General features: G+C 68.6%; 58 protein-coding genes (1 of these 58 cut by a window edge). 42 read left to right on the top strand and 16 right to left on the bottom strand.

Annotation, left to right across the window (positions count from 1 at the left end):
• Positions 1–80 precede the first annotated feature (80 nt).
• From A3OM_RS0110995 to A3OM_RS0110915, 17 genes are all read left to right on the top strand, one after another.
• On the top strand, positions 81–368 hold the full coding sequence (locus tag A3OM_RS0110995) for an MTH1187 family thiamine-binding protein (RefSeq protein ID WP_018043812.1): 288 nt from the start codon (positions 81–83) through the stop codon (positions 366–368).
• A gap of 66 nt (positions 369–434) precedes the next feature.
• Positions 435–1,364, top strand: a complete 930-nt coding sequence (locus A3OM_RS0110990) for an aldo/keto reductase (RefSeq protein WP_018043811.1) — start codon at positions 435–437, stop codon at positions 1,362–1,364.
• Positions 1,365–1,389: 25 nt separating this feature from the next.
• On the top strand, positions 1,390–2,097 hold the full coding sequence (locus A3OM_RS0110985; RefSeq protein WP_051074399.1) for an NADPH-dependent F420 reductase: 708 nt from the start codon (positions 1,390–1,392) through the stop codon (positions 2,095–2,097).
• Positions 2,098–2,159: 62 nt separating this feature from the next.
• Positions 2,160–3,479: an MFS transporter gene (locus tag A3OM_RS0110980; RefSeq protein ID WP_245257842.1), complete on the top strand. Its 1,320-nt coding sequence runs from the start codon at positions 2,160–2,162 to the stop codon at positions 3,477–3,479.
• Positions 3,480–3,501: 22 nt separating this feature from the next.
• Positions 3,502–3,969 (top strand): low molecular weight protein-tyrosine-phosphatase, encoded by a 468-nt coding sequence (locus A3OM_RS0110975; RefSeq protein WP_018043808.1) that lies wholly within the window; start codon positions 3,502–3,504, stop codon positions 3,967–3,969.
• Positions 3,966–4,766: a fructosamine kinase family protein gene (locus A3OM_RS0110970; RefSeq protein WP_026175936.1), complete on the top strand. Its 801-nt coding sequence runs from the start codon at positions 3,966–3,968 to the stop codon at positions 4,764–4,766. Before A3OM_RS0110975 ends, A3OM_RS0110970 begins: the two co-directional genes overlap by 4 nt.
• A 192-nt stretch (positions 4,767–4,958) precedes the next feature.
• Positions 4,959–5,621: a protein-L-isoaspartate O-methyltransferase gene (locus tag A3OM_RS0110965; protein WP_018043806.1), complete on the top strand. Its 663-nt coding sequence runs from the start codon at positions 4,959–4,961 to the stop codon at positions 5,619–5,621.
• Between the two features lie 290 nt (positions 5,622–5,911).
• The gene (locus tag A3OM_RS0110960; RefSeq protein ID WP_018043805.1) at positions 5,912–7,306 is read left to right on the top strand and encodes a TolC family outer membrane protein; all 1,395 of its coding nucleotides are present in this window, start codon (positions 5,912–5,914) and stop codon (positions 7,304–7,306) included.
• Positions 7,307–7,441: 135 nt separating this feature from the next.
• Positions 7,442–8,044 carry a DUF2497 domain-containing protein gene (locus tag A3OM_RS0110955; RefSeq protein WP_198290817.1) on the top strand — a complete coding sequence of 201 codons (603 nt, stop codon included), beginning with the start codon at positions 7,442–7,444 and terminating at the stop codon, positions 8,042–8,044.
• A 97-nt stretch (positions 8,045–8,141) separates the two neighbouring features.
• Positions 8,142–10,877, top strand: a complete 2,736-nt coding sequence (locus tag A3OM_RS0110950) for a valine--tRNA ligase (RefSeq protein ID WP_018043803.1) — start codon at positions 8,142–8,144, stop codon at positions 10,875–10,877.
• Complete coding sequence (locus tag A3OM_RS0110945; protein ID WP_018043802.1) at positions 10,874–11,596, top strand: DUF2459 domain-containing protein; 723 nt, start codon at positions 10,874–10,876, stop codon at positions 11,594–11,596. The genes A3OM_RS0110950 and A3OM_RS0110945 overlap by 4 nt, the downstream gene beginning before the upstream one ends.
• A 93-nt stretch (positions 11,597–11,689) precedes the next feature.
• The gene (locus A3OM_RS0110940; RefSeq protein WP_018043801.1) at positions 11,690–13,231 is read left to right on the top strand and encodes a Do family serine endopeptidase; all 1,542 of its coding nucleotides are present in this window, start codon (positions 11,690–11,692) and stop codon (positions 13,229–13,231) included.
• Between the two features lie 243 nt (positions 13,232–13,474).
• On the top strand, positions 13,475–13,948 hold the full coding sequence (locus tag A3OM_RS0110935) for a hypothetical protein (RefSeq protein ID WP_018043800.1): 474 nt from the start codon (positions 13,475–13,477) through the stop codon (positions 13,946–13,948).
• Between the two features lie 42 nt (positions 13,949–13,990).
• The gene (locus A3OM_RS0110930; protein ID WP_018043799.1) at positions 13,991–14,536 is read left to right on the top strand and encodes a hypothetical protein; all 546 of its coding nucleotides are present in this window, start codon (positions 13,991–13,993) and stop codon (positions 14,534–14,536) included.
• 10 nt (positions 14,537–14,546) lie between these two features.
• Positions 14,547–15,404: a 3-deoxy-8-phosphooctulonate synthase gene (gene kdsA / locus A3OM_RS0110925; protein ID WP_026175934.1), complete on the top strand. Its 858-nt coding sequence runs from the start codon at positions 14,547–14,549 to the stop codon at positions 15,402–15,404.
• Positions 15,405–15,508: 104 nt separating this feature from the next.
• Positions 15,509–15,862: a hypothetical protein gene (locus A3OM_RS0110920; RefSeq protein ID WP_018043797.1), complete on the top strand. Its 354-nt coding sequence runs from the start codon at positions 15,509–15,511 to the stop codon at positions 15,860–15,862.
• A 153-nt stretch (positions 15,863–16,015) separates the two neighbouring features.
• Entirely contained in the window at positions 16,016–16,534 is a 519-nt protein-coding gene (locus A3OM_RS0110915; RefSeq protein WP_018043796.1) for a hypothetical protein, read from the top strand.
• A 24-nt stretch (positions 16,535–16,558) separates the two neighbouring features.
• Here the strand turns inward: A3OM_RS0110915 and queF are convergent, their stop codons facing one another.
• Positions 16,559–17,026 (bottom strand): preQ(1) synthase, encoded by a 468-nt coding sequence (gene queF, locus A3OM_RS0110910; protein WP_018043795.1) that lies wholly within the window; start codon positions 17,024–17,026, stop codon positions 16,559–16,561.
• 354 nt (positions 17,027–17,380) lie between these two features.
• Here queF and eno point away from each other — a divergent pair, with 354 nt between their 5' ends.
• The 3 genes from eno (at position 17,381) to A3OM_RS0110895 (ending at position 20,018) form a co-directional block, all read left to right on the top strand.
• A complete protein-coding gene (gene eno, locus A3OM_RS0110905; RefSeq protein ID WP_018043794.1) occupies positions 17,381–18,670 on the top strand; it encodes a phosphopyruvate hydratase in 1,290 nt (429 codons plus the stop codon).
• A gap of 164 nt (positions 18,671–18,834) precedes the next feature.
• Positions 18,835–19,251 carry a DUF393 domain-containing protein gene (locus tag A3OM_RS0110900; protein ID WP_018043793.1) on the top strand — a complete coding sequence of 139 codons (417 nt, stop codon included), beginning with the start codon at positions 18,835–18,837 and terminating at the stop codon, positions 19,249–19,251.
• Between the two features lie 110 nt (positions 19,252–19,361).
• Positions 19,362–20,018 carry a DUF1345 domain-containing protein gene (locus A3OM_RS0110895; protein WP_018043792.1) on the top strand — a complete coding sequence of 219 codons (657 nt, stop codon included), beginning with the start codon at positions 19,362–19,364 and terminating at the stop codon, positions 20,016–20,018.
• 14 nt (positions 20,019–20,032) lie between these two features.
• Here A3OM_RS0110895 and A3OM_RS0110890 read toward each other — a convergent pair whose 3' ends face one another.
• The 6 genes from A3OM_RS0110890 to A3OM_RS0110865 form a co-directional block, all read right to left on the bottom strand.
• Complete coding sequence (locus A3OM_RS0110890) at positions 20,033–20,914, bottom strand: WecB/TagA/CpsF family glycosyltransferase (RefSeq protein WP_018043791.1); 882 nt, start codon at positions 20,912–20,914, stop codon at positions 20,033–20,035.
• Positions 20,911–22,863, bottom strand: coding sequence for a GumC family protein (locus tag A3OM_RS23825; RefSeq protein WP_018043790.1), 1,953 nt, complete (start codon positions 22,861–22,863; stop codon positions 20,911–20,913). The genes A3OM_RS0110890 and A3OM_RS23825 overlap by 4 nt, the downstream gene beginning before the upstream one ends.
• 324 nt (positions 22,864–23,187) lie before the next feature.
• Positions 23,188–24,066 carry a polysaccharide deacetylase family protein gene (locus A3OM_RS23820; RefSeq protein ID WP_018043789.1) on the bottom strand — a complete coding sequence of 293 codons (879 nt, stop codon included), beginning with the start codon at positions 24,064–24,066 and terminating at the stop codon, positions 23,188–23,190.
• Positions 24,063–24,257, bottom strand: a complete 195-nt coding sequence (locus A3OM_RS26120; RefSeq protein WP_198290816.1) for a hypothetical protein — start codon at positions 24,255–24,257, stop codon at positions 24,063–24,065. Before A3OM_RS26120 ends, A3OM_RS23820 begins: the two co-directional genes overlap by 4 nt.
• 272 nt (positions 24,258–24,529) lie before the next feature.
• Positions 24,530–25,510 (bottom strand): DUF6492 family protein, encoded by a 981-nt coding sequence (locus A3OM_RS0110870; RefSeq protein WP_245257783.1) that lies wholly within the window; start codon positions 25,508–25,510, stop codon positions 24,530–24,532.
• A gap of 100 nt (positions 25,511–25,610) precedes the next feature.
• Entirely contained in the window at positions 25,611–26,942 is a 1,332-nt protein-coding gene (locus A3OM_RS0110865) for a hypothetical protein (RefSeq protein ID WP_018043786.1), read from the bottom strand.
• Between the two features lie 268 nt (positions 26,943–27,210).
• Between A3OM_RS0110865 and A3OM_RS0110860 the strand changes: the two genes are divergently transcribed.
• The 3 genes from A3OM_RS0110860 to A3OM_RS0110850 are packed head-to-tail and all read left to right on the top strand — an operon-like array spanning position 27,211 to position 30,603.
• Entirely contained in the window at positions 27,211–28,290 is a 1,080-nt protein-coding gene (locus A3OM_RS0110860; protein WP_018043785.1) for an endo-1,4-beta-xylanase, read from the top strand.
• On the top strand, positions 28,290–29,252 hold the full coding sequence (locus tag A3OM_RS0110855) for a glycosyltransferase (RefSeq protein WP_018043784.1): 963 nt from the start codon (positions 28,290–28,292) through the stop codon (positions 29,250–29,252). Before A3OM_RS0110860 ends, A3OM_RS0110855 begins: the two co-directional genes overlap by 1 nt.
• Before the next feature lie 13 nt (positions 29,253–29,265).
• Positions 29,266–30,603, top strand: coding sequence for an O-antigen ligase (locus tag A3OM_RS0110850; protein ID WP_018043783.1), 1,338 nt, complete (start codon positions 29,266–29,268; stop codon positions 30,601–30,603).
• A 26-nt stretch (positions 30,604–30,629) separates the two neighbouring features.
• Here the strand turns inward: A3OM_RS0110850 and A3OM_RS25820 are convergent, their stop codons facing one another.
• Both A3OM_RS25820 and A3OM_RS0110840 read right to left on the bottom strand, forming a co-directional pair.
• Positions 30,630–30,791, bottom strand: coding sequence for a hypothetical protein (locus A3OM_RS25820; RefSeq protein WP_018043782.1), 162 nt, complete (start codon positions 30,789–30,791; stop codon positions 30,630–30,632).
• A 57-nt stretch (positions 30,792–30,848) separates the two neighbouring features.
• Positions 30,849–31,961, bottom strand: coding sequence for a hypothetical protein (locus tag A3OM_RS0110840; protein WP_245257782.1), 1,113 nt, complete (start codon positions 31,959–31,961; stop codon positions 30,849–30,851).
• A gap of 350 nt (positions 31,962–32,311) precedes the next feature.
• Between A3OM_RS0110840 and A3OM_RS23815 the strand changes: the two genes are divergently transcribed.
• From A3OM_RS23815 to A3OM_RS0110820, 4 genes are all read left to right on the top strand, one after another.
• Positions 32,312–33,139: a hypothetical protein gene (locus tag A3OM_RS23815; protein WP_018043780.1), complete on the top strand. Its 828-nt coding sequence runs from the start codon at positions 32,312–32,314 to the stop codon at positions 33,137–33,139.
• Positions 33,140–33,308: 169 nt separating this feature from the next.
• The gene (locus A3OM_RS0110830) at positions 33,309–34,241 is read left to right on the top strand and encodes a hypothetical protein (RefSeq protein WP_018043779.1); all 933 of its coding nucleotides are present in this window, start codon (positions 33,309–33,311) and stop codon (positions 34,239–34,241) included.
• A gap of 77 nt (positions 34,242–34,318) precedes the next feature.
• Entirely contained in the window at positions 34,319–35,428 is a 1,110-nt protein-coding gene (locus tag A3OM_RS0110825) for a GNAT family N-acetyltransferase (RefSeq protein WP_245257781.1), read from the top strand.
• 117 nt (positions 35,429–35,545) lie between these two features.
• Entirely contained in the window at positions 35,546–36,874 is a 1,329-nt protein-coding gene (locus A3OM_RS0110820; protein WP_018043777.1) for an LLM class flavin-dependent oxidoreductase, read from the top strand.
• Positions 36,875–36,916: 42 nt separating this feature from the next.
• Here the strand turns inward: A3OM_RS0110820 and A3OM_RS0110815 are convergent, their stop codons facing one another.
• Positions 36,917–37,420: a ferritin-like domain-containing protein gene (locus A3OM_RS0110815; protein WP_018043776.1), complete on the bottom strand. Its 504-nt coding sequence runs from the start codon at positions 37,418–37,420 to the stop codon at positions 36,917–36,919.
• Between the two features lie 525 nt (positions 37,421–37,945).
• Here A3OM_RS0110815 and A3OM_RS25815 point away from each other — a divergent pair.
• The 3 genes from A3OM_RS25815 (at position 37,946) to pqqA (ending at position 39,301) form a co-directional block, all read left to right on the top strand.
• The gene (locus tag A3OM_RS25815; protein ID WP_157196467.1) at positions 37,946–38,128 is read left to right on the top strand and encodes a hypothetical protein; all 183 of its coding nucleotides are present in this window, start codon (positions 37,946–37,948) and stop codon (positions 38,126–38,128) included.
• Positions 38,129–38,212: 84 nt separating this feature from the next.
• Complete coding sequence (locus A3OM_RS0110805; RefSeq protein WP_018043774.1) at positions 38,213–39,028, top strand: shikimate 5-dehydrogenase; 816 nt, start codon at positions 38,213–38,215, stop codon at positions 39,026–39,028.
• A 183-nt stretch (positions 39,029–39,211) separates the two neighbouring features.
• Positions 39,212–39,301: a pyrroloquinoline quinone precursor peptide PqqA gene (pqqA, locus tag A3OM_RS23810; protein ID WP_018043773.1), complete on the top strand. Its 90-nt coding sequence runs from the start codon at positions 39,212–39,214 to the stop codon at positions 39,299–39,301.
• Between the two features lie 112 nt (positions 39,302–39,413).
• Here the strand turns inward: pqqA and A3OM_RS26570 are convergent, their stop codons facing one another.
• A complete protein-coding gene (locus tag A3OM_RS26570; RefSeq protein WP_018043772.1) occupies positions 39,414–39,545 on the bottom strand; it encodes a hypothetical protein in 132 nt (43 codons plus the stop codon).
• 326 nt (positions 39,546–39,871) lie between these two features.
• On the opposite strand from A3OM_RS26570, the gene A3OM_RS26115 reads away from it, so the two are divergent.
• The 5 genes from A3OM_RS26115 to A3OM_RS0110770 all read left to right on the top strand — a co-directional run bounded on the left by A3OM_RS26115 (position 39,872) and on the right by A3OM_RS0110770 (position 43,830).
• Positions 39,872–40,024 carry a hypothetical protein gene (locus A3OM_RS26115; protein ID WP_018043771.1) on the top strand — a complete coding sequence of 51 codons (153 nt, stop codon included), beginning with the start codon at positions 39,872–39,874 and terminating at the stop codon, positions 40,022–40,024.
• A gap of 163 nt (positions 40,025–40,187) precedes the next feature.
• Positions 40,188–40,466 carry a hypothetical protein gene (locus A3OM_RS0110785; protein ID WP_157196466.1) on the top strand — a complete coding sequence of 93 codons (279 nt, stop codon included), beginning with the start codon at positions 40,188–40,190 and terminating at the stop codon, positions 40,464–40,466.
• A gap of 473 nt (positions 40,467–40,939) precedes the next feature.
• Positions 40,940–42,043 (top strand): helix-turn-helix transcriptional regulator, encoded by a 1,104-nt coding sequence (locus A3OM_RS0110780; RefSeq protein WP_018043769.1) that lies wholly within the window; start codon positions 40,940–40,942, stop codon positions 42,041–42,043.
• Between the two features lie 285 nt (positions 42,044–42,328).
• A complete protein-coding gene (locus tag A3OM_RS0110775; RefSeq protein ID WP_026175932.1) occupies positions 42,329–43,210 on the top strand; it encodes an aldo/keto reductase family oxidoreductase in 882 nt (293 codons plus the stop codon).
• A gap of 359 nt (positions 43,211–43,569) precedes the next feature.
• Positions 43,570–43,830 (top strand): hypothetical protein, encoded by a 261-nt coding sequence (locus A3OM_RS0110770; protein WP_018043767.1) that lies wholly within the window; start codon positions 43,570–43,572, stop codon positions 43,828–43,830.
• A gap of 258 nt (positions 43,831–44,088) precedes the next feature.
• On the opposite strand, the gene A3OM_RS26330 is transcribed toward A3OM_RS0110770, so the two are convergent.
• Positions 44,089–44,397 carry a hypothetical protein gene (locus tag A3OM_RS26330; RefSeq protein ID WP_238254149.1) on the bottom strand — a complete coding sequence of 103 codons (309 nt, stop codon included), beginning with the start codon at positions 44,395–44,397 and terminating at the stop codon, positions 44,089–44,091.
• Positions 44,398–44,746: 349 nt separating this feature from the next.
• Here A3OM_RS26330 and A3OM_RS0110755 point away from each other — a divergent pair, with 349 nt between their 5' ends.
• The gene (locus A3OM_RS0110755) at positions 44,747–45,013 is read left to right on the top strand and encodes a hypothetical protein (protein WP_043764324.1); all 267 of its coding nucleotides are present in this window, start codon (positions 44,747–44,749) and stop codon (positions 45,011–45,013) included.
• A gap of 45 nt (positions 45,014–45,058) precedes the next feature.
• On the opposite strand, the gene A3OM_RS0110750 is transcribed toward A3OM_RS0110755, so the two are convergent.
• Complete coding sequence (locus tag A3OM_RS0110750) at positions 45,059–45,355, bottom strand: hypothetical protein (RefSeq protein WP_026175931.1); 297 nt, start codon at positions 45,353–45,355, stop codon at positions 45,059–45,061.
• A 129-nt stretch (positions 45,356–45,484) separates the two neighbouring features.
• On the opposite strand from A3OM_RS0110750, the gene rsgA reads away from it, so the two are divergent.
• Both rsgA and A3OM_RS0110740 read left to right on the top strand, forming a co-directional pair.
• Positions 45,485–46,501 carry a ribosome small subunit-dependent GTPase A gene (rsgA, locus tag A3OM_RS0110745; protein WP_051074317.1) on the top strand — a complete coding sequence of 339 codons (1,017 nt, stop codon included), beginning with the start codon at positions 45,485–45,487 and terminating at the stop codon, positions 46,499–46,501.
• 46 nt (positions 46,502–46,547) lie between these two features.
• Positions 46,548–47,177: a 2,3-bisphosphoglycerate-dependent phosphoglycerate mutase gene (locus A3OM_RS0110740; RefSeq protein ID WP_018043762.1), complete on the top strand. Its 630-nt coding sequence runs from the start codon at positions 46,548–46,550 to the stop codon at positions 47,175–47,177.
• 47 nt (positions 47,178–47,224) lie between these two features.
• Here the strand turns inward: A3OM_RS0110740 and A3OM_RS0110735 are convergent, their stop codons facing one another.
• Positions 47,225–47,611 (bottom strand): phage holin family protein, encoded by a 387-nt coding sequence (locus tag A3OM_RS0110735; protein ID WP_018043761.1) that lies wholly within the window; start codon positions 47,609–47,611, stop codon positions 47,225–47,227.
• A 132-nt stretch (positions 47,612–47,743) separates the two neighbouring features.
• On the bottom strand, positions 47,744–48,835 hold the full coding sequence (dinB, locus tag A3OM_RS0110730) for a DNA polymerase IV (RefSeq protein WP_018043760.1): 1,092 nt from the start codon (positions 48,833–48,835) through the stop codon (positions 47,744–47,746).
• A 344-nt stretch (positions 48,836–49,179) separates the two neighbouring features.
• Here dinB and A3OM_RS0110725 point away from each other — a divergent pair, with 344 nt between their 5' ends.
• From A3OM_RS0110725 to A3OM_RS0110710, 4 genes are all read left to right on the top strand, one after another.
• Complete coding sequence (locus A3OM_RS0110725) at positions 49,180–49,671, top strand: response regulator (protein ID WP_348625449.1); 492 nt, start codon at positions 49,180–49,182, stop codon at positions 49,669–49,671.
• Positions 49,672–49,810: 139 nt separating this feature from the next.
• On the top strand, positions 49,811–52,657 hold the full coding sequence (locus A3OM_RS24760; protein ID WP_018043758.1) for a PAS domain S-box protein: 2,847 nt from the start codon (positions 49,811–49,813) through the stop codon (positions 52,655–52,657).
• A gap of 222 nt (positions 52,658–52,879) precedes the next feature.
• Positions 52,880–53,623 (top strand): Crp/Fnr family transcriptional regulator, encoded by a 744-nt coding sequence (locus A3OM_RS0110715; RefSeq protein WP_018043757.1) that lies wholly within the window; start codon positions 52,880–52,882, stop codon positions 53,621–53,623.
• 40 nt (positions 53,624–53,663) lie between these two features.
• Positions 53,664–54,353, top strand: coding sequence for a sensor histidine kinase (locus A3OM_RS0110710; RefSeq protein WP_018043756.1), 690 nt, complete (start codon positions 53,664–53,666; stop codon positions 54,351–54,353).
• A 118-nt stretch (positions 54,354–54,471) separates the two neighbouring features.
• Here A3OM_RS0110710 and A3OM_RS0110705 read toward each other — a convergent pair whose 3' ends face one another.
• Positions 54,472–54,623 carry the end of a sigma-70 family RNA polymerase sigma factor gene (locus tag A3OM_RS0110705; protein ID WP_018043755.1) on the bottom strand. It continues 475 nt past the right edge of the window, so 152 of the gene's 627 nt are visible here — the last part of the coding sequence; the start codon falls outside the window, past its right edge; the stop codon is at positions 54,472–54,474.

Raw genomic sequence — 54,623 nt, 5'->3', positions numbered from 1 at the left:
GCGACGCAGGCCTATGAGCGGCTTACGAGATCACGGGGATCGGCTGTTCCGTTTCATCTGCATTCCCGAGGAGAACGTCCATGAAAGTCGTCGCGGATCTGTGCATCGTGCCCATGGGCGTCGGCCCCTCGGTCTCCTCCTACGTGAAGGAGATCAAGACCATCCTCGAGGCCAGCCACCTCAACGCCGAGATGCATGCCAACGGCACGAATATCGAGGGCGAGCTTGCCGACATCTGCCGGCTCATCGAACTCTGCGAGGAGAAGCTGAGCCAGCTCGGCGTTCAGCGGGTCTTCTTCACCATGGCCTTCTCGTCACGGCGGGACAAGGAGCAGTCCATGGCCGACAAGCTGACGGCCGTTTCCTGATCCGTTGGCACCTCGGCGGCGCAGCGGCGTTGATCCTGCCCGATCCCCGATGAGGACCGAGCCCGCATGCATCCGTCCCGACGTGCGTTCCTGGCCGGCGCTGGCCTCGCTCCCCTGATGGTGCCGCTGCTGCAGCGCGCCGCGTCCCCGGCCCATGCGGAGGAGGGCGGTCTGATCCGCCGGGCCATCCCGTCCTCCGGCGAGATGCTCCCCGCCATGGGGATCGGCACCTCGCGCCGCTACGAGGTCGAACCGGTCCCCGAAAAAATCGCGCCCTTGCGCGAGGCGGTGCAGCGGTTCGTGGCGCTCGGCGGGTCGGTCATCGACACGGCGCCGAGCTACGGCACGGCCGAGGACGTCCTCGGCCAGATCCTGTCCCAGGACGGTCTGCGCGAGAAGGTGTTCCTCTGCAGCAAGGTCGGGACACCGGGCCGCGAGGCCGGCGCGGCCGAGATCGCGCGCTCCTTCCGCCGCATGGCCACCGACAGGATCGATCTCGTCGCGGTCCACAACCTCAGCGACACGGCAACGAACCTCGCCACGTTGCGGGATCTGAAGGCCGAAAAGAAGATCCGCTACACCGGTGTCACGGTCTGGCGCGACAGCCAGTTCGCCGATCTCGAGGCGGTGATGCGGCGCGAGACGATGGATTTCATCCAGGTCAATTACGCCCTCGACGACCGCCGCGCCGCCGAGCGCATCCTGCCGCTCGCGAAAGAGCGCGGCATGGCCGTGATGGTGAACGTGCCCTTCGGGCGCGACCGCCTGTTCAAGGCCGTTCAGGGACGCGACCTGCCGCCCTGGACGGCCGAGTTCGACTGCGCGAGCTGGCCGCAATTCTTCCTGAAATACGTCCTCTCCCACGAGGCCGTCACCTGCCCGATCCCCGGCATGGCCAAGGCGGCCTATGTCGAGGACAATCTCGGCGCGGCACGCGGCCGTTTGCCCGATGCCGCCCAGCGAACCCGAATGGAGGCCTATGTCGACGCGCTCTGATTTCTTCAACCGCCGTGCCGTCATCATGCTGGCCGGTGGGCTCATCGCCGCTTCGGGCCTGCTGGCATCACCCTGTCCCGCCTCGGCCCAGGCCGCACCGCAGCCGGTCCGCATCGGTATCGTCGGGGCCGGCAATATCGGCGGCACCATCGGCGGCCTCTGGGCGAAGGCCGGGCACGAGGTGATGCTGTCGTCCCGTCACCCCGAGGAGCTGAAGGACCTCGTCGAGGCGCTCGGGCCGAAGGCGAGGGCGGGCAGCCCGGCCGAGGCCATCGCCTTCGGCGACGTCGTGCTCATCGCGGTGCCCTACAAGGCTTATCCGCAGCTGGCGCAGGACCATGGAGCCTCGCTCAAGGGCAAGGTGGTGATCGATGCCGGCAACGCGACCCAGGCCCGTGACGGAGAGGTCTATGGTGAGGTCCAGGCCAACGGCATCGCGGCGGTTTCGGCCAAATATCTGAACGGGGCGAAGGTCGTCCGGGCCTTCAACGCGGCCAATTACAAGGTCTTCGCCAAGAACGCCCATCGCCAAGGCGGACGCATGGCGATCCCCATCGCCGGCGACGATCCCGCGGCGCTCGCGATCGCTTCCCAACTCGTCAAGGATGCGGGCTTCGATCCGGTGGAGGTCGGGCAGCTCGCCAAGGCGGACAGCTTCGCCATGGGTTCCCCCGGCTTCGGCCTCGACCTGAATGCGGAGGAATCGCGGGTACGACTCGGGGTCACCCGTTGAGCGACGGGCCAGGGCCGGCGAAGCCGCTGACCGCCGGACGCGGCGGCTACGTCCCGCCCTGGCTGCGGCGGCTCATCGACGTACGGGCGGAGGAGGTTCCGGCCCTTGCTTGGTCCTGGGCCTACATCTTCTCGATCCTGGCGGCCTACTACGTCCTCCGGCCGATCCGCGACCAGATGGGTGTCGCCGGCGGGATCGAGAACCTGCCCTGGCTGTTCACCGGCACACTCGTGGGCATGCTGGCCCTGAACGTCCCCTTCGCTTGGCTCGTGAAGACCTTGCCGCGCGCCCGGTTCGTGCCGCTGACCTATCGGTTCTTCGCCGCCAACATCGTGCTGTTCGCCGGGGCGCTCTACCTCGCCGGGCCGGAGGGCGACGTCTGGATCGGCCGGGCCTTCTTCATCTGGCTCTCGATCTTCAACCTGTTCGTGGTCTCGGTGTTCTGGGCCACCATCGTGGATGTCTTCTCCACCGAGCAGGGCAAGCGCCTGTTCGGCTTCATCGCCGCTGGCGCGACCCTCGGGGCGATCGCCGGATCGGCAACGACGGCGATCCTCGCCCGAGACGTGCCGACCTGGGCGCTCCTCATCGGCGCGGCCCTGCTCCTGGAGGTGGCGGTGTTCAGCATGCGCGGTCTCGCGCGCCTGTCCGACCGCCTGAACCGAGCTCCCGTCACGGGCGACGCCGCCCCGTCGGAGGCCATCGGCGGCAGCGCCTTCGCGGGCATCACCCGCACGTTCCAATCGCCCTACCTGCTCAATATCGGGCTGTTCCTACTGCTGTTCTCGGTGACCTCGACCTTCCTGTATTTCGAGCAGGCGGGCATCGCCAAGCGCAGCTTCCCCGATCGCGGCTCGCAGACGGCCTTCTTCGCCAGCGTCGATCTGCTGGTGAATCTGCTCACCCTCGGCGTGCAGTTCTTCCTCACCGGCCGGATCGTGCGGCGCATCGGGGTCGGCCCCGCCCTCGCGCTCCTGCCGGCGGCCAGCATCCTCGGATTCGCGGCGCTCGCCGTCTCACCCACGATCACGGCCATCGTGGCGTTCCAGGTCTTCCGGCGAGCCGGCAACTTCGCCATCGCCCGGCCGATCCGCGAGGTGCTGTTCACGGTCGTGCCGCGTGAGGACCGCTACAAGGCAAAGAACTTCCTCGACACCGCGGTCTACCGGACCGGCGACCAGATCGGCGCTTGGTCCTTCCAGGGAATTGGAGCGCTGGGCCTCGGTTCGACGGCCGTGGCCATCGCAGCGGTTCCGCTCTCGGTCGCCTGGCTCCTGAACAGCCTCTGGCTCGGCCGTCGGCAGGAAGCGAGGCGGGTCGCGATGGAAGAAGCGGAAGGCTCCGGCAAGGATCGGGCGACCGGGCCGTCGCGCGGCAACTGACATCGACATTCGAGGAGCCGTTATGTCCGCAGGCAAGCCAGCCATCCTGTTCGTGTGCCTGGGCAACATCTGCCGTTCGCCCCTGGCGGAGGCCGCGTTCCGCCTGGAGGCCGAGCAGGCGGGTCTCGATGTGGAGGTCGATTCGGCCGGCACCGGCGGCTGGCATGCGGGCGAACCGCCCGACCGGCGCGCCCAGGCCGTCGCCCGGCGCAACGGCGTCGACATCTCCGGCTACCGTGCGCGTCAGGTCGAGCCGGCGGATTTTGCCCGTTTCAGCCACATCGTCGCCCTCGATGGCGACAATCTCGCCGTGCTGCGTCGGCTTCGTCCGAAAGAGGGCGCCGCGTTGTCGCTTCTCCTCGACCATGTGCCGGGGCGCAGGGGCGGGGCGGTCGCCGACCCCTATTACGGCGCGGATGCGGGCTTCGAGACCACCTGGGCCGACGTGACCCTAGGCGCCCGCCACCTCGTGCGCGCGCTCACGGCATGATGCCATTGGCAGCGCGTGGAGCGGCGCTGCTCGGGCGCCGGCTCGTGCGGGCCGAGCCCATGAGCGGCGGCGATCTCTCCAGCCTCGTGCGGATCGTGCTCGACGACGGCAGCGCGGCGATCGTCAAGGACGGACCCGATCCGCCGGCGGAAGCCGGGATGCTCCGCGCGATCCGCGCCGCCGGAATCCCCGCGCCGGAGGTGTTCGCGGCCGATCTGCGCACTCTCGTGATCGAGCCCCTGCCAGCCGGCGGCGGCAATGCGGATGCGGATCTCGGCCACGTGTTGGCGCGCCTCCATGCCGTGACCGGCGACGATTACGGCTGGAACCGTGACTACGCTTTCGCGACGGTGCGAATCGACAATCACGCAAGCGAGGATTGGCCCGGCTTCTGGGCCGAGCGGCGCCTCCTCTGCCACGCTCCGTATCTCGACACCGCACTCCGGCGGAGGATCGAGGCCCTGGCGGCCACACTCCCCGAGCGTCTTCCGGCCCGTCCCCGCCCGGCGCTGCTGCATGGCGACCTGTGGAGCGGCAACATCCTCACCGATGGCGGCCGCGTTTCCGGGCTCATCGACCCCGCCTGCTACCACGGCCATGCCGAGGTGGACCTCGCGATGCTGTCCCTGTTCGGCGCGCCCGGCCCCGCCTTCCGCGAGGCGTATGGCGAGGCCGAACCGGGCATGGCGGAGCGTAGGGCGATCTACCGGCTGTGGCCGGCGCTGGTGCATCTGCGCCTGTTCGGATCGGGCTACCGCTCCATGGTCGAGGCGCTGCTCGACGCCACCGGCTGCTGAAACCTCAGTGCGTCCCATCGGACCGGAAGCGCGGCGCATGTCGCGCGACACGAACCGCGCCTCGAACCTTGCGTTTTCAGGGCCGATCCCCGACAACCCGGCAAGCTTCGGCGCTGGTGTCCGGCCCTTTCCGAATGTCCGGATGAGGCGGAGGGGCGCCTACGGTCGATGCGGCGAGGGAAGACGAGACCCATGCTCGATTACGCGCAGGCGCGACGCCTCATGGTGGATTGTCAGTTGCGGACCTTCGACGTCAACGACATCCCGGTCCTCGACGCTTTCGAAGCCGTGCCGCGCGAGCGCTTCGTGCCGCAGGGCCGCGAGGACTTCGCCTATATCGACCAATCCCTGCGCATCACCGGGCAGGACCCGGCGACGGATCGCGTCATTCCGGCGCCGATGCTTCTCGCCCGCATGATTCAGGCGCTGCAGCTCGCACCGGGGAAGGTCGCCCTCGACGTCGCCACCGGCTACGGCTACGCCGCCGCCATCATGCGGCAGCTCGGGGTGCGGGTGGTCGCCCTCGAATCCGACGACGCCCTCGCCGCCGAGGCGGAGAGCCGCCTGTCGGCAACGGACGGAATCGAGATCGTTCGCGGCCCCCTGCCGGCGGGCGCGGCGAAGGCGGGACCGTTCGACGCCATCCTCGTCAATGGCCGCGTCGAGACGCGGCCCCAATCCCTCCTCGACCAGCTGAAGGATGGCGGACGCCTCGCCTGCGTGCTGGGCCGCGACAAGGCCGCGAAGGCCACCCTGTTCATCCGGACCGGGGGCGCGTTCGGCGCGCGTCCGCTCTTCGATGCGTCGCTGCCCGCCCTGTCGGCCTTCAGTCCGGAATCCAGCTTTTCCTTCTGAGCGGGCTCGGCAAAAGCGGTCGCCGGTTTCGCATCCCGAAACCCGCGACTGTTCAAAGGCCCGAGCGAGGGAAAGCGTTGGCCTGCCCATGCAAACCAGCGTGGCGGGGAGGGCAGGTGTCGCTTTTATGCGGCACTGCGCCATCAATCTCGTGCCTAATCCCTCTCCGCCGATGCCCTGAAGCACAACCTCCGCTAAGCTGACCTGTGAGGCGGGCAATCCGGATGGCACCCTAGGCGCTATGGCTGTGATGAACAGCCGACCGGTTCATCGAGAAACCGCAAGGGCAGATGGACGTGAGACAACGCAAACTTGCGAAAAGCTTCCGGCTACGGCTGGGTGGCTTCGCCGCGCTGACGCTCGCCGCCGCCTCTCCGGCCGTGGCCGAGACGCTGGATAGCGCGCTGGCCCGTGCCTATGGCGCCAACCCCGCGCTGAACGCGTCGCGGGCGGGACTGCGCGCCACCGACGAGAACGTCGCACAGGCCAAGTCCGGCTACCGTCCCACCGTGAGCCTCGACGCCGACATCGGCCTGACCCAGAGCCAGGGCCGCGTGAGCGGCATCTCCCTCAACCAGGTGACGAAGCCCGGCGGCGCCGGGCTGACGATCAACCAGACCCTGTTCAACGGCTTTCAGACCGACAACCAGACCCGCCGCGCCGAATCGGACGTGCTCGGAACGCGCGAATCGCTGCGCTCCACCGAGATGACGACCCTGTTCAACGCCGCCCAGATCTACATGTCGGTCCTGAGCGACACGGCGACCCTGGAGCTTCGCCGCAACAACGTCGAGGTGCTCGAAGAGCAGCTGCGCCAGACCCGCGACCGCTTCAATGTCGGCGAGGTCACCCGGACCGACGTGGCCCAGGCCGAGGCCCGCCTCGCCGGCGCGCGCTCCGACGTCAGCGGCGCGGAGGCCAATCTGCGCGCCAGCATCGGCACCTATCGGCGCATCATCGGCGTCGAGCCGCGCCAGCTCGCGCCGGGACGGCCCCTCGACCGGTTCGTGCCGCCGAACCTCGACAGCGCCATCTCCATCGGCCTGAAGGAACACCCGCAGATCCTGTCCTCCATGCACGCGGTGGACGTGGCCGAGGCGCAGGTGAAGATCTTCGAGGGCCAGCTCGCTCCGAGCGCCGCCCTGCAGGGGAGCGTCCAGCAGCGCTACGACACGCAGTTCCCGGGCGATAACGGCGTGACCGCCTCCATCGTCGGCCGCATCTCGGTTCCGCTCTACGAGGGCGGCCAGACCTATTCGCAGATCCGCCAGGCCAAGGAGTTGGTCGGCCAGGCCCGCATCAACGTCGAGGACATCCGCGACCAGGTTCGTTCGGCCATTGTCACCGCCTGGGGCCGGCTTGAAGCGGCCAAGGCGCAGGTCATCGCATCGCAGGCCCAGGTTCAGGCCAACGAAGTGGCGCTCAACGGCGTGCGCGAGGAAGCCCGCGTCGGCCAGCGTACCACCCTCGACGTCCTGAACGCCCAGCAGGAACTCCTGAACTCGCGCGTGAACCTCATTCTCGCCCAGCGCGACCGTGTGGTGAACTCCTATGGAGTGGTCCAGACCGTGGGCCGCCTCACCGTGCGCTTCACCGCGATCCCGGTCGTGGCCTACAGCCCAAAGGAGCATTTCGACCAGGTCAAGGACCTCTGGTACGGCTTGCGCACGCCCGACGGGCGCTGACGGTCGCGAGGAACCCGCGAGGCACCGGTGTTATCCTGTGCCTTGCGCCCTGCCGGTGCTTGTTTCCGGCACCCGTGGTGAAATACTCAGAGTGACCGAAATACTTCTTTAACCATGTGACCGAGCGTCGTCCGGATGAGTGCAGCGAGCCCTAAGGCGCCGGACAAGGCCCCGGAACCCTCCATGGAGGAGATCCTGGCGTCCATCCGCCGGATCATCGCCGACGACCAGAACGCCAAGGCGGAGGTGGTCGCGCCGGTACGCTCTCCCCCGCCGCTCCCGGAGAACGACGACGTCCTCGACCTCGCCGAGGTCGCACAGCCGCGCAAGCCCCAGCCCGCTCCCATCGAGGAACCGGAGATCGACTTCGCCGAGAGCGGCCAGATCGATTTCGATTCGATCTCCTTCGACGACGACGAGCCCGAACCGGAGCCCCTGCCGCCGCCACCGGTGGTGCGTCAGCCCGAGCCGCCCCGCGCCGCCCCCCGCCCGGAGCCGGTGGAGGCTCCGCGCGAGAGCCTGAAGCAGCGCCTCGTGTCCGACATCACCGATGCCAGCGTCGGCCATGCGTTCCAGCTTCTCGCCGGTACGAGGGTGAGCCAGAACGCCCGGACCATCGAGGACATGGTGCAGGACATGCTCCGGCCGATGCTGCAATCCTGGCTCGACGACAACCTGCCGGGCATGGTCGAACGCCTCGTCCGCGCCGAGATCGAGCGCGTGGCGCGGGGCCGCTGACCGCCCTGCGATGTTGACGCGGGGGGCGTGACGGGGTGAAAGCGGGCCAACACGCGGGCTGACACCCGCCCCGCACGAACTGGCCCGACGCAAGCCCATGATGGACAAGACCTTCGATCCCGCCGCCGTCGAGGCGCGCATCGCGTCCGCCTGGGAGGCGGGTGACGCTTTCAAGGCCGGCCGGCCCGAGCGCGCGGACGCCCGGCCCTTCACCATGGTGATCCCGCCGCCGAACGTCACCGGCAGCCTGCATATGGGCCACGCCCTCAACAACACCCTGCAGGACATCCTCTGCCGGTTCGAGCGCATGCGCGGGCGCGACGTGCTGTGGCAGCCGGGCACGGACCATGCGGGCATCGCGACCCAGATGGTGGTGGAGCGCCGCCTCGCCGAGGCGAAGGAGCCGGGCCGGCGCGAGCTCGGCCGCGAGGCCTTCGTCGAGAAGGTCTGGGCCTGGAAGGCCGAATCCGGCGGGGCCATCGTCAACCAGTTGAAGCGCCTGGGCGCCTCCTGCGACTGGACGCGCGAGCGCTTCACCATGGGCCTGTCCGGCCAGCCCGACGACCAGATGGTCCGGGCCGTGACGAAAACGTTCGTCGATCTCCACGCGCAGGGGCTGATCTACCGCGACAAGCGGCTCGTGAACTGGGATCCGAAGTTCCAGACCGCGATCTCGGATCTCGAAGTGCTGCAGGTCGAGGTGAAGGGCCATCTCTGGCACTTCGACTATCCGGTCGTCGACGAGGCGGGCACCGAGACCGGCGCGGTCATCACGGTGGCCACCACCCGCCCCGAGACCATGCTGGGCGACACGGCGGTGGCGGTCCATCCGGACGACGAGCGCTACACCCATCTCGTGGGCAAGCACGTGCGCCTGCCGCTGGTCGGCCGCCTCATCCCCATCGTCGCCGACACCTATTCGGACCCGGAGAAGGGCACGGGTGCCGTCAAGATCACGCCCGCGCACGACTTCAACGATTTCGAGGTGGGCAAGCGGGCCGGCTGCACGCCGATTAACATCCTGGATCCGGAAGCACGCATAACCCTCGACGGGAATGCGGCTTTCCTGAAGGACTCGAACCCGGAGCCGGAGGCCCTGGCCCTGCACGGCCTCGACCGGTTCGAGGCGCGGAAGCGCGTCGTCGCCCTGATGGAGGCGCGCGAGCGGCTGCGGCTCACCGAGCCCAACACCCATGCGGTGCCGCATGGCGACCGTTCGAACGTCGTCATCGAGCCCTACCTCACGGACCAATGGTACGTGAACGTGAAGCCCCTGGCCGAGCGCGCCCTCCAGGCGGTGCGCGACGGGCAGACCAGGTTCGTTCCGGAGAATTACGAGCGGACCTTCTTCCAGTGGCTGGAGAACATCGAGCCCTGGTGCATCTCGCGCCAGCTCTGGTGGGGCCACCAGATCCCGGTCTGGTACGACGACGAGGGCGGCATCTTCGTGGCCTCCAGCGAGGTCGAGGCGCAGGCACAGGCCGATGCGAAGCACGGACGCGCCGTTGCTCTGCGCCGTGACGAGGATGTCCTCGACACGTGGTTCTCCTCCGCCCTGTGGCCGTTCTCGACGCTGGGCTGGCCCGACGCGACGCCGGAACTCGACCGCTACTATCCGACCGACACCCTGGTCACCGGCAAGGACATCATCTTCTTCTGGGTCGCCCGGATGATGATGCTCGGCCTCCACGTCACCGACCGGGTGCCGTTCGCCACGGTCTATCTCCACACCCTGGTGCGCGACGCGTCGGGCGCCAAGATGTCGAAATCGAAAGGCAATGTCGTCGATCCGCTCGGCCTCATCGACCAGTACGGCGCCGATGCCCTCCGCTTCACCCTGGCCGCCATGGCCGCGCAGGGCAGGGACATCAAGCTCGCGGTGAACCGCGTCGAGGGCTACCGCAACTTCGCGACGAAGCTCTGGAACGCCTCGCGCTTCGCCGAGATGAACGGCTGCGTGCTCCGCGCCGATTACCGCCCGGAAGACGCCACCGAGACCCTGAACCGCTGGGCACTGGGCGAGGCCGCGCGCGCCGTGGCCGAGGTGTCGGCGGCACTCGATGCCTATCGCTTTAACGATGCGGCGGCGGCCGCCTACCGCTTCGTCTGGAACATCTTTTGTGACTGGTATCTCGAACTGGCCAAGCCGGTGCTTCAGGGCGAAAGCGTGGAAGCGAGCCTCAAGGCCGAGACGCAGGCCACGGTAGCGTTCCTGATCGACCAGATCGCCAAGCTGCTGCACCCGTTCATGCCGTTCCTCACCGAGGAGCTCTGGGCGATCAAGGGCGAGGGTATCGCCGAGCGTGGGCTCCTGGCGCTGGCGCCGTGGCCCGACCTGTCGGGGCTGGCGGATGCTCGGGCCGAAGCCGAGATCGGCTGGGTGGTGGACCTCGTCTCCGAGATCCGCTCCGCCCGCTCGGAGACCAACGTGCCGGCCGGCGCCCAGATTCCCCTGGTCATCGTCGGCGCCGACGAAGCCCTGCGGGCGCGGGCAACGCAGTGGCAGGACACGCTCCTGCGCCTCGCCCGCCTGTCGGACATCTCCTTCGCCGAGACCGCGCCGAAGAACGCGGTCCAGCTGCTGGTGCGCGGTTCGGTAGCGGCGCTGCCCCTGGAGGGCATCGTCGACCTCAAGGCCGAGGTCGCCCGCCTGAACAAGGAGGCGGTGAAGGCGGCCTCCGAGATCGGAAAGATCGAGGCCAAGCTCGGCAATGCCGATTTCCTCGCCCGCGCGCCCGACGAGGTGGTGGACGAGCAGCGCGAGCGCCGCGACGCGGAAGCGGCACGTCTGGAGAAGATCCGGGAAGCCCTGGCGCGGTTGTCCGACGCGTGATCCTGCGCCGGCTGGGTCAGGGCCTCGCCGGCCTGTTGGCCCTCCTCGTCCTCGCCGCGATCATTACGGCGAGGCCCGGCGACCCCGCTCTCTATCCCGCCCCCGACGACGACTCAGAAAAAATCGAACTCGTCAGCCACGGCTGGCATTCGGGTCTCGTGATCCCGCGCGAGGCCCTCACCGGGGAGGGCGCCGGCATGGCTTTGCGAAGCATCGCCACCCGCTTCCGGGCCTATCCGGGGATCGAGTTCGGCTGGGGCGAGGCCCGCTTCTACCGGGCGACGCCGACCCTGGCGCAGTTCGACCTGGGCCTCGCCCTCGAAGCCCTGTTCACCCCCGGCGGCCGCGAGGGCGTCGTCCAGGTGGTGGGCCTCGAAGACGATACCCGCACGAGCTTCCCGCATTCGGACATCGTCCCCATCCGGGTCTCGAAGGCCGGCCTCGCCCGTCTGCTCGCCCGCCTCGACGCGAGCTTCCGCCTCGCCGACGACCTCCCCATCGAGGGTGGCCCCGGCCTCTACGGGCCGAGCCTGTTCTACGAAGGGCAGGGCCGCTTCAGCGCCGCCAACGTCTGCAACCACTGGGCCGCCCGCCTCCTCAACGCCGCCGGCCTGCCGATCACGCCGGTCCTCGACACGCACCCGGCGGGATTGTTGCTGGATCTGAGATGGCGCGCGGGGGCGAGGGCGCTCCCTCCTCCCAACCTGTCCAAACCGTAATCTCGGCGACACGGGCGGGTCAGGCTAGGGTCTCTACATGGAGGGTCATGGCCCCGCTCAGCGGGGACACGACCTTTCCGGAGAGACCTGTCCATGACGTCGTCCACCTCTCGCCTGCGCCGCAACGCCCTCGCCTCCGTCGCCGCCATCGCCCTGGTGGCGACCGGCGCGGCCGGCGTCGGCCTGACCCAGCCCTCCACCCCGGCCTATGCCCAGGCCCTGTCCAAGAACCCCATCGACGTGCCGGACCATCCGCCCGGCTCCTTCGCCAGCGTGGTCGACAAGGTGAAGCCCGGCGTGGTCGCCGTGAAGGTGAAGCTCGACGACAGCGCCGGCATGGACGACGATGACGGCCCCGGGCAGGGCCAGGGCCAGCAGGTTCCGCCGCAGCTGCGCGAGTTCTTCAAGCGCTTCGGCCAGGGCGGCCCAGGGCAGGGCCAGGGCCAGGGCTTCGGCGGTCCCTCGCCCAAGCGCCAGGGCCAGCGCGGCGCCATGGGCTCGGGCTTCATCATCTCGGCCGACGGCTACGTCGTCACCAACAACCACGTGGTCGACAAGGCCAAGACGGTGCAGGTGACCCTGGACGACAACCGCACCCTCGACGCCAAGGTCATCGGCAAGGATCCGAAGACCGACCTCGCGCTGCTCAAGATCACCGAAGGCGGCACCTTCCCCTACGTCTCGCTGGGCAAGACCGCGCCCCGTGTCGGCGATTGGGTGGTGGCGATCGGCAACCCGTTCGGCCTCGGCGGCACGGTGACGGCCGGCATCGTCTCGGCCCGTGGCCGCGACATCGGCGCCGGCCCCTATGACGACTTCCTCCAGATCGACGCGCCCATCAACAAGGGCAATTCCGGCGGCCCGACCTTCAATGTCGGCGGCGAAGTGGTGGGCGTGAACACCGCCATCGCCTCCCCCTCGGGCGGCAGCGTGGGTCTCGCTTTCGCGATTCCCGCCGAGACCGTGCAGGCGGTGGTCGATCAGCTCCGGGCCGACGGCAAGGTGGCCCGCGGCTATCTCGGCGTCCAGGTCCAGCCGGTGACGAAGGACATCGCCGACGGCCTCGGCCTCGACAAGGCCAAGGGCGCCCTCGTCGACCACGCCGAACCCGGCACCCCGGCGGCCAAGGCCGGCCTCAAATCCGGCGACGTGATCGAATCGGTCAACGGCGCGTCGGTGAACGATGCCCGCGAATTGTCCCGCCGCATCGCCGGCCTGAAGCCCGGCGCCAAGGTGGAGCTCGCCTATCTGCGGGCTGGCAAGTCCGACACCGCCACGGTTGAGCTCGGCGCCCTGCCGAACGACCCGAAGGCGGGCAACGACAACCGCAGCAGCTCGACGAGCGACGGCCAGCCGCGCCTGGGCCTCAGCCTCGCCCCGGCCGCGCAGGTCGGTGCCGGCGACGAGGGCGTCGCGGTGATGGATGTCGACCCCGACGGCCCCGCCGCGGCGAAGGGCATCGAGCAGGGCGACATCATCCTCGATGTGGCCGGCTCCAGCGTCTCGAAGCCTTCGGAGATCGCCGAGCGCATCAAGGCGGCCGAGGCCAGCGGCCGCAAGGCGGTGCTGATGCGGGTCAAGAGCACCAAGGGCGTGACCCGCTTCGTCGCCGTGGCCCTCAACAAGGCCGGCTGAACACCCGCTCGGCGGCCCGACGGTGACAAGTCCAGCCGCCTCGCAGACGACCTTTCCATCAGCGCCGGCCCGTTCGTTCGGGCCGGCGCTTCGCGTGACGGCATCCAAGACCGACGGGACCGAATCTTGCTTCGAGCGCCGAGGTGCCTTCGCGCACGCCGAGGCCGGATCCTGTCGCAATCCAGAGACATGACGGAGCGAGGCTGCGGGTCTCCTGATGCGAGCACGGAGGGGGAGAATCCGATGCAGGTTCTGAAGCGGGTGTTGATGGCCGGCCTGCCGCTTGCGGCCCTCGCCTCGACGATGGCGGCGACAGGGCCTGCCCGCGCCAAGTCCGTGGCGGCGAAACCGGTCTGGGCCACGGGCACCTTCGTCTTCGCGGATCTCTGCACGGCGAGCGAGAGCGGCGAGCGGGCAGGGCGGCGGATCACGCTCAGGCGCTCTCCCACCGGCGACGTCCTGGTCTACGAGACCGCATCCCAGTCGGCGCAGGCCGAGAGCCTCACCCTCGACGACGACACCAAGGCCTTATCGTTCCTGGTCGGCGGCGAACGGGGCAACGTCGCCTTCCGTGGCACCCTGGCGACGGATTCGCTGGTGGGCACGGTGGAAGACGAGACGGGCGCCTATCCGTTACGACTGCGCCGGGTCCTCCGCTCGCACGCCCACGAGGCCTGTCCCCCGGATGTGACGGGATCGATCGGAACGCGACGCTGAGATCGTTGGGCTCAGGCAGTGGCCTGCTTTAGGATCGGGCCCATGAAAGCCCGATCCCTCCCATCCATCGCCTGCCTCCTGATTGCCATCCTCCTGTCCTCGGCACCGGATGCGGCGAGGGCGACGGAATCCTGCGACCAACTCACCGCGCGGATGATCCGGGCCACCGGGGCGTCGCTGGCCGGGCGCGAGGCGTCTCTCGCCGTGTTCCGCGCCGAGGATGCCGATCGCATGAGCCTCGATTGCCGGGCGCCGGCGCGGATGGCGTTCGGGTCACGCGACCATGAGCCGGCCGGCGCCTATTTCGTCCTGATCGGGCTGGCGGCGGAAGGGCTGACCGGCGCGAAGGCCGGCATGGTCGAGATCCTGGCCCGCACGCTTCATCGGGATTCCCGCCTCACGGGAATGCCGCAGGCGGGACGGGCAGGGAATGCGGCCCTGCGATGCGAGACGAGCGGGCAGGGGCTCGCCGACGCGCTCGGCCTGGGCGGCCCGGCGCCCGACCTCACGCGCTGCATGCTCACCCGGCATCGTCGGGCGGTCCTTCGCCGTCGCGCCGGCCTTTTCGACGGGGCTCAGGCGGGCTAGACCGGGCGCCATGTCCGAACCCGCTCGCTCACCCGCCGGTCCCGTCGTGATGGCGGGGTCCACCGCCTTCGCCAACCACCTGCCCTTCGCGCTCATCGCCGGCCCGTGCCAGCTCGAGAGCCGCGACCACGCCATCGAGATCGCCGACGCGCTCAAGGGCATGACCGACCATCTCGGGATCGGCCTCGTGTTCAAGGGCTCGTTCGACAAGGCCAACCGGACCTCGGGCTCCACCGCGCGCGGCCTCGGCCTCGCCGGGGCATTGCCGATCTTCGCCGAGATCAAGGAGCGGTTCGGTCTCCCGGTCCTCACCGACGTCCACGAAGCATCGCAATGTGCGCCGGCGGCGGAGGTCATCGACGTCCTCCAGATCCCGGCCTTCCTGTGCCGGCAGACCGATCTGCTCCTGGCGGCCGCCGCCACGGGCCGCGTGGTGAACGTGAAGAAGGGCCAGTTCCTCGCCCCCTGGGACATGGCCCACGTGGCCGCCAAGGTGACGAATGCCGGCAACCCGAACGTCATCGTCACCGAGCGCGGCGCCTCCTTCGGCTACAATACGCTGGTCTCCGACATGCGCAGCCTGCCGATCATGGCACAGGTCACGCACGGTGCCCCCGTCGTGTTCGACGCGACCCATTCGGTGCAGCAGCCGGGCGGGCAGGGTGCCACCTCCGGCGGGCAGCGCGAGTTCGTGGCGGTGCTGGCCCGCGCCGCCGTGGCGGTGGGGGTCGCCGGCCTGTTCATCGAGACCCATCCCGATCCGGATCATGCTCCGTCGGACGGCCCCAACATGGTTCCTCTCCGGGCGATGCCGGCGTTACTGGAGACCTTGCAGGCTTTCGATCGCCTGGCGAAGTCCAGCCGCTGACCGAGACTCGTCACCCGGACTCGTTCGTACGGTCATGACAATGGAACCAACCCGTCTTCGTCCCGTTGTCATCACTTGAATGTGACAACGATTTGAGGAGCCCCATGCGCAAGTTCGCACTGATCACGGCCGTCACCCTTTCCCTCGGCGCCATGGCTGCCGGAACGGCGGCGGAAGCCCGCCCCGGACACGGTCATGGCTATGGTCGCGGCGGCCATGGTGGTTACGCCCACGGTGGCTACGGCCATCGCGGTTATGGACATCGTGGGTATGGCAACCGCGGTTACGCCTACGGTGGTGGCCATCGTCGTGGCATCGGAACCGGTGCCGCCGTCGGCCTGGGCATCGCGGGCCTGGCAGCCGGCGCCATCGCGGCCGGAGCCGCGCGGGATTCCTATTACAACAACGGTTATGGCCGCCCGGCCTATGGTCGGCCCGCCTACGGCTACGGCTACTGAGCCGACACACTCGAAACCTCGTGTGAGAAGGGCGGCCGGTTTTTACCGGCCGTCTTTTTTTGTGTTCCGATCCCGGCCGCATGGCCGGGTGGTTGCGGGATGGGCCGCACGGTTGCATGGAGGCCCTGTTTCGAACAGGTGGGGACCCGCGCCATGCCGATCATCGCAGCCGTCTTCGGCGCCCTCGTCGCCGGACTGGTCTATTGGATCAAGTACGGCAACGGGATGGAGCATATCGACAACGCGGTGCGAGACTGGCGCGGCACCCGCCGCCGGATGGCGAGCGAACGGCAGATCCGCTCCGCACCCCTGCGCTCCCTCCGCCATCCCGCCGATGCGGCCGGCGTCCTGATGGAAATGGTCGCCCGTCTCCGTGGCGTACCGACGCCCGAGCAGGAGGCCGTCATCACGGCGCAGATGCGCGGCATCGTGGAGGCCGGGGACGACCTCGATGCCCGGATGGTGTTCGTCCGCCACGCCGCCGCGCAGGCTCCCGATACGACGCTGGCCATCAAGGTCCTGGCGCCAATCCTGCATGATGCCCTGAGTTTCGCGGAGCGAGACCATTTCGCCGACATGCTCCGGACGGTCGCGGAGGTCCATCGAGGTCCCACCGAGGCACAGGAACGCCTGATCGACGAGATCGTCCGCGCCGTCGCCGAAGATCGGTGAGGCAGGATGCGGCTTCGCCGATGCTCAGCCGCGGCCGCGATAGGGCGCGATCCCCTGGTCCGGCAGCCAGATGGCTTTCGGCGGCTCGCCGGTCTGCCAGAACACGTCGATGGGGATGCCGCCGCGCGCGTTCCAGTAGCCGCCGATGCGGAAGTACCGGGGCTTGAGCAGGTCGACGAGGGTGAGGCCGATGCCCACGGTGCAATCCTCGTGGAAGGCGCCGTGATTGCGGAACGCGCCGAGATAGAGTTTCAGCGATTTCGATTCCACGAGCCAGAGGTCGGGCACGTAGTCGATCATCAGGATGCCGAAATCGGGCTGGCCGGTGACCGGGCAGATCGAGGTGAATTCCGGCGCGGTGAAACGCGCGAGGTAATCGGTCTTGGGATGCGGATTCGGCACCCGGTCCAGGCGCGCCGCCTCCGGAGAGGCGGGCAGGGGGGTGGCCTGGCCGAGTTGCAGGCCGTCGGAGGAGGGGGGCGGGCTGGTCATGTCCGCCGCTATAGCGCACCGGTCGCGGCAAGGGAACGTGTCGCCTCGATTCCCCGTATGAAATCAAGGGCGTAGACGCGGCCGGCGAAGTCCGGCCCTTCGCCCGCCGCATGGCCTCGCGGGATGGCCCGAACGGACCGCTTCAGAAATTCTCGCGCGCTCCGCAAAGATTTGTCACGGTCCGAAGCCCTCCGCGCACAGGGGGACGCTTGCCGGAGGCGGCGTGTTGACGGATAAGCCTGCCCTGGATCAGACCGGTTCCGCTGGCTCATCCCTCGGTTGAGGGGTTCCCGCGGGATCATGACGGCTCGGGCGAGCGCCCGCCGCACCACATCTTGAGAGCTAGGGGCACGCATGACCGCGATCACCAACATCGCCGCCCGCGAGATTCTCGACAGCCGGGGCAACCCGACCATCGAGGTGGACGTCCTGCTGGAGGACGGCTCCTTTGGCCGCGCCGCCGTGCCGTCCGGCGCCTCCACCGGCGCCCACGAGGCGATGGAGCTGCGCGACGGCGACAAGGGACGCTACGGCGGCAAGGGCGTTCGCAAGGCGGTGGCCGCGGTCCGCGGCGACATCCTCGACGCCATCGGCGGCATGGATGCCGAGGACCAGATCGCCGTCGACGAGGCGATGATCGAGCTCGACGGCACCCCCAACAAGGCGCGGCTGGGCGCCAACGCCATCCTGGGCGTCTCGCTCGCCGTGGCCAAGGCCGCCGCCGAGACCGCCGGCCTGCCGCTCTACCGCTACGTCGGCGGAACCCAGGGGCGGGTGCTGCCGGTGCCGATGATGAACATCATCAACGGCGGCGCGCATGCCGACAATCCGATCGACTTCCAGGAATTCATGATCATGCCGGTGGGCGCCTCCTCGCTCGCCGAGGCGGTGCGCATGGGCGCCGAGGTGTTCCACACCCTCAAGGGCGCGCTCAAGAAGGCCGGCCACAACACCAATGTCGGCGACGAGGGCGGTTTCGCCCCCAACCTCCCCTCGGCCGAGGCCGGGCTCGACTTCGTGATGGAATCGATCCAGGCGGCCGGCTTCAAGCCCGGCACCGACATCGTGCTGGCGCTGGATTGCGCCGCCACGGAGTTCTTCAAGGACGGCGCCTACCATTACGAGGGCGAGGGCCAGACCCGCTCGATCGAGGCCCAGGTCGATTACCTCGCCAAGCTCGTGGATTCCTACCCGATCCTGTCCATCGAGGACGGCATGTCCGAGGACGACTGGGCCGGCTGGAAGCTCCTGACCGAGAAGGTCGGCAACCGCTGCCAGCTCGTGGGCGACGACCTGTTCGTCACCAACGTCACCCGCCTGTCGCGCGGCATCGCGGAGAACACCGCCAACTCGATCCTGGTGAAGGTCAACCAGATCGGCACCCTCACCGAGACGCTGGCCGCCGTCGATATGGCGCAGCGCGCCGGCTACACCGCCGTGATGTCGCATCGTTCGGGCGAGACCGAGGATTCCACCATCGCGGATCTCGCCGTCGCCACCAATTGCGGACAGATCAAGACCGGCTCGCTCGCCCGCTCGGACAGATTGGCCAAGTACAACCAGCTCATCCGAATCGAGGAAGGCCTCGGCGCGCAGGGTCGCTACGCCGGCAAGGCCGCGCTCAAGGCCTTCGCCGCCCGCTGACCCGCGGGGGGCATCCCGAAACACGGGTGCCCCTCCGTCGTCACATCGAAAGACGGCCACACCTCCGCTTCCATCGAGGCTGTGGCCGTTTCGCGTGTAGCGGCGTTGTCCCCGGACACGGTCTCCCTCTCTGGAGCCGATGAAGAGGGACGGTACCGCCCACCATGACCCCACCCGCCGCATTGACCGTCTATTACGACGGGGCCTGTCCGCTCTGTTCCGCCGAGATCCGGACCTACCGGCGTAGCCGCGGGGCCGAACGCCTCGCCTTCGTCGACGTCAGCGGCGACGACGCCCCCGCCACGCTCGGCCCCGATCTCAGCCGCGAAGCCGCGCGGGCGCGTTTCCACGTCCGGGACGATCAGGGCCGCCTCGCCTCCGGGGCGTCGGGCTTCATCCGGCTCTGGCGCGAGTTGCCCGGCTGGGGCTGGCTCGCAACCCTCGCGAGTCTGCCCGGCATGCCGATCCTGGCCGAGGCCGCCTATCGCGGGTTCCTGCCCCTGCGCCCTCATCTCGCCAGGCTGTTCTCCCGGTTCTCGGGGACCTCCTGCGACACCGCCTGCCGCCCACCCAAGGCGTGATACCGGGCCGTCCGCCGGGTCCCAGTGAGCGCACCTCTCCTCACTGGGATGCGATGACCGTTCGGCGCGATCCGGCGTTATAGCCGGGGGCCGGAGCGCGAGGCCCATCGATGCAGAACCCCTTCCAGGCCTTCCTGCTGCGCCCGCGGCTTCTCGGGGCGATCGTGTTCGCGGTGGTGCTGTCGGTGGCCCTGCCCTTCGCCTCGATCTGGACGCGCCTCCTCGTCGGCTGGTGCGTCGGCGTCGTCGTCTACACCGCCCTGGTGATCTGGCGGACCTCGTCCCTGTCGCAGGACGCCCTGCGCCGGGAGGCCTCGCGACTCGACGACAGCGCTCCGGTGATCTCGCTCTTCGCCATCCTGGCAGGGCTCGCGAGTTGCGGCGCCGTGGCGATGCTGGTGATCGGAGGTCGCGAGCCGGATGCACCGCGCCTCGCCCACTTCACCCTGGCGGTCATGACGATGCTCTGCGCCTGGGTCTTCGTGCAGGTGATCTTCACCGTGCATTACACCCACCTCTACTACGGCGAGGTCGAGACGGGCCGGCACCGCGGCGGCTTGGATTTTCCGGGGAACGAGGATCCGGATTTCTGGGACTTCCTCTACTTCTCCGTCACCATCGGGGCGACGTCACAGACCTCGGATACCGACATCACCAGCAAGACCTTCCGCCGGATCGTGACGGCACAGACCGTCTACGCCTACCTCTTCAACACCAGCGTCCTGGCCCTGGCGGTGAACATGGCCGCAGGCTTCGCGCAGCATTGAGCGCGGAGGAGGGGTCAGGCTCCCTTCGCCCGTCTCCCGACGAGATCGTCCTTCTCGGGCTCCGCCAGCACCATCGCCTCGCCGGTCTTGCCCTCGCCTTGCCGCGCGCGCCGACGGTCGCCGCTGCGCGTGAGCATGAGATAGAGGGAGTGGGGATTGGTGAGACAGTATCGCCAGAACAGGCGCCGGGGTTCCTGCACCAGCCGCCAGAGCCATTCGAACCCGACCCGCTGGACCCAGGACGGTGCCCGGCTGCGGCTTCCGGAGAGGAAGTTGAACAGGCCGCCCGAGGTCTTGATCAGGGCGACGTTGCGCAGGAGCGGACCGTGATCCCGCACGAAGGCCTGCTCGCGCGGCACCCCTAGGGCGATCCAGAGAATGTCCGGCGCCAGGGCGTCGATCTCCGCGATCTTGTCCGTCAGCGCGTCGCCCGCGAGGTAGCCGTGGTGATGACCGACGATGCGCAGCGCCGGATACAGGCGCTGCGTCGTCGCCACCGCCGCGCGGTTCTCGTCCTCCGTGGCGCCGTAGAGATAGAAGGTCAGGCCCTCCGCTGCGGCCTTGCGGGCGACCTCGTGATAGAGGTCGGTGGTGGCGACCCGCACGGGCAGGGCCCGGTCGCCGACGAAGCGTGACAGCGTCACCATCGGCTGTCCGTCGGCACTGATGAGATCGGCCATGTCCACCAGCCGCGCGAACTCGGCATCCCGTGCGTGCCGCGACATCACCTCACCGTTGGCCGAGGTGAAATAGAGGGGCGTTCCGGGTCTCGGATGGAGGCGCACGGCCTCGGCCATCCTATCCACGGTCTCCTGCATTCCCAGAGCCGCGATCGACATCCCGCCGAGAAAGGTCACGGGAACCTGCCCGAGGACCGCCCGGGACGGCGTCGTCATCGTCCCCCTCCCACCAGCGCAGCGGCGCCCGAGACGCTGAACGATGTGGTCGAGGCGCGCTTCCCCGCGGGACGCTTGGCCGAGGCGGGATTATCGAACGACGGTGTCACGGCCTGTTCCGGTTCGTGGGGCGGCTTGAGTTCGGCGCGGGATTCGGGCTCGGGACGGATATGGGATCTGACCGGACGTGCCGGCTCCGCTCGCGCTACGGGTTCGACGGCCGGCTTGCTATCCGCCTCCTTCGCTCCGCCGCGAAAGAAGGCCATGGGCGATCGCCGGGGTGTGGGGAGATCGGCCGCGCGGAAGGCGCGGGGGGTCGCGGGGTTTCGGCTGTCCCTGGGGGCACGCGGCGGGACCGGCGCCTCGACCGAACGGGTCCGCGGGGCCGGCTCGGGCATGCGGGTCGGCTCGGGAGCGTGCCTGGCCCGCGGCACTTCCCTGGCCGGCGGGGCCTCCTTGGCTTGCGTCTGCTCGGGAGCCCGCGCTGCCGCGAAGGCCCGGGCCGGCCTCGACACGCGCTCCGGCCGGCCGAAACGCGCCCAGTCGTCGAGCAGGGCGAGGAACGCGCCGAGGCCGAGGCCCGCCAGGAGGCCCATCACCATCAGCGTGCGCGCCGGCGGCGGGAAGCTGCGCATGATCGGCTTCGTCGCCGCGGAGACGACACGGGCATTGCCCATGTCGAGATAGGCCTGCTGGCCGGTCTCGCGCGAGCGGGTGAGGAAAGCCTCGTAGACCGAGCGGCTGGCCTCGGCCTCCCGCTCGAGCTCGCGCAGGCGGATGGAGGCCTGGGCGAGACCGACCGTGCGGCCCTTGGCCTGGTCGAAGTTCTTCTCCAGGGCCGATGCGGTGGCCCGCGCCTTGGCGAGGTCGGTCTGGGCCGCCTGGGCGAAGCGGGCGACCTCCTGGTCGATGGAGCGCCGCGCCTGGGCGACCTGCTTGACCATGGAGGTGACGGCGGGATGGCGTGGCCCGAGTTCGTTGGTGAGTTCGGCCTGTCGACGGGTGAGTTCCGCGTATTGGCCGCGCAGGCCGGCCACGGTCTGCGAAGCGAGGACATCGTCCGTCGCACCGGCATCCAGGCCGGCGCGGGCGATGCGCTGGCTCTGCTCGACGCGGGCCTGCGCCTCCACGACACGCGCGCGGGCGGCGGCGAGCTGCGCGTTGATCTGCGTCAGTTGCTGATCGCTGACGAGGGCGTCGCGGGTGCCCACGAGCCCGGTCTCGGCCCGGTAGGCCTGAACCCGGTTCTCGGCGGCGTTGAGGGCGTTGCGCAACTCGCCGAGGCGCGCGGTGAGGCCGGAATTGGCGCGGTTGGCCGCCTCCGTCCGGCTGGCGGCATCCTCGGCGAGGTAGGCCGCCACGACGGCATTGGCGAGGCGGGCGGCCTTCGCCGCGTCCCGAGACCAGACCGAGACGTCGATCACGTAGGTCCGGCCCGTCCGTCGCACGGAGAGGCGCTGCTGCAGCAGGGCGATCGCCGCATTCGCGTCGCCCTCGGCATCCGGCGGCGCGTCCGGGCTCCCGAGGCCCAGGGCGGCGGCGATCTTCGACACCATCCCGCCGGACGCGCCCGCGAACTCGTCGTCCGTGGTGAGGCCGGTGGCATCGACGGCCCGGCGCAACACGCTGCTGGAGGTGATGAGGCGGGTCTGGCTCTCCACCACGCTCTGATAGGCGTTGGAATCCTGGCCGCCGGTGGTCAGCTCGCGGGAGACCAGGTTCAGGTCGCGCGGGTCGATGTAGATCTGCGCCTCGGCGGTGTAGCGCGGGGTCAGCATCTTTCCCACGGCGAGGCCGAGACCCGCCAGAACGAGGGCGCAGGCGAGGATCAAGACGATGCGACGGCGCAGGGCCGAGAACACGCCTCCGACGGACAGGCGATACGCGCTCCGCTCCGGCTCGGCCGTACCGGGCCTGCCGGATGCCGGGGGATCGTCGTAGACCAACATCAATCGCCTCCCAACATCGCGGAATTTCGACGGAAAACGGGGCCCGGCGCGCACCGGGATTGCCGACTGGACGATCCCGTTTCCATCCGCTCCTGTCCCGAGCCGGCACACTTCGCGGAGTGCGCGGCGGAATGCACGAGGGAATAGCAACCGCGAGTCCAGATTAGATTAAATTCTCAGTCGACCATCAATGAATGCGTCACGACGCGAAACGATGATGAATCACGTCTTTACGCGGCCCGACGGAAACGGATGCGACGTCTTGACGACATGGTGTCGTCACCACGCCGGACGGGACGGAAAGCCCCCCGGATGCGGTCGGGATCACGGGTCGCGCGAGCCGCCCTCCGCGAGCCGCACCGAGACCTCGCTCGACGAACGGGATGCCTCCTCCATGGGGCACAGCTCCGCGGCGACACCACGCGCCCGCGCCATCCCTTGCGCGATCGAGACCACCGGAATGCCGCGCCGGCCGGCGGCCGCGAGGGTGGCCTCCAGCAGGCCGGGGGAGCAGCCATAGGGGCTCGCTCCCTCGGCGACGTCGTGACCGAAGAAGATGACCCAGCCGTTGCGGGCCACCGCCTCGTCCATCAGGCGGGCGAGGAGACCCGTGTCGAGGTAGCGGTCGAAGAGCGGGTTCGCGCGCAGGAAGTAGCGGTCGATGCGGCCGGTATTCACGCCCGGCATGATGCTGCGGCCCGACCCGTAGGTCCGGCTCAGCACGCGCTTTGCGGCCAGTGACGCATACCCGTAGGGAAAGGCGAAGTTCTCCAGCGTCAGTCCGGGCAGGAGGGCGGCGAATGCGTCCCGGTTGCGCCCCATATCCGCGGCGAAGTCCCGCGCGTCGAGGGTGGGAACGAGGCTGTGGTCATGGGTGTGGCAGCCGATCTCGTGCCCGCGGCGATGGATCTCCGCCAAGGCCTCGACCCCGGCGACCCGCCAATGCTCGGTGGCGGTGCCGAGGAGGGTGCGGGAGACGTAGAACGTGCCCTTGGCGCCATGGGCGTCGAGGACGGCCGCACCGGTGCTGCAGGCCGTGTCCGGCACGTCGTCGAAGGTGACGCTCACCATCGGGCCGGACAGGCGGGGGAGCGCGGGCGCGGTCGGGACATGCCGCGACAGACGATGCGAGAGCCGGGCCCGCAGCGAGAGCCGGGCCCTGAGGTCGGTCGCGTCGCGATCGAGGATGGCGTCGGGGGTCATTGCGGCGTCGGATGCGCGGACCGCTTTCGCAGCACGAGATGATCGTCTCCGTGCCGCGGGTTGATCCGCCGTCCCGCCGCGAGGTTGGCCGGCCGAGGACGGCGGACCCGCGTCTCCGCGCCGAACCCGGCCTCGCCGGCCGGCATCTCCGTATCGTGGTGGAGATCGCCCAACACGACCTGTCGCGCCATCGTGGCTGTGTCGTCCCGTGCCATGGCCTGCATGCGCCGTCTCTATTCCGTCTTGATGGGGCGAGACGGGAGCGAGGACTTCTGCGGGAGCATGGGAGGGGATCCGCCTTCCGGTAAAGTGCGTCGACCGTGCTCTCGCACATGACACGGCAAATCTTACTTTTCCAAGTACCGGGCGCACGGAAACGTATTCGCACGCGTGCCGATCGTCTCCGTCCTTGATTCCCCCGCGAGCGCCCGGCCTCGGCAAGTCTAGGCGCGGGGGGGCCGCCTCATGCCGCTTCCGTCCGCCGATCGTGGCGCTCCGCTCCATCCCCGGCACGGAACGCGTCGAGACTCGCACGGATGGTGGCGAGCGGCGTCGATCCGAAGGACTGGATGCAGAAGGCCCGCTCCGTCGGGGTGGCGGCGTCCAGCATCGCGAGGATGTCGGCCCCGCTCAGGGCATCGTCGTCCCAATGGGTCCGGCAGAAGCTCTGCGCCGTCACCGCGTGCCGCTCCATGGCCGAGGGCGTGTTGGCGACGAAGGTGCCGTAGATCATGTATTCGGAGAAATGACGGTCCCGGCACAGGGCGGCGACCCAGCCATGGCCGGTCACCGCCTCGATCCGGTCGGTCATCGCGCGCGCCGTCGCCTGGTCCCAGATGATGATCTGGTCGATGTAATCGTCGGCGGGCACACTCTGGGGCTTGGTGCCGAGGAGCCGGCTCGCGGTGCCGAGCCATTGGATGTGGCGCGGCCGGTTGGCCACGACGCCGCCGGGATGGACGTGGAACGGCGTCGGATTGGGCTCGGCCAGCGCGGCGAGGTCGAAGTCCCGGAAGAAGCAGACGTCGGAATCGATCAGGCAGTAGCGCGCCTCCGGCAGCCTGCGCGTGGCCTCGATCTTGACGATCTGCTGGATATGCCAGCCGCTGACCGGCTTACCGAACGGCGTGAGCCAGTAGCGGAGCCGGCGCCGACGCAGGAACGGGATCGGCTTGATCCACCAGGGCAGGAACTGCGACTGCGGCAGGATCCGCCGGTCGGGACGTGCAAAGCGCGCGAACAACGCCACGTCCCTCTCGTCGACGAGGACGTAATGGCAGCCGCGCGACGCCGCGTGCCGATCGATGCTCTCGAACAGCAGGGCGCATCGTTCCAGATCGCCCCGGTGGCTGAGTGTGATCAGGCCCACCGTCTCGGCCCGAACCTGCTCGGCCCGGTCCTGCCCCGCGGATGCGGAGGCACGGTCTCCGGTCTCGGCCTTCATGCCCATCTCCTTCGATCCGCAGCCCCTCATCGGGGGGACCCTGCGCCGGGAAGGGTGAAGGATTCCGTCATCGGAGGGCGCCTGTCTCGGGGTGTCGCGATCACGGTGCCGTGTTCCGCCATAAAAGTCCGTAGAGGGTCAGGAAGGAGAACGCGTAGATCGCGACATAGATCGCGTTCAGCCACAGACTCCACTGCGCCGGATCGGGCAGCGCCTTGAGGAGCAGGACGAAGGCCAGCGCCTTGAAGGCGATGAGGGCGGTGGTGACGCCCGCGCGCACCCCCAGTCGGCCGAAGGCGAAGAACAGTTCGCCCTGAAATTCGAGGAGATTGCGCACCGCCGGCACGGCGACGATGACGGTGAGCATGCCGTAGGCCGCCGAGACGTTCGGGCCGAGAAGGTCGGGCCGGATGTAGAGGACGGCGACCATGAAGACGAGGGCACCCGTCGAGACGGCCGCCACCATCGCCTCCACCTTCAGGCATTCGCGCAAGGACGCGCGGGTGGCGCGGCCGGCCTGGATGAGCTTGCGCGAATACATCATGAACATCGGCCGCAGCGGCACGCCGGTGAGATCGATGAGTCGCATCGAGATGGCGTAGATGCCCGCCATGCGCTCGCCGGCCAGCGTCAGGACGATGAGCTTGTCGATCTCGCCCTGGGCCAGGAACATGAAGTAGGAGGCGGCGTAGAGGAGCCCGTCGCGCAGCCGGCCCTTGAGCAGCACCGCGCGGAACCGCATCCGCGTGCGCGGATGGAAGAGAAAGGCGAGGACGGTCACCGAGACCGCGTTGCCGACGAGATAGTAGAGCGCCCAGGTCTCGGCATCGCCACCGCCCGCGGCCCAGAACGCCACGGCGGCGGCGGCGCGAAATCCCACCGGAAGCGACACCACGGTGGCCGCGGCGGCGTAGCGGCCGAGTCCGTTGTTCACCTGGACGAGGAGCTCGATCTGGCGCCACAGCGCCACCTCGACCACGATGATCGCGAGATAGCCGGGCAGGGCGATCACGTTGCGGAACAGCAGGACGTAGAGGGCCAGCGAGAGGCCGAGCATGATCGGCAAGGCGAGCCCGAAACAGGCATAGTAGACGGCGAGATATCCTCCCATCGACGAGCGCCGGCCGGCGGCAGAGCGCATCACGAAGGATTGGAAGCCGAAGCCCGCCAGACAACCGATCATCACGCCCGCCGCCGAGACAGAGGCGAAGACGCCCATCTCCGCGAGGCTCAGCGTGTTGGCGAGAACCAGGAAGTAGATCATCTGGAGCGCGAGGCGCCCGCCGGCGCCGGCCAGGAGCTGGCCGTAGCCGATCAGCACGGTGCGGTGGGTCGACCATGCGCCGGCCACGAGGCGCAAGGGCGCGAGGCGCAGGCTCCCGAGGCGGCGTCCCGCGCCGGGTGTCGGATTTCGGGACGATTGGGCGGTCATGGCCGATGCATCCGCAGAGCCCGTGCCACGAAACGGGGCAGGAGGAGGGCCGGCCTCGCCCGAGGCGGGCGGGTCGGAACGAGGCGCCGTCGAGTTCTGGCGCTAAGGTGCATGGTTCGATCGCCGGGCGGCGGACGGCATGCCGCACCGATCGAACGTATCGGGACGTCTATCATCTCATGTGCGGACCCGAACTTGCAAAATCCTTCGCCATGCCCCGGCGGAGTGTGCCGTTTTGGACGTTTCCCACCCGTCGCGAGGTTTCGGCATGAGACAGGGCTTTCCCCATCGCCGGTCCATCCTCAAGGGAGCCCTGGGCGGCGTGCTCGGCGCGGGAGGCATCCTGCACGACCGTCCGGTCCTCGCCGCTCCGCGAAAGACGACCCCGTTCGGCGCCGCCGTCCGGGGGGACGCGCTCATGGCGGATACCGGCTACGGTGCCGCCCTCGCGGAGAGGTGCCGCCTGCTGGTGCCGGAGGGCGCCCTGAAATGGCCGGTCCTGCGGCCGAACCGGGAGACGTTCGATTTCGGCGACGCCGACCGGATCGCCGCCTTCGCCCGCCGGAACGGGCTCGGCCTGCGCGGCCACACCCTGGCCTGGTATGGCGGAATGCCGGCCTGGGCGGAGGCGATCACCAGCCGGGTCGAGGCGGAATGGGTGCTGACCGGCCATATCGAGACGGTGGTGTCCCGCTATCGCGGCTTCATCGGTTCGTGGGACGTGGTGAACGAGCCGATGCCCGACGATCCGGCCTCGCCGCAGGACCTGCGCCCCTTCGTCTGGACGAAGACTCTCGGGGCCGAATACATCCCGATCGCCTTCAAGGCCGCCCACGCGGCCGATCCCGCGGCCCGGCTCGTCCTCAACGAATACGACATCGAGTATGTCGGCCCGCGCTTCGCCATGCGGCGCGCCGGCATCCTCGCCATCGCGCGCTCCCTTCTCGACCGGGGCATCCCGATCCACGCCATCGGCCTGCAGGCGCACCTGTTCGCCGACCGGGAGATCGACCGGGACGGCCTTCAGGGCTTCCTGCGGGAGATCGCGGCGATGAAGCTCGACGTCCTGATCACCGAGCTCGACGTGATCGATGTCGGCCTGCCCAGGGACGTCGCCATCCGCGACGAGATCATCGCGCGGAAAGCGGCCGACTTCCTGCGGATCGTGGATGAGGTGATACCACCGAGCGAGGTCCTTACCTGGGGTATTACGGATCGTTATACCTGGGTGCCGATATACTTCACCCGTCCCGACGGCACGGCGAACCGGCCGCTCCCCCTGGATTCCGACCTGAGGCCCAAGCCGCTGATGAATGTGATTGAGCGCTTCACCGGAAGCGCGTCGTGATGGCGCGCGCCAATCCTTTCGACGCGGTGGTCTGCGTCCCGACCTTCAAACGGCCGGAGCACCTCGTCCAGACCCTCGCCTCCCTGGCGCGCCAGCGGACCGGCCTCCGCTTCGCCGTCGTGGTGGTGGACAACGACGGCGCGTCGCAGGCCGGCTCGGCGGCCGCCGAAGCGGTGTTCGCGAAGGGACCGCTCCAGGGCCAATGCGTGGTCGAGCAGCGCCAGGGCAATTGCTCGGCGATCAACCGCGCCTTCACCACTGCCCTCGCGGCCTATCCCGACACCCGTTATTTCCTGATGATCGACGACGACGAGCTGGCACAGCCCGACTGGCTGGAGCGCATGGTGGCCACGGCGCAGCGCACAGGAGCCGGCATCGTCGGCGGCCCGGTGATCCCGCGCTTCCAACCGGGAACACGGCCCGGCCTCGACACCCACCCCGCCTTCGCCCCCGCCTATGACAAGAGCGGGCCGGTTCCGATGATCTACGGCAGCGGCAATTGCCTGATCACGCGGCGCACCTTCGCGCTGATGGGAGCTCCGCCCTTCGACACGAGCTATAATTTCCTCGGCGGCGGCGACACCGACTTCTTCACCCGTGCCCGCCGCTCCGGCGTGACCTTCTACTGGGAGGCGGATGCGGTCATCACCGAGACGGTGCCTCTCGCCCGCACGCGGACGGGATGGCTCGCCGCACGCGGCCTGCGGATCGGCGCCATCAATTACCGGATCGAGCGCAAGCATGCGCAGGGCAGTCTGGGCCTCGTGACCCTGGCCGGCAAATCCTTCGCCATCTTCGGGGTCTCGTTCGGACGTGCCATCCTCAATCTGGTGCGGACACGGGAACCCACCATCGCCCTGCATCCGATCCTCGTGGCCCTCGGACGCTGCTTCGCGGCCCTGGGCATCGAGCCGCAGCCCTACCGCGCCAGCACCCCGCGTCTGCGGACGCGCGGGAGATGAAGGAGGCGGGTCGATGAAGACGGGGGCGATCGGAGTGCCGGCATCGGAGGCCGCGCCCGGCGGATGGCGCCGCCTGCAGGCGGTACTCGCGGACACGCCCGCCATCCTCATCGCGCGCAAGGTCGTCTTCCTCGCTGTCCTGCTGCTCAGCTGGATCTCGCTCAAACCGTTCCAGGATCTCAGCAATCCGGACGTCCTGGAACTCGCCACGGGGCGGGAGGGGCTCACCTATGCGGGCTTCGGCCTGTTCGCGCTGCTGTGCCTCGCCCTGACGCTCCCGGCTCACGCCAAAGCCTTGCGCGGCTTCGCCTCGCCCTGGTTCCTGGCGCTCGGAGCCTGGCTCGCCGTGAACGTCGTGCTGTCGCAGGATCCCGTGACGTCGGCCAAGCGCCTGACCCTCGCGGGCTCCGTGATGCTGGCAGCCGCCTGCCTGCCCCTGCTGGCGCGGTCGAGGACCGATCTGCGCAACCTCCTGGCCATCGCCTCCTTGCTGCTGCTGAGCGCCTGCTATCTCGGTATGCTGCTCGTACCGGACCTCGCCATCCATCAGGCGAAGGACGTGGGGGAGCCCATGCTCGCGGGCAATTGGCGCGGCGTGTTCGGCCATAAGAACAGTGCGGCGGCGGTCATGGCCATGCTGGTCTTCATCGGCATCGCCGTGGCGCGTTCGGGGCTCGCGACGGTGGGCCTCGTCATCGTCGCCCTGTCGGCGCTGTTCCTCCTCGGCTCGGAAGGCAAGAGCGCGACGGCGCTCCTGGTGGCGGTGCTGGCGATCACGGGGCTGTTCGGCGTCATCCGTTCGTTCGCGGGCCGAATCCTCCTCACTCTGGTTCCGCTCTTCACGATCAACCTGTTCAGCGTCGGTACGGTGGTGAGCGAGCCCCTCGCCGCCGTCGTGCGGGCTCTGCCCGTGGATTCCACCTTCACCGGTCGGACCGATGTGTGGGAGTTCGCCATCGAGGCCCTCACAGCGCGTCCGCTCACCGGCTACGGCTTCTCGGCATTCTGGAACAACGTCACCGTGCGCGCGGCGTCCGATGACGGGTCGAGCTGGGCCGGATACGCCTCGCACAGCCACAACAGCTATCTCGACACCGCCATCACCCTGGGCCTGCCCGGCCTCGTTCTCGTTCTCGCGATCTTCGTCGCCGCCCCCCTGCGGGACGTGATGAGGATCGAGGCGAACGGCCGGGCCGGCCCGCTGGTGACGATGTTCGTGCAGGTCTGGCTGTTCGGCCTGCTGCTCTCCTGCATGGAGAGCTTCTTCTTTGATGGAGGAGACCCGGTCTGGGTCACCTTCCTGATCTCCGTCTTCGGCCTGCGCTACCTCGCCCGTTTCCGCAGCGCGTGAGACGCCCCACGTTCGGGATGGCGCCCTCAGAACTCGATGATTCCGACGGCCCAGCCGCCGAGGGTCATCAGCAGGCCGCACCAGAGCACGGTCGCCACGCAGCCGACGACCAGCCCGCCGACCGCCCAGTGTCCGGACCAGCCGGACCTGCTCGTTTCCGGAACGCCGCTTGGGTCAGATTGGGTCATGACGCGTCTCCTTGCCCTTCGATCGCTGCGAAAGGGCAAGGTTCGCACCCCGGACCGTCAGCCGAGGGCATCCCTCAGGCTGCTGGCCGCGTCGGCGAACCAGACCCGGCGATCGAGGGCGGGGGGCAGAGTCGGCCGTGCCGACGCGGCCAGGGCGAGATCGGCATAGGCCTCCGGTCCGGCGCCGCCCGGGGCGAGGACGATGGCCCCGCCGGACAGGAGCGCGCGGAAGCGCGGATGGTGATCGAACTCGTCCGCGCGGGCCGGCTCGGTGACGATGACCGGGCGTCCGGCCTGGACGCAGGCCAGGATGCTGGCGCGGCGCGCGGTGAGCCCCTCGGGGAGGACGTAGACGAAGGCATCGACCTCGTCGAACAGGCCGAACAGCTCCTCCGGCGAGGCGACGTAGCCGGAGACCACGACGGTCCCGGCGAGGCCGAGTGCCGCGACCTTGTTCCGGAAAATCTCCTCGATTCCGTCCGAGGCGCGGATGAACGAACCGATGAAGACGACGAGCGGGTCGGCGCCGCGGGCCTTCAGGCTGGCGGCTATGTCGAGGATCGCCTCCGGCTGCTTGCCCGGATAGATCGAGCCGAAATGACCGACCACGAGACGGCCCTGCCCGCGGGCGGCGCGCATCCGCTCGGACAGGGCGCTCGGCACGCTGATTTCGGGCCGCGTGATGTTCGGGGGCAGGGGCATCATCACTGCCCGCCGGGCGAGACGGCCGATCACCGGATCGGCGGCGAGCTCGTCCCGGACCTGGGGCGACAGGAGGACGATCGTGTCCGCGAGGAGGAGAAGCGGCCTCAGCACGAGCCGGCGCAGGCGGTGCAGGCTGCCCCATTCGTGCAGGATCGCGACCCGTCGCCGGCCTCGCAGGAGCGCGATGGCGAAAGCCGAAGGCGGCCCGGAGAACGCCCGCTTCCAGGCGACCACGGGCAGGTTGGCGACGACCGCGCGGCTCTTCCCCACGGCGCGCCAGATCTGGCCGAGCGGCACGCGGCCCGGCGCGAGCACGAGGGTCTCCTGAGGCCGGCCCTGAAGCCCGAGCGCCTCCACCAGCTGGCCCGCGAAATCGCCGACGCCGCAGGGCGGATGCCCCGTTCCCATGAGATGGAGGCAAGGGGAGGGTGCCTTCGTCTCTCCCGGTCCAGGGCGTTGCGTCATGCGGCGAGATTCCGGAAGAGTATGCGGCCGGGGGGCCTAAGCAGGTTCGGCAAAAGCGGTCACCGGTTTTGCGTTCCAAAACCTGCGACACTTCAAAGGTCTAAGCGAGGTGAAGCGTTGGCTTGCCGATGCGAACCTGCTTAGCAGACCGTCGCTTGCGAAAGGCTTTCGCCCGAACGACCTCGAACCGGCGAGCCTTCGACCGTCTGCCCTCCCCACGGGGTCCCGTGCCTGTTTGGTCCGCGTCAGGCAGATCGCGGAGGAAGGAGACGACGCGCTCGGCCGCCCCGGCCCGCATCATGCCATGCCCGTGAGACCGATGTCGCCCGACCTGCTAAGCTGACACGGTCATGATCGCGCTTTCGCCCCCGCCGGCAACCGTTGCGCCCGATGCCGATGCACTGTTCCGGCTCCTCGCCGGCATACTCTCGGAGGATGACCGGATCGTCATCGCGCGGGCCGATTACGGGCAGGATGCCGACGCGCACCTCGCCGCCCTCCGGACCTTCATCCGGGACGGCACGCTCGCGCGCCTTTCGTGGTGGCCGCGGGAGGTGCTGGAACTCACGCGCTGGGATGAGCCGGCCCATGAGGCCTCTGAGGTAAAACGGCACTGGCGGCGCGCCTTCGCCTGCGCGGCGCTCCTCCGGGCGATGGGCGAGCCGGACAACCGGGATCTGGACGGGCAGAGCCAGACGCTGGCCAGCCTGCTCGACAGCCTTCACGCTCTGGGCCGGCTTCCGCGATCCCGTGCGGAGAACGCCGTCGTGGAGAAGCTGGACGACACGGCGACGGCGTTCCTCGCCTGGCTGACACCCCGCCTCGTCGCCGACGAGGGGACGGAACTGCCGTTCTATGGGCTCGGCCTGTTGTGGTGCGCGCTCGGGACCGATGCGTCGGATGCGGACCTCGTGTCCCTCGCCGATTGGGTGATGGCGGCCGAGGCGGCAGTCACGCGCCAGCGCCCCACCAACGGACCGTCCACCCACCGGTGGCTCCTCGACACGACGCCCTACGACCAACGCCACCATCTCTGGCGCGCGATGGGGGACAGGCTGCCCGACCGGCTGGCCCCCCGGCATGGAGCCGGGTTGTCCTCCGCCGTCCGCAGGATCGCGGCCATGCTCGTCGGCGGGGAGGGGCCGGCATCGCCCCCGGCAGGATCCGCAGTGCCATGACGACGTATTCACGCGGCCCGCGCAGAAATCCTGTCCCGGCGGCACCGCGAATGCAAAGATTCCATCTCAGTCGGATATGATGTCCGGAAATGGATCGCCCCTGTCCCGCAGGGGGACCGACCCACCTCGTCTGAAGAGCAGCGGGACACGATACGGATTGACCGTAGCCATGAACGACCCGATCTTCACCTCCTGGGACGAAACTCACAGCGCCCTCTGGGGCCACCAGCCCCTGCGGCTCCAGCATCGGCTGCACCAATCCCCCCTGTTCTCGCGGGAGGCCCTGGCCGACCTGATCGACACCTATCCGCGCGACCGGTACAGCCTCGTCCATATGGGTGCGCCCGGTCAGCGCAAGTTCTGGCGCGAGGGCGAAACCGGGGGACTTCCCGGTGCGCAGGTGATCGAGTCCATCGCGCAGGGGCGGATGTGGCTCAACCTGCGCAATGTCGAGACCGTCGACCGGCGCTACCGCGACACGCTCGACACCATGTTCGAGGAGCTGGCCCGGCGCGTTCCCCGCTTCTCGCCGGCGAAATCCACCTGCGGCATCCTGATCTCGTCGCCCAACGCCCAGGTCTATTATCATGCCGACCTGCCGGGGCAGCACCTGTGGCAGATCATCGGCGCCAAGCGGGTCTACGTCTATCCCTCGACCCCGCCCTTCGTGACGCCGAGGCATCTCGAGGACATCGCCTTGTTCGATGTGGAGGTCGATATGCCCTACGCCCCCTGGTACGACGCCCATGCCCAGGTGATGGAGCTGTCGCCCGGCCAGATGCTGAGCTGGCCCCTCAACGCGCCTCACCGGGTCGAAAACCTCGACTGCCTCAACGTGTCGATGACGGTCTCCTTCGTGGACGAGCCGATCCGCCGCAAGCAGATCGTCAACCTCGCCAACGGCATGCTGCGCCATCGCTTCGGCCGCGAACCGGCGAGCCACGCCATCACCGGGCCGGGCTACTGGTCGAAGGCGGTGATGCAGAAGCTTCTGCGTGACGGCGCCTGGGTGAAGAAGGAGCGCGCGGCCCGCCGCGCCGTCGATTTCCGCCTTGATGCGGCCCGTCCGGGCCAGATCCTCGAACTCTCCGCTCCGGCGTGAGCGGGACGGCGCTCCCGGCCCATCGCCGGGGCATCGCGCCATCGGGAACCGGCGCGTCCGGAGCGCGGAGCTACGATGTGGCGATCGCATCCGACTGGACGGAGTGCGTGCCCGGATGGACCGGTGCGCCGACGCCGTTCCAGGATCCGGCCTGGATCGAGACCTGGTACGAATCGCTCCACGCCCGCGCGGGGCTGACGCCCCTCCTGGTGACGGCGCGGGACAGGGCGACGGGCGCGCTCGCGCTGCATCTTCCCCTCGTGATCGACGAGACGGGGACCCGCCGCATCATCGCCTTCGCCGATCTCGGCCTCACCGATTACAACGCGCCGCTTCTCGGCCCAGCGGCTCCGAGGGACCATGCCGGCGCCCTGGAGCTATGGCGGGCGATCCGCTCCGCGCTGCCCCGCGCCGACCTTCTCTCCCTGCGCAAGATGCCGGCGGCCTTGGCCGACGGGCCCAATCCGCTGTCCCTCCTCAGGGGCGTGTGCCCGTGCCCGCTAAACGGCAACGAGGTCAGGACGGGCGAGGATTGGGAGGCCTATCATCGCAGCCTCGCCAAGACCGTGCGCAAGGAGCTGGAGCGAAGCTGGCGGGTGTTCTCCCGCGAGCCCGAGACGGGTTTCGGCATCGTCACCGACCAGGACGAGGCGCAGCGGGTCCTGGAGGTGATGGCGCGCCAGCAGGAGGCGCGCATGCGCAGCATCGGCGCCGATTACCGCCTCGACGAGGCCGAGTTCGACGCCTTCTACCGTCGCCTCGTCGGACGAGGGCTCGGCCGCGGCTATGCCGTCGTCAGCGCCCTGATGGCGGGAGACGAGGTCGTTGCCGCGCTGCTCGGCATCCGCGATGCCGACACCTACGTCATGATCCGCATCAGCAATGCCGGGGAGGGGTGGTCGAACTGCTCGCCGGGCCGCCTCGTGATCGACAAGACCATGGAGGCCCTCCACCGAGAGGGCTGCCGCTCGTTCGATTTCAGCATCGGCGACTACGATTACAAACGTCGTTTCGGGGTCGAGCCGCTGCCGCTGGTGGACCTCGTCGCGCCGCTCGGCTGGCGCGGCCTGACGGGCGCGGCGCGGGCGAGGCTGGTCGCGACCCTGCGCCGCTATCCCGCCCTCGACAGGCGGGTGCGGGACATCGCCTGCCGGGGCATCCTGCTCTGGCGCAAGCGCCGCTCGTGAGGGCGGCGGCTTCCCAGCATGGTCGTTGCCTAGCTCGGCAAAAACCAGAACCCTTTTCTCCCGCCGCTGCTGTATTCCAACACCGTGCTTTCATCGGCCGGACGGAGACAGCCCCGCATGAGCCAACCTCGTCGCCTGCATCTCGGCGCCTTCATGCGGCCGATCGGCATCCACACCGCGTGGTGGCGCTATCCCGGCGGATATCCGGACGCGAATTTCAGCTTTCCCCATCTCAAGCGCTTCGCCCAGCGCCTGGAGGCGGCCAAGTTCGATGCGTTCTTCATGGCCGACCATCTGGCGGTGATGAACATGCCCATGGCCGCGCTGAAGCGCAGCGCCACTGTGACCTCCTTCGACCCGATGACCCTGCTGCCGGCCCTCGCCGCCGTCACCGAACGGATCGGGCTCATCGCCACGGCCTCCACGACCTATAACGAGCCCTATCACGTGGCCCGGAAGTTCGCCTCCCTCGACCATATCTCCAACGGTCGCGCCGGCTGGAACCTCGTCACCTCCGGCAACCCGGACGAGGCCCTGAATTTCGGCCGCGATGCCCATCTCGACCACGCGGTCCGGTATGCCCGCGCCCGCGAGTTCTTCGACGTTGTCACCGGCCTGTGGGATTCCTGGGCCGACGACGCCTTCATCCGCGACGTGGAGGAGGGGGTCTATTTCGACCCCGACAAACTCCATGTCCTCGACCATGCCGGCGAGTTCCTGAAGGTGAAGGGGCCGCTCAACATCGCCCGCCCCGTCCAGGGCTGGCCGGTGATCGTGCAGGCGGGGGCATCGGAGGCCGGACGCCAGATCGCCGCCGAGACCGCCGAGATGGTGTTCGGCGCCGGCTCGAAACTCGCCGCCGCCCAGGAGTTCTACGCCGACGTGAAAGGCAGGATGCCCGCCGCCGGCCGTGATCCCGACCATCTCAAGATCCTGCCCGGCGCCTTCATCGTCCTCGGCGAGACACGCGACGAAGCCGAGGCCAAGAAGGCCCGGCTCGATGCGCTCGTGCCCACGGACAGCGGCATCGCCAACCTCTCGGTGCGCCTCGGCGTCGATGCCTCGGGCTTCGACCTCGACGCGCCCCTGCCCGATCTCCCGGAGACCAATGCCAGCAAGAGCGCCCAGGCCCAGATCGTCGGCTATGCCCGGAAGACCGGGGCCACGGTGCGCGAACTCGCCCAGCGGGTCGGCGGCTATGGCGGGCTCACCATGGTGGGGACGCCGGCCGAGGTGGCCGACCAGATGGAGGAATGGCTCGTGACGCGGGCCTGCGACGGCTTCAACGTCATGTTCCCGTTCGTGCCGGAAGGCCTCGACGACGTGGTCGATACCCTGGTGCCGGAACTCCAGCGGCGGGGCCTGTTCCGCACCGAATACGAAGGCACGACCTTGCGCGACCATCTCGGCCTGCCGCGCCCGGCCAACCAGTTCTTCCCGGCCTGACGGACGGGCCGCCCTCCGACCGGGGAGGGCGGCGTTCTCGGGTCAGGCGGCGCGGCGGTTGACCTGGCTCTCGGCCAAACGTGTCAGGCGCTCGTCGGTGGCGCGCTCCTCGTCCAGGGTCTGCTGCAGCACGCCGGCGCAATCGTCCCGGCCGAGCTGCTTGGCCCAGGCCACGAGGGTGCCGTAGCGCGTGATCTCGTAATGCTCCACCGCCTGGGCGGAGGCGATGAGGGCGGCATCGAGAACCTGCTTGTCGCCGATCTCTCCGGAAACCTCGTTGGTCTCCTTGATGATGCCGTCGATGGCCGGGCAGGTCACCGCCTTCGGCGTATGGCCATGCATCTTGAAGACCCTCTCCAGGCGCTCGATCTGGCCTTCGGTTTCCTTGAGGTGCTTCTCGAACCCACTTTTGAGTTCGGGAGCGGTCGCCTTGGCGATCATCTTCGGCAGCGCCTTGGTGATCTGATTCTCGGCGTAATAGATGTCCTGCAGGGTGTGCACGAACAGGTCGTCGAGGGTCTGGATGTCCTTGGTGAAAATGCCCATGGCTCGTTCCTCCGTGAGTGAATTCGTGACGCATCGGACAGGCGCGGCACGCTTTCATCGACGATGGCCTGGATCATGACCCAGCGACTATTTGTACACGGCAAAGATCGATCCAGGTGACGTCATGATTTCGGCGCGCGCTTGCTAGGACGGATCAAGAGATTCACGCCGCGATGGTTCCGGACGACATGAGGCGGCAGCGGTCGGGATTCGCCTCGCCGCGGCGATGGACCGCGCCCCTCTCACGGATGTGCGGGCGCCGCGCCGGAGAACCGGATCGGCCCGGGGCAGGGGAGTGCCTGAGGCGTCGAGCCGCGGCAGTGCAACATCATTCGACGCGTGAACCAAATTAAGGCATGCTCGAATTACCGGCATGTACTGTTTTTCGTACGTTTAGCCGGTGCAAATATCAGACACAGCTCATATCATCACGAGACGTCGGGGGCATGAACGCCCAGCAGCCATCGGAGACGTCGAACCATGACTTTGAGCGCACCTCGGAATTCGGCCGAAATCTTCACTTTCGTGCCCAGAAAGAGCGCATCACCCGCACGTGCCTATTCGACGGGCATGCGGAAGGGCGTCAACGCCGTGGTGGAGCTCGCAGGGCGCATGTCGCAGCCGACGGCGTTGCCAAGGATGGATTTCGGCGACAGCTGGTACCATGCCGAGGCGATCCTGGAGGATGGCCGCAGCCGGAAGCTCTGACGGGCGCCACGCATCACGGGACATGGTATCGCTCCGGTGCCGGAACGCGGGACGCACCGCGCCTCCGGCCAGCCGGAGACCGCGATGAAGCCGCCGATCGGACGCGAGACCACGTTGTGCATGTCCCTGTCGGGACGACCGGGCCAATTCGGGTCGCGCTTCCACAACCGGCTCTACGAGCTCATGGGGCTCGACTACGTCTACAAGGCCTTCACCACCACCGACCTGCCCGCCGCGATCGGCGGCATACGGGCTCTGGGCATCCGAGGCTGCGCCGTCTCGATGCCGTTCAAGGAGGCCGTGATCCCGCTTCTCGATCGCCTCGAAGCCTCGGCGGCGGCCATCGACAGCGTCAACACGGTGGTGAACGAGGCCGGGTGCCTCACCGGCTACAACACCGATTACATCGCCATCCGCCTGCTCCTCGAAAAGCACGAGGTCGATCCGCTCACGCCGTTCCTCCTGCGCGGCTCCGGCGGCATGGCCAAGGCCGTCGTCGCGGCCCTGCGCGATGCGGGCTTCCCGAACGGCACGGTCGTGGCCCGCAACGAGCCGGCCGGACGGGCCCTGGCGGACAGCCATGGCTATGCCTGGCGCGCCGAGATCGGCGAGGCGCAGGCCCCACTCCTCATCAACGTCACGCCCCTCGGCATGGAAGGCCCGGAGGCCGATGCCCTCGCCTTCCCCACCCCTCAGATCGCCGCCAGCACCATCGCCTTCGACGTGGTGGCGCTGCCCTCGACGACGCCCTTCCTGCGCGCGGCCGAAGACGTGGGGAAGCGCCTCATCACCGGCCACGAGGTCGTGGTGCTGCAGGCCCTGGAGCAGTTCGTCCTGTATACCGGGCAGATTCCGGGCGAGGATCAGGTCGCCGACGCTGCGGCCTTCGCCCGAACCTGACGCGCTCTCTGCCCATGAGAGCTCATGCGCCGTTCCATGAGAGAAAACTAAGGGACTCCTGCAGGATATTTCCGTCTTTCGGCTTGCTTTGGCGGGGGGCGGGCAATAGGTATCTCTCAAGCGCGGTGAGCCCGCGCAATCGAGATGTCTTCTAAAGAAGACTTGCAACGCAGGAGAAACATCATGGCTTGGACTGCCCCCGTCGTTCAGGAAGTGTGTGTCGGCATGGAAGTCACCAGCTACGAGTCGGCTGAGATCGACACCTTCAACTGAAGTCGCCGGAAGCGTTCGAGCTTCCAGCGCATGACATGAGACTCACCTCTCCGCGACGAGCCGCCTCCGGGCGGCTTTTTGCGTTTTCAGGACCCGATAAGACCTGAGCCGCTCAGCGCTCGGTGCCGCCCTCGCGCTCCCGCCGCCGGCTCAGGATGGCATCCGGGCGAGCCACGATGATGGCGAGTTCGCTCTGACGCCTGAGGCCGAGCCTGCCGAAGATCGCCTCCAGGTGAACCGGCACGATGCCCTCGCGGATCGCGAGGGATTCCGCGCCTCCCAGGGCCAGCTTCCCCGGCCGATGGCCATCGCCACCAGGGCCTGCATCCGTGTCAGACCCAATTGCTCGGGTTGCGGCGCGATGGAGACGAGGTCCGGCGGCGGTCCATCGCGCTCGCCCCCTCGTCCGTGGCGGCACCGCCGCTGAAGACGGGGCCGTCCCGGGGAGGCGGAGCCGATGTGCGCGCCGGCACAGCGAAACGGATCGCGACCAGCCATGAACCATTCAGCCGCCATAGGCGCATGATCTCAAGGTGACGATCCGACCGCGACTCAGCCCAGGAACCCGACATGACCGTTGCACGTCCCTTCCGCTGGCTGCTCGCCCTCGTCACCCTGGTGATGCCGGCATCCCTGATCCAGAGCCGCCCCACGGTCGACGGATCCGAGCGCGGCAAGACGAAGGAACCCCAGAGCCAGGTCGTCTTCCGGCACTACATCTGATTCCATTGTCGGCCCCGGCGACAGGATCGCGGCAAAGGCGGCGGGCGCCCTTCAGGTACGGTTCAACCAGTACGGTCTAGCTTGAGCGGCCTTACGGGACAGGCCGCCGCGAATGCCCGGCGGAGGGATCGCGCAAGGCGCGTCGCGCACCCCCGTGGAAGCCATGCTCGCTCTACCCACAACCACCCTCGGCACGCCCGTCCTGCATATTCCGTCCACGACGTCGGCCCCGCCCCGCCCCGGCGCGGAGGCGTCCCACGCCTTCCTGCGCAGCACGATGCCAGCCCTCGACCGCGCTTTCGGCCTCGACTGCGCCGCCGACCTGCCCGAGGACATGGCACGGCTGATCGCCCGGCTTCATGCCGGCCCCTTGGGCGCCCCCTCGCAGGACACGGCGTCGGAGAGCACCGGACTGTCGGCGACGGCCTACGAGCCGGCCTGATCGCGGCGACAAACCGAGGCGCCGCCCTTGGCCCGATCCCCTCGACGACGGCGGTGCGGGCGGCACGGATAGGGCCGGATGGATTCCGTTCGACGCGTTCGCCCATGCCTTCGCGCCCATGCCTTCGCGCCCATGCCTTCGCGCCCATGCCTTCGCGCCCATGCCTTCGCGCCCATGCCTTCGCGCCCATGCCTTCGCGCCCATGCCTTCGCGCGCATCGTTCGTCGATCGCACGATGAGAAACCTCAGCGAGCGACGATCCGGCAGTCGACCCGGATAGGGTCCCGGCTCAATAATGAGCGCTGGACGACCGTTATATCCGACCGACCTATACTGTCTCGACGGATGATATTATTCTTTCCATGCGAAAAAACTGGTCGGTCTTTCAAATCCGATCCGGGCAGGTTAGTCCTGATTATCGCCGATAGTGTGCGGCGTTGCGCGGGAGCGTATCGTGTCGCTGAAGGACTGAGATGGACCTCGACGACGAGACTTTGCAGGACATCGAAGACTCGCTCGTCACCTCCGCGCTTCAGTCGCATGACTGGGACAAGGCGGTCGCCAGGATCGCGACCGCGACGGACGCGAGGGGGGTCGTCGCGATCCCGTTGAAGGGCCGCGTGCCCGGACTGCCGATGAGCGCCAGTCTCGATGCCTTGGCCGACGGATACTTTCGCGGCGGCTGGTCGAAGAACGACTACCGCTCGAGAGGCGTGCCCAAGCTCCTCAGGACCGGCCTGTTCGTCGACCAGGACTATGCCACGCCTGACGCGATGCGGTCCGAACCGTTCTATGCCGATTACTTGCACAGCCACGGCTTTCAATGGTCCGCCGGACTGATGGTCCAGGCGGGCGACGATGCCTGGGCGATGATGATGCAGCGGACCATCCAGCAGGGGCCCTACACGTTGGACGACCAGATCGCCTTGCGGCGCCTCATCGCCCCCCTCAACCGGGCCGCGCAACTGGCCCATAGCCTCGGCGAGGCGCGCCTCACGGGCATCGCCGAGGCCCTGGAAACGGTCCGCAGCCCGAGCCTGCTCCTCGACAGAACGGGACGTGTGCTGCGGGTGAGCAGCAGCGCGGAACGTCTGTTCGGACCCGACCTGAACGTGCGGCTGGGGGAACTCGTGGTTCCCTCCGATGCGCAGGCCACCGCCCGGCTTCGTGCGCACATCGCCGCCGCCCTCTGGTCCGATCCGCAGGGCGTTTCCCTGTCCCGGGCGCCGGTCGTCGTCCGCAGGGTGGCCAAGCGGCCCCTCACACTGCGGGCCCAGTCGCTCCGCAAGGCCGGACTGGAATATTTCGATGGCTGCCGGGCGATCCTCACGATCACGGATCTCAACGAAAGCGGGGACCTCGACGCCGATGTCCTCAAGACATCGTACGGGCTCACGTCTCGGGAAGCCGAGTTGTGCCATACCCTGCTCGCCGGCCACAGCACCGGGGAATGCGCGGACAGGCTCGGCATGTCGATCCATACGACACGGACGCATCTGAAGAAGATCTTCGTCAAGACCGACACGGGCAGTCAGACCGAACTGATGATCGTCCTGAGCCGGCATTTCGGGCTATAGAGCGCTCTCCGTCGAAGTGGATGCCGGTTCGGCGAAAAAGAGCGCGGCAAGACAAAGGCCTAGAGATGTGTCCCGACCCAACGTGGTCGGGCGCAGCTCTAGCCCGAAGACGAACCGCCTCCCCGATCTTGGCGGCCGAGAGCCTTTGGCCGATGGGGATCTCGCGAGGCGGCGATGCCGTCCCGCGACCCGTTCGCCCTGTCGCGCCCCCCGTGCGGATGAGGGCGTATTACCACGCCGATCACGAGGCTCTACGATCCCGCTCGTCACACAGGAGCGAGATGCCTGACCGATATCGCACGAGCCGGGACCTACGCCCTCGGAGACCGCACGGTGAAGCGCCTGGGCTACGGCGCGATGCAATTGGCGGGTCCCGGTGTCTTCGGGCCGCCGAAGGATCGGGCCGGGGCCATCGCGGTGCTGCGCGAGGCGGTCGCGCGCGGCGTCGACCATATCGACACCAGCGACTTCTACGGACCGCACGTCACCAACGAGATCATCCGCGAAGCGCTCCACCCCTATCCCGACGACCTCGTGATCGTCACCAAGATCGGAGCCAGGCGCGGAGCCGACGCCTCCTGGAACCCGGCTTTCTCCGCCGGGGACCTCACGGGCGCCGTCCACGACAACCTGCGCAACCTCGGCGTCGAGGCTCTCGACGTGGTCAACCTGCGGATCATGCTCGACGTGCATGGGCCGGCCGAAGGCTCCATCGAAGCGCCGCTCGCCATCCTCGCCGATCTCCAGCGCCAGGGGCTCGTCCGCCGGATCGGGCTGAGCAACGTGACGGCGCGGCAGGTGGCGGAGAGCCGGTCCATCGCGACGATCGTCTGTGTCCAGAACCAGTACAACCTGGTGCATCGGGGCGATGACGCACTGATCGACGACCTGGCCGCATCCGGCACCGCCTATGTCCCGTTCTTCCCGCTCGGCGGCTTCAGCCCGATCCAGTCGGCGGCCCTGAACCAGATCGCCGAAGGGCTCGGCGCGACGCCCATGCAGGTGGCGCTGGCCTGGCTCCTGCGCCGTTCTCCCAACATCCTGCTGATCCCCGGCACGTCGTCGGTGGAGCACCTGCGCGAAAACCTGGCCGCGACGGACCTCGACCTGTCCGACGACACGATGGCGGCGCTCGACCGCATCGCCCCCCGCCCCGTGGAAGGCTGACGCGGCGGGGAAGGGGAGGCGCTTGGGTGATGGAGCGTCCCGCATCGACGCGACCGGGGCGGCCTGTCTCGATATCGGGCTGTCGGCACAGGCACGTCCGTCACGAATGGCCCTGCGACACTCATTCCCGAGACAGGCCGGGATTATAAGAACAACACCCCGTCATGTGCTTGTCGCCCCAAAGCACATGGCGCTGGTATTTGTTATAATTCACCCATCTGACCTATCAGGCGCCTTTAATCCACGGCGTCGCGTGCGTGTCAGCACGCCGGAGAGGAGATTATTACTTCATATTGGCTTCAAGCAGAAGAAGCAGCCAAGACGCGGCGGCTTCACAAGACAAGAAAGCCATTGCTCACATGAAGACTTCCATTGCCGCTCTCTCGACCGCCCTCGTCATGGGCCTGGCCTCGATCGCGCCCACGACGGCGATGGAGCGCCCTTCGCGTTACACCACGTTCAACCCCTATGACGTCGACACCACCCATTCGATCCGGGCCGATCGTCGGGCACCCTCGTCGTTCGGTTGTCCGATGAGTTCGGCCGCCGAGGGCAACGCCAACCAGCAGACCCGCGAGGTCATGCAATATGGCCAGACGTCGGGCGGCAGCCGCTGCTGAACCAGTCGGGACAGCGCCTTGGCATCGATGTTGAAAGTCTTCTCTTACTTCATGGTCGGCGTCGCATCGGTGATGTTGGCCGCGACCATCGTTGGCTCCGCCAATATCCTGATGAGCTCGTAGCTCATCGCTCCGGATCACGATCCAGATCGGCTTCTTCCCATGCAGCGACATCCGCTGTGGGGAGGGAGCCGATTCCTCGTTCGCCCGAATGGACCGCGCGGGAAGCCAGTCCCGACAGACCTTCGCAGTCCGGCCTCAGGGCCGGCGCATCTGCTTGCCGGCGTAGGCCACGAGCTGGGAGAAGGCCAGGGCCGCCGCCGAGGCCTGGACCCGGCTCGGATACGGCATCGGAGAATGGGCGACCTCCTGGCCATAGGCGTCGCGCAGGGACCAGCCCCAGCGCCCGACCCGCTCCTCCAGCACGTCGAAATGCATAGTCCGGTCTCCGCTCGTGCGGGGTGACGGCGCGCTTGCCGCCGAACCGGCACTCGCCCGCCTCGCCATGCCCGAGGGCAGGCCGGCGGGAGCGAGATTCCCCGATATCCACAGGTCGGCCGTCTGCATCTTGACCTCCGCGCTTGAACTCTATGTTCACTATATGTTCTTACTCGCGGAGTGTCCACCATGCTGTCGACCCCTATGCCGCGGATCGCCTGTGGCCCTCTCGCCCGTGCCGTCGAAGCCTGCCCGACAGGCAAGGCTACTGGATTCACACCTCTGCTCGACGGCTGTTCGCTCTATCCAAGAAGGTTCGCCTCGAGGCGCGCCAGGCCCCCTCTCCTGGAAGGAGAGGGGACCCGCGCATCCCGCGAGATCTGTGAATGCCGTAGCAGGAGAGGAAAGGCTGGCGAGGGCCATGGCCCCCCGTCATCGAGGCGCGCGGGGGGCTTATTTCCCGGTTCGGTGGCCTGACATGGAGCGCCTCTGCGACGTGAGGGCCTCGCACCTCGTCATCGCCTGCGGCCCCTGCGAGCGCCGGGGCGTCTACCGTGTCGCCCGCCTGCGCGAGCGATTCGGCGATCACGCCTCGATCTTGGACGTCTATCTGAGGCTGACGCAAACCTGCCGCTGGCAGCGCGAGGTCGGCAGCCGGCCGCCCAATGTCTACGCGGTCGGGTGCCGGGCCAAGCTCGACACGTCGGGCGGGGCCGTCGCGAACGGACTTCCCTCTCGGACATAGGCGAAGGGCAGCGCCCCGATTCCGCCGGGTCGGGCGCGAAAAGATTCAGGCATCGTCCTCGCGGCCGAACACCTCGCCCTCTTCGGCGAGCCGGGCATCCGCCTCGTCGGTCCGCAACTCCAGCAGGGCGCGGTACTCCCGCAGTCGCCGCCGAAGCGGCGTGCCCGCCTCCTCGCAATCGGCCGGCTCATCGGTCTCGAGGGCGCAACCCTCGATCGTCTCCGAGGTCTGGCGATCGACGGCCGCGCGGTCGGCCTCGCTCAGTCCGGCCGGATCGCCGAGACCGAGTTCCGACGCGATCAAAGCCGCGATCTCCTCGCGCTTCTCATCGAGCTTCGACATCGCCACCCCCATTCCTTCGAATCCGATGCCCCGATGATCGGGTACCTTGCCGCCGGGGAGCAAGGGGAGGGGTACCGGAAGACGGGTGGGGCGCTGGTCAATCCGCCAAGGCCCTGTCATGGCTGGCCGGTGACCGATGATCCCAGCCATTCCCATCCCCTGCGGCCCACCCGTCTCGGATGGTCCGACTTCTTCGAGGAGCAACGTGAACCGGCCGAGGCCGGTCTCGTGCCCATGCGGATCGCGACGGTCCACCGCTCCCGCCTGACCGCCCTGTCCCTCACGGGGCCGGTGGGGCTCGTGCTTCCGGTCCATACCCAGACCGGCGATTTCGCCGTGGGGGATTGGGTGCTGGTCGAGCCCGAGACCGGGACGATGCGCCGCCGTCTGTCGCGCAGGAGCGTGCTGCAGCGACGCAACGAAGGCGGAGGCCCGCTGCAGCTGGCGGCGGCCAATGTCGATACCCTCTTCATCGTCACGTCGTGCAACGCCGATTTCAACATCGCCCGGCTGGAGCGCTACCTGGCGCTCGCCAACCAGGGGGGCACGAATCCCGTCATCGTCCTCACCAAGGCCGACATGGCGTCCGATGCCGAGGCCTACCGGCGGCAGGCCGCGGGCCTGCAGCGCGACCTCGCCGTCGTCACGGTCAATCCGCGCCTTCCGGACGCCGTGACGCAGCTTGCCCCCTGGTGCGGCGAGGGTCTGACCGTGGCGGTCGTCGGCTCATCGGGGGTGGGCAAATCGACCCTGGTCAACACGCTCGCCGGCCCGGATCAGGACCTCCCCCAGGAGACCGGCGGGATCCGCGAACACGACGCCAAGGGGCGCCACACCACCACGTCGCGCTCGCTCCACGCCATCGCTGGCGGCGGCTGGGTCATCGATACGCCGGGGATGCGCACGCTGCATGTGAGCGACGCGGCGGAGGGCATCGACACGCTGTTCGCCGAGATCGTCGAGCTGGCGCCCTCCTGCCGGTTCCGCGACTGCACCCATGCGCACGAGCCGGGCTGCGCGGTTCAGGCCGCCGTGGCGGAGGGGACGCTCGATCCCGAACGCCTGACCCGGTGGCGCAAGCTCCTCGACGAGAACCGGGCCAACACCCCGGTGGTCACCGGGCCGCGCGGCAGCCGTCGGCGCTGACCCTCATCCCGCCTTCACCCGACCTCCTGCGGACATCGCTCCCCGAATGCCCTTTCCCGACCGAACCCTCGTCATCGTCCGCCACGGGCAGAGCCTCGACAACGAGCGCGACCTCTTCTCCGGCATCCGCGATCCCGACCTGACGGAACGGGGCGTCGGCGAGGCGCGGAGCTGCGGGCGCCGCATGAAGGAGGTCGGGCTCTCCTTCGACATCGCCTTCACCAGCGAGCTGACGCGGGCCCGGCGCACCCTGAGCCTCATCCTGTCGGAACTCGGGCAGCCCGACCTTGCCGTCCACCGGAGCGCGGCGCTGAACGAGCGCGATTACGGCGAGCTCGCCGGGCTGAACAAACGGGAATCGCAGGAGCGCTGGGGGGTCGCGCAGGTCCGCGCCTGGCGAAAATCCTTCGATGCGGTGCCGCCGGGCGGCGAGAGCCTGGCGATGACCGCCGACCGGCTGCTTCCCTACTATCGGGACGAGATCGAATCCCGGGTCCGCGCGGGCCAGCGGGTTCTGCTGGTGGCGCACGGCAATTCGCTGCGGGCGCTCATCATGCATCTCGACGGGATCAGTGCCGACGCGGTCGCCGACGTGCATCTCGCCACGGCCCAGACCCTGGCCTATCGCCTCGCCGAGCGGGGCAGGGTGGTGGAGAAACGCGCGATCTCCGCCTGAATCACGAGTGGACCGGCAGGCGGGAGGGGCGCGCCTCTGAAACGGCGTCAGCGGGCTTTCAGGGCGTCCCGATCGCGCGCGAGCTGGCGCCGCGTCCGCATCGGCTCCAGGTTCGAAAGGGACATCAGCCGATACCCGAAGGCGAAGAGGGCGAGCGCCACGGCGGCGAAGGCACCGCCGACGATCAGCGACGCGATCGCCTCCGACCCGATGAGGAGCGCCAGCCCTTTGACGATCGCCACAAGGAGCACGAACAATCCGATCAGGACGAAGAGGGCCGCCATCAGGAACAGGATGAGCGGACGCGCCACCTGCCCGACCGCCGATCCGACCTCGGCCTGAAACAGGGCGAGGTGCTTGGAGAGGAGGATCTGGGTTTGCCCGATCGCATCGCCGACGAGGAGCAGGAGGCTCTTGTCATCCCGGCGGCTCATGCATCCCCTCTCATCGACGTGGTCCGATCAGGCCCGGCGGGTCCGTGCGCAGACAAGCCAGATAGGGCCGCCGGGGTTGCGCGGCAATCGCCGCACATTCCCGCCCGGTACCTGCCTGCCCGGTACCTGCCATCAGATCGCGAGCCCGAGCTGGCGCGGTCCCTCCGTCTCGCCCTGCTGAAGGCCCGACAGGGAGACACCAAGCAGGCGAACGCTGCGGCGGAGCGGGAACACCGTGCGCAGCAATCCCAGCGCCATGTGCATCATCGCATCGCGGCCGGCGACCGGGGCCTCGAAGGACTGCGCCCGGGTGATCTGGACGAAATCCGAGAACTTCACCTTCAGCGTGACGGTGCGCCCCGAGACGCCCTTGGCGGTGCAGGAGGTCCAGACCTTGTCGATCAGCGGCGTCAATCGCTCCGCCATGGCGTCGAACTCGGTGAGGTCCTCCGAGAAGGTGGTCTCCGCCCCCACCGATTTGCGGATGCGGTGGGCGCGCACCTGCCGCTCGTCGATGCCGCGCGCCACCGAATGATAATAGGCCGCCGAACTGCCGAAGGCCGCCTGCAGCTCTTCCAGGGAACGGGCCTTCAGGTCGCGGCCGGTGAGGATGCCGAGGCGCTTCATCTTCGCCTCCGTGACGGGGCCGACGCCGTGAAACCGGCCGATGGCCAGATCCTCGACGAAGCCCGGCCCCATCGCGGGCGTGATCACGAACAGCGCGTCGGGCTTGCGGAAATCCGAGGCGACCTTGGCGAGGAACTTGTTGTAGGAGACGCCGGCCGAGGCGACGAGGCCGGTTCGCGCGAGGATCTCGGCCCGGATCACCCGCGCCACCTCGGTGGCGGTGGCCAGCCCCTGCAGGTTCTCGGTGACGTCGAGATAGGCCTCGTCGAGGGCCACCGGCTCGATGATCGCGGTATGCTCGGCGAACACCGCACGGATCTCCTCCGAGATCGCCCGGTAGACCTCGAAGCGCGGCTTGACGAAGAGGAGATCGGGGCACAGGCGCCGGGCGGTGACCGAGGGCATGGCCGAGCGGACCCCGAAGACCCGCGCCTCGTAGCTGGCGGCGGCCACCACGCCCCGCTCGCGCGACCCGCCGACCGCCAGGGGCCGGCCCCGCAGGGCCGGATCGTCCCGCTGCTCCACGGACGCGTAGAACGCGTCCATGTCGATATGGATGATCTTGCGGACGGGGGTATCGTCGCCGGGGCTCGACATCGGATCGGGCTGTCACATCGGTGCGCGGGCAATGAGCGGGCGTCGTTGAGCAGTCATCGTGGGGAAGGCGCTGTGTTCGATCTTTGTTCCTCGCGGTTTCAGGGGGCCGGGTCAACCCGGCCGGGGCTGGCGCCGTGGTCTGGACTTTCCCGTGATGGGGCGCAGGATGCCTCCCGGTTCTCCCGTGCCTCGCGGGGAACGGCCGGAGCCGGGCCGTCGTCCCCGGCTGCATGTCGAGCACGCTCCGACCGGCTCGGCGCCGGAACGACCACTATGATGAAGGAGGACGGCATTCCCCTGCACCCTGGCGCTGCCCCTCTCGGACCGGAGACGGGAGAGCGACGATGCCGAGTATCTCACGAAGCGTCTCGTCCGGAACTCCCGCTGCGCCCTCGTCCTTCGAGCGGGAACCGATCGTGATGGGGAGTTTCGTGAAGCACTCCAGGCAGGCGCTCCGGGGACGACGCGTCCTGGTGGTGGAAGACGAGTACTTCCTGGCCGATGAACTGGCGCGGGGCTTGGCCGAGGCCGAAGCGGAGGTGCTCGGTCCCATCGCCACCGTGGAGGGCGCCCTCGACCTCCTCAATGGGCCGTCCCCGCCCAATGCGGCCATCCTGGATGTGAACCTTGGAGGCGAGGACGTGTATCCGGTGGCCGATGCGCTCCTCGCCCTCGGCGTCCCGTTCCTGTTCACCACCGGCTACGATCAGGCGACGATCCTCGGCCGCTTCGCGTCGGTCCGGCTGCTGGAAAAGCCGATGGATACCGCGGCGGTGTTGCACGCGCTCGACATCATCCTCGACGACAGGGCCTCACGGACGGACGCGGCCGGATAGAATTCGCTCGGCTCCGGATAAGACATCGACGGTCATTCGCGCGGGAATTTGATCGAATCCTTGCGCGAGAGTAGAACTCACCCTGTGTTCGGCACGCTCGACCGGTGCGACGGCGAGAGAACGGCGAGCGTCGAAAGACATGACACCGACGGTGGTGCCGGTTGGGTTCGCGGGCCTGGATGAGGTCTCGATCACCGACGCGTTGGTGGCGCGTCCCGTACGCCCTCCCGACTACGAGGCGCAAGCCCATGCGCTGGCCGAACTGGCCCAGGAGCTGGCCGTCAGCCCGGACACCGTCCTGCAGCGCATCGCGGACCTCCTCGTCGGGATGGGCAGAGCCGGGTCGGCCGGGATCAGCATCCTCGAACCGGGAGAGGGCCCGAAACGCTTCCGCCGGGCCGCGATCGCTGGATCATGGGCCGCGCATCGCGGCGGCACCATCCCCTTCGCCGAAAGCCCCTGCGGCCTGGCGGTGACCCGCAACACCCCCCTGCTGTTCTCGCGCCCGCATGCGCGCCTCGCGGCCGCCTCTGTCGAGCCGCCCATCCAGGAGCTCCTGCTGGTGCCGTTCCATGCCGGCGACGAGCCGGTCGGTACGCTCTGGGTCGGCACGCATGACCTCGATTACACCTTCGACGGCGAGGATCTCAGGCTGCTCACGCGGCTGACGCACTTTGCCTCCGCCGCCTGCGTCATGACCCGTGCCCTCGATGAGGCGCGGCCCCAGGAGCTGCGCGGAACGGAAGCGTGGCATCGTGCCGACCTGGAGCGGGAGGTGAGGGAGCGCACGGCCGGGCTGCAGCGGAGCCGCGACCTGCTGCAGACCACGCTGGACAGCTCCATGGACATGATCCAGGTCTTCGAGGCCGTCCGGGACGCTTCGGGCGAGATCGTCGATTTCCGCTGGCGGCTGAACAACCACACCGCGGAACGGACCCTTGGCGAGGTGAGGGGGCAAAGCCTGGTCGAACGCAGTCCGGGCGTGGTTCGGGACGGTATCTTCGACGTCTTCCGGCAGGTCGTGGAGACGGGCCTGCCCTCGGTCGCCGAGCGTCGCCATGCGCACGGGCGATGCGACGGCTGGTTCCATCAATCGGTGGTGAAGCTCGGCGACGGCGTGGCCACCACCACCAGGGAGATGATCGCCTGGAAGGAGGCGCACGCGAAGCTGGAGGAGAGCGAGGCGAAGTACCGCCACCTGTTCAACTCCATCGACGAGGGCGTCTGCATCGTCGAGATGATGTTCGACGACCGGCAGCGGCCGGTCGACTACCGGTTCCTTTCCGTCAACCCTGCCTTCGATCAGCAGACCGGGCTCGGCGACGCCACCGGGCGGACGATGCGAGACCTGCTCCCCGAGCTGGAGGCGAACTGGTTCGAGACGTTCGGCCGGATCGCGCTGAACGGCGTGGCGGAACGGTTCGAACGCCGGTCCATCGCCCTCGGGCGCTGGTACGAGGTCTATGCCTTCCGCGTCGGCACCGCCGAACAGCGGCAGGTTGCCCTCCTGTTCAAGGACATCCAGCCTCGCAAGCGCGCCGAGGCGGCGCTGCGCGAGAGCGAGGAGCGGTTCCGTGCCTTCGTGACGGCCAGCTCGGACGTGGTCTACCGGATGACCCCGGACTGGTCCGAGTTGCAGCGGCTGGAGGGGCGCGCCTTCAAAAACGTCCCGGACCAGCCGAGCAGGACCTGGCTCGACCGCTACATCCGTCCCGACGATCAGGCGGAGGTCCGTGCCGCCATCGACCGGGCGATGGCGACGAGATCGATCTTCGAGCTGGAACATGCGGTGATCCGCAGCGACGGTTCGCTGGGCTGGTGCGTGTCACGGGCGGTCCCGACCCTCACCGACACCGGCGAGATCAGGGAGTGGCTGGGGGCGGCCAGCGACGTGACGGCGCGCAGGAGCGCCGAGACGGCGTTGCGCGAGAGCGAGGAGCGCCTCAGCCAGTTCGGCGAGGCCTCGTCCGACGTCCTCTGGATGCGCGATGCCGCGACCTTCCAGTGGATCTATCTCACCCCGGCCTTCGAGACGATCTACGGCCTCGACCGCACCTCGGCCCTCGCCGGCGACCACCTGGTGAGCTGGGCCGAGATGATCGTGCCGGACGATCGCGAACGGGCGGTGGAGAGCCTGCATCGCGTCCGGGCGGGCGAGCGTGTCACCTTCGAGTATCGCGTCGGGCGGCCCGGCGACGGCGGCATCCGCTGGATACGGGACACCGGCTTCCCCATGCGCGACGCCGCCGGCGCGGTGTGCTGGATCGGCGGCGTCGGCCGGGACATCACCGAGGAGAAGGAGACCGCCGAGCATATGAGCGTGCTCGTGGCGGAGTTGCAGCACCGCACCCGCAACCTCATGGGCGTGGTGCGCGCCACCGCGGACAAGACCCTGCGCAACAGCAGCGACCTCGACGACTTCCGGGAGCGCTACGGCACGCGTCTGGCGGCCCTCGCCCGCGTGCAGGGATTGCTGTCCCGCCTCGGGGAGGGCGAGCGGGTCAGCTTCGACGAGCTGATCCGAAGCGAAGTGGCGGCGCTCGACGGCGAGGCGTCGCGGGTCAGCCTGAGCGGACCGAAGGCGGTGGCGCTGCGCTCGTCGACGGTGCAGATCTTCGCGCTGGCCCTGCACGAACTGGCGACGAACGCGCTGAAATACGGCGCCCTCGCACAGCCGCAGGCGCATCTCGAGATCCGCTGGCACGTGGAGATTGCTGAACCGGAGCGGGCTCCCTGGCTGCATGTGGATTGGCGTGAGCGCGGCGTGCGGATGGCGCCGCGGGATGGCCTGCCGCAGGGGAGGGGCTCGGGGCGCGAACTGATCGAGCGGGCGCTGCCCTACCAGCTCGGCGCCAGAACGACCTTCGTGATGGAACCGGACGGCGTCCACTGCACCATCGCACTGCCCGTGTCGGGACACACGATCCGGGAGAGAACCAAAGCCGCCCCGCGGCGGAGTCCGGAGCCGGCCGATCCCGGAGGATGAGGAGGCCGGCCCGCTCGCATGCGCCGCCAGGAGAAGCCCCAACAGTGGAGTCTCGGACGGGGCGGCGGCGATCGCAACACCACGCGACGGCCGGCACCGCCCTCCGCAAGCTATTACCCCTCCATCCAGTGAGCTTAACCGGCGAGGATCGAGCCTTTAATGCAGGTGAATGACCCTGCAATGACAATTCCCTATTCGTGTCCTGTGTGCGAGGAAGAAAGAATGCCGCACTATTTCATCCGCAAGCTTGAGCAGTTCACGAAGCTATCCTCCGACGACCGGCAGGCCTTGGAGAACGCGGCCTGCAAGCGGCGGACCATTGCGAAGCACTCCGACATCATCAGCGAGGGTGACGATCCTCATCACGTCAACCTGATCCTGGACGGATGGGCGTGCCGCTACAAGCATCTCGACGATGGCCGGCGCCAGATCATCTCCCTCTTCGTGCCCGGCGACCTCTGCGACAGCCACGTCTACCTCCTGCGCGAGATGGACCATTCCATCGTGGCCCTCACCCCCGTCAGGCTGGCCGAGATCTCGCGCGCCGGGCTGGAGCAGGTGGCCAACGACAATGTGCGGGTGACGAAGGCGTTGTGGTGGGACACCCTGGTGACGGTGGCGGTTCAGCGCGAATGGACGGTCAACCTCGGCCAGCGCACCGCCCTGGAGCGTCTCGGCCACCTTTTCTGCGAACTGTTCCTGCGCCTGCGCGGGGTCGGTCTGACGGATGGCCCCAGCTGCGAGCTCCCCCTGACCCAGGTGGAACTGGCGGATGCCCTGGGTCTCTCGAACGTGCACATCAACCGCACGCTCCAGGACTTGCGGCGTGCCGGCCTTGTCGTGCTCAAGGGCGGGCGCCTGACCATTCCCAACTTCGATGCCCTGCGGAGGGCATCGCTGTTCAACCCGAACTACCTGCACCTCGACCGCGAAGGTCGTCAGTTCGATGCCAACGGATCGGTGTGATGCCGAGCCGGTCTCCCCTCAAGCACTCCGTGGAACTGCGATGACGATGGGATCCGACCCGACGGGCGCCGAGGAACGGGTGGTGCTGCTGGCCGAGCTGCAGCACCGGGTGCGCAACACGCTGGCGACGATGCGGCTGATTGCGCGGCGTTCGGCGGAGTTCAGCGAGAGCCTGGAGGACTACACCGCGCATCTCGACGGGCGGCTGGCCGCCTTGGCACGGGTGCAGAACGTCATCATCCAGAACCCCACGGCCGGGGTCGATCTCGACCGCCTCGTCACCGACGAGCTCACGAGCGCGCTCGCCTACCAGGATGGGCGCACGCGTGTGGACGGACCGGATCTGAGGCTGCATCTGCGCGCGGCCGAGCCCCTCGCCCTCGCCCTGCACGAACTCTCGACGAACGCCCTCAAGTTCGGAGCCCTGGCCACGCCGACGGGCCGCCTCACGGTGATCTGGCGGATCGAGGAACGGGACGGCGCCCCCCACCTCGTCTTCGACTGGCTGGAGCGTGGCGTGCCCCTGAACGAAGACGAGCCTCGTCGCAGGGGGTTCGGCACGGTCGTGCTGGAAGAGATGCTGGCCTACAACCTGAAGGCCGCGACGAGCCTCACCTTCGCGCCCGACGGCCTGCATTTCCGCCTGGCGCTGCCCCTCACCAGCCGGACCTTGCATGCCGGGACCGGCCACGCCTCGCCGCTCCTCCACCCGCCGGACGGCCAAGTCTAGACGGGTTTCGCAGGCGCGCTCCGGGTTCGGCGAAACCCGCCGGGCGGGCCATGGCAAGACGCCTCGCGCCGGTCAGGCGCGGCGTTCCTCTCCCCGGCAGCAGCGGGCACCTGCGCCGTCACGACAGGCCTAGAGCCGTCGCGAGGTGCTCGCGCGCCCGGCTCACCCGGCTCTTCACGGTACCGACCGGACAGCCGAGGATGGCGGCCGCTTCCTCGTGCCGGAGCCCGTCCACCGTCACCAGCAGCAAGGTCTCGCGCTGCTCCGCGG

It is taken from the genome of Methylobacterium sp. 88A, from assembly GCF_000376345.1.
Lineage (GTDB): Bacteria > Pseudomonadota > Alphaproteobacteria > Rhizobiales > Beijerinckiaceae > Methylobacterium > Methylobacterium bullatum.
This window is presented reverse-complemented; position numbering and strand designations above follow the sequence as displayed.

What these genes read in the sequence shown, in the direction of transcription:
- A3OM_RS0110995 (WP_018043812.1), top strand. Translation starts at nt 81, where the DNA reads ATGAAAGTCGTCGCGGATCTGTGCATCGTGCCCATGGGCGTCGGCCCC.
- A3OM_RS0110990 (WP_018043811.1), top strand. Translation starts at nt 435, where the DNA reads ATGCATCCGTCCCGACGTGCGTTCCTGGCCGGCGCTGGCCTCGCTCCC.
- A3OM_RS0110985 (WP_051074399.1), top strand. Translation starts at nt 1,390, where the DNA reads ATGCTGGCCGGTGGGCTCATCGCCGCTTCGGGCCTGCTGGCATCACCC.
- A3OM_RS0110975 (WP_018043808.1), top strand. Translation starts at nt 3,502, where the DNA reads ATGTCCGCAGGCAAGCCAGCCATCCTGTTCGTGTGCCTGGGCAACATC.
- A3OM_RS0110970 (WP_026175936.1), top strand. Translation starts at nt 3,966, where the DNA reads ATGATGCCATTGGCAGCGCGTGGAGCGGCGCTGCTCGGGCGCCGGCTC.
- A3OM_RS0110965 (WP_018043806.1), top strand. Translation starts at nt 4,959, where the DNA reads ATGCTCGATTACGCGCAGGCGCGACGCCTCATGGTGGATTGTCAGTTG.
- A3OM_RS0110960 (WP_018043805.1), top strand. Translation starts at nt 5,912, where the DNA reads ATGGACGTGAGACAACGCAAACTTGCGAAAAGCTTCCGGCTACGGCTG.
- A3OM_RS0110955 (WP_198290817.1), top strand. Translation starts at nt 7,442, where the DNA reads ATGAGTGCAGCGAGCCCTAAGGCGCCGGACAAGGCCCCGGAACCCTCC.
- A3OM_RS0110950 (WP_018043803.1), top strand. Translation starts at nt 8,142, where the DNA reads ATGATGGACAAGACCTTCGATCCCGCCGCCGTCGAGGCGCGCATCGCG.
- A3OM_RS0110940 (WP_018043801.1), top strand. Translation starts at nt 11,690, where the DNA reads ATGACGTCGTCCACCTCTCGCCTGCGCCGCAACGCCCTCGCCTCCGTC.
- A3OM_RS0110935 (WP_018043800.1), top strand. Translation starts at nt 13,475, where the DNA reads ATGCAGGTTCTGAAGCGGGTGTTGATGGCCGGCCTGCCGCTTGCGGCC.
- A3OM_RS0110930 (WP_018043799.1), top strand. Translation starts at nt 13,991, where the DNA reads ATGAAAGCCCGATCCCTCCCATCCATCGCCTGCCTCCTGATTGCCATC.
- kdsA (WP_026175934.1), top strand. Translation starts at nt 14,547, where the DNA reads ATGTCCGAACCCGCTCGCTCACCCGCCGGTCCCGTCGTGATGGCGGGG.
- A3OM_RS0110920 (WP_018043797.1), top strand. Translation starts at nt 15,509, where the DNA reads ATGCGCAAGTTCGCACTGATCACGGCCGTCACCCTTTCCCTCGGCGCC.
- A3OM_RS0110915 (WP_018043796.1), top strand. Translation starts at nt 16,016, where the DNA reads ATGCCGATCATCGCAGCCGTCTTCGGCGCCCTCGTCGCCGGACTGGTC.
- queF (WP_018043795.1), bottom strand. Translation starts at nt 17,026, where the DNA reads ATGACCAGCCCGCCCCCCTCCTCCGACGGCCTGCAACTCGGCCAGGCC.
- eno (WP_018043794.1), top strand. Translation starts at nt 17,381, where the DNA reads ATGACCGCGATCACCAACATCGCCGCCCGCGAGATTCTCGACAGCCGG.
- A3OM_RS0110900 (WP_018043793.1), top strand. Translation starts at nt 18,835, where the DNA reads ATGACCCCACCCGCCGCATTGACCGTCTATTACGACGGGGCCTGTCCG.
- A3OM_RS0110895 (WP_018043792.1), top strand. Translation starts at nt 19,362, where the DNA reads ATGCAGAACCCCTTCCAGGCCTTCCTGCTGCGCCCGCGGCTTCTCGGG.
- A3OM_RS0110890 (WP_018043791.1), bottom strand. Translation starts at nt 20,914, where the DNA reads ATGACGACGCCGTCCCGGGCGGTCCTCGGGCAGGTTCCCGTGACCTTT.
- A3OM_RS23825 (WP_018043790.1), bottom strand. Translation starts at nt 22,863, where the DNA reads ATGTTGGTCTACGACGATCCCCCGGCATCCGGCAGGCCCGGTACGGCC.
- A3OM_RS23820 (WP_018043789.1), bottom strand. Translation starts at nt 24,066, where the DNA reads ATGACCCCCGACGCCATCCTCGATCGCGACGCGACCGACCTCAGGGCC.
- A3OM_RS26120 (WP_198290816.1), bottom strand. Translation starts at nt 24,257, where the DNA reads ATGGCGCGACAGGTCGTGTTGGGCGATCTCCACCACGATACGGAGATG.
- A3OM_RS0110870 (WP_245257783.1), bottom strand. Translation starts at nt 25,510, where the DNA reads ATGAAGGCCGAGACCGGAGACCGTGCCTCCGCATCCGCGGGGCAGGAC.
- A3OM_RS0110865 (WP_018043786.1), bottom strand. Translation starts at nt 26,942, where the DNA reads ATGACCGCCCAATCGTCCCGAAATCCGACACCCGGCGCGGGACGCCGC.
- A3OM_RS0110860 (WP_018043785.1), top strand. Translation starts at nt 27,211, where the DNA reads ATGAGACAGGGCTTTCCCCATCGCCGGTCCATCCTCAAGGGAGCCCTG.
- A3OM_RS0110855 (WP_018043784.1), top strand. Translation starts at nt 28,290, where the DNA reads ATGGCGCGCGCCAATCCTTTCGACGCGGTGGTCTGCGTCCCGACCTTC.
- A3OM_RS0110850 (WP_018043783.1), top strand. Translation starts at nt 29,266, where the DNA reads ATGAAGACGGGGGCGATCGGAGTGCCGGCATCGGAGGCCGCGCCCGGC.
- A3OM_RS25820 (WP_018043782.1), bottom strand. Translation starts at nt 30,791, where the DNA reads ATGACCCAATCTGACCCAAGCGGCGTTCCGGAAACGAGCAGGTCCGGC.
- A3OM_RS0110840 (WP_245257782.1), bottom strand. Translation starts at nt 31,961, where the DNA reads ATGACGCAACGCCCTGGACCGGGAGAGACGAAGGCACCCTCCCCTTGC.
- A3OM_RS23815 (WP_018043780.1), top strand. Translation starts at nt 32,312, where the DNA reads ATGATCGCGCTTTCGCCCCCGCCGGCAACCGTTGCGCCCGATGCCGAT.
- A3OM_RS0110830 (WP_018043779.1), top strand. Translation starts at nt 33,309, where the DNA reads ATGAACGACCCGATCTTCACCTCCTGGGACGAAACTCACAGCGCCCTC.
- A3OM_RS0110820 (WP_018043777.1), top strand. Translation starts at nt 35,546, where the DNA reads ATGAGCCAACCTCGTCGCCTGCATCTCGGCGCCTTCATGCGGCCGATC.
- A3OM_RS0110815 (WP_018043776.1), bottom strand. Translation starts at nt 37,420, where the DNA reads ATGGGCATTTTCACCAAGGACATCCAGACCCTCGACGACCTGTTCGTG.
- A3OM_RS0110805 (WP_018043774.1), top strand. Translation starts at nt 38,213, where the DNA reads ATGAAGCCGCCGATCGGACGCGAGACCACGTTGTGCATGTCCCTGTCG.
- pqqA (WP_018043773.1), top strand. Translation starts at nt 39,212, where the DNA reads ATGGCTTGGACTGCCCCCGTCGTTCAGGAAGTGTGTGTCGGCATGGAA.
- A3OM_RS26115 (WP_018043771.1), top strand. Translation starts at nt 39,872, where the DNA reads ATGACCGTTGCACGTCCCTTCCGCTGGCTGCTCGCCCTCGTCACCCTG.
- A3OM_RS0110785 (WP_157196466.1), top strand. Translation starts at nt 40,188, where the DNA reads ATGCTCGCTCTACCCACAACCACCCTCGGCACGCCCGTCCTGCATATT.
- A3OM_RS0110780 (WP_018043769.1), top strand. Translation starts at nt 40,940, where the DNA reads ATGGACCTCGACGACGAGACTTTGCAGGACATCGAAGACTCGCTCGTC.
- A3OM_RS0110770 (WP_018043767.1), top strand. Translation starts at nt 43,570, where the DNA reads ATGAAGACTTCCATTGCCGCTCTCTCGACCGCCCTCGTCATGGGCCTG.
- A3OM_RS26330 (WP_238254149.1), bottom strand. Translation starts at nt 44,397, where the DNA reads ATGCAGACGGCCGACCTGTGGATATCGGGGAATCTCGCTCCCGCCGGC.
- A3OM_RS0110755 (WP_043764324.1), top strand. Translation starts at nt 44,747, where the DNA reads ATGGAGCGCCTCTGCGACGTGAGGGCCTCGCACCTCGTCATCGCCTGC.
- A3OM_RS0110750 (WP_026175931.1), bottom strand. Translation starts at nt 45,355, where the DNA reads ATGTCGAAGCTCGATGAGAAGCGCGAGGAGATCGCGGCTTTGATCGCG.
- A3OM_RS0110740 (WP_018043762.1), top strand. Translation starts at nt 46,548, where the DNA reads ATGCCCTTTCCCGACCGAACCCTCGTCATCGTCCGCCACGGGCAGAGC.
- A3OM_RS0110735 (WP_018043761.1), bottom strand. Translation starts at nt 47,611, where the DNA reads ATGAGCCGCCGGGATGACAAGAGCCTCCTGCTCCTCGTCGGCGATGCG.
- dinB (WP_018043760.1), bottom strand. Translation starts at nt 48,835, where the DNA reads ATGTCGAGCCCCGGCGACGATACCCCCGTCCGCAAGATCATCCATATC.
- A3OM_RS0110725 (WP_348625449.1), top strand. Translation starts at nt 49,180, where the DNA reads ATGCCGAGTATCTCACGAAGCGTCTCGTCCGGAACTCCCGCTGCGCCC.
- A3OM_RS24760 (WP_018043758.1), top strand. Translation starts at nt 49,811, where the DNA reads ATGACACCGACGGTGGTGCCGGTTGGGTTCGCGGGCCTGGATGAGGTC.
- A3OM_RS0110715 (WP_018043757.1), top strand. Translation starts at nt 52,880, where the DNA reads ATGCCGCACTATTTCATCCGCAAGCTTGAGCAGTTCACGAAGCTATCC.
- A3OM_RS0110710 (WP_018043756.1), top strand. Translation starts at nt 53,664, where the DNA reads ATGACGATGGGATCCGACCCGACGGGCGCCGAGGAACGGGTGGTGCTG.